Genomic DNA, 45,458 nt, shown 5'->3' on the forward strand with positions numbered 1-45,458 from the left:
TTCCAGTCGTAGATCATCTCGCCGATATGCTCGTTCTGGTCGAGCAATGTGGCCAACTCGATGGCGTGCTTGCGTACCTGGTCGATATTGGCGCCGCTTACCCGGTACTGGATCGGCCGGCCCACCGGCGGGCCCATTTCCAGCGATTGCACGTTGGTACCGACACCGACGAATTCTTCATGCAGGATCTTCTGCAGGCGGTCCATCATGGCCTGGCGCTCTTCGAAGCCCTTGCTGACAATCACCAGCTGCGCGTAGTACGGGTTCTGCAACTGCTGGTCGAGGGGCAGGTAGAAGCGGATCGCGCCCTGGCCGATGTAGGTACTCCAGTGCACCAGGTCCGGATCGTCCTTGATCCGCGCCTCGAAGCGGTCGACCACCTTGCGCGTTTCCTCGATCGAGGCGTTCTGCGGCAGGTTGAGGTCGACGAGGATTTCCGGGCGGTCCGAGGACGGGAAGAACTGGTTCTGCACGAAGCGCTCGCAGAAGATCGCCAGGGCGAACAAAGCCACGGTGCCGATGATGGTCAGCCAGCGGTTGCGCATGCACCATAACAAACCATGCTCGAAGACCCGCCCGACGCGGCCCGGCTCGGTCTCATGGGGCTTGAGCTTGGCGCTGCTGAGAATGTGCACGCCGAGCACCGGGGCGAAGAACACCGCCACCACCCACGACACCATCAGCGCCACGGCAATCACCGCAAACAGCGTGTAGGTGTACTCACCCGCCGAACTGGCGTTGAGGCCGATCGGCACGAAGCCGGCCACAGTCACCAGGGTGCCGGTAAGCATGGGAAAAGCTGTGGAGGTATAGGCAAAAGTCGCCGCCTGCTCCTTGCTTTCACCCATTTCCAGCCGTGTGACCATCACCTCCACGGTGATCATCGCATCGTCCACCAGCAGGCCTAGGGCGATGATCAGCGCCCCCAGCGAAATACGCTGCATGGTGATGCCGCTGTATTCCATGAACACGAACACCATGGCCAGCACCAGTGGGATCGAGCAGGCCACCACCAACCCGGCACGCACGCCGAGGCTGACAAAGCTCACCGCCAGCACGATTACCACCGCCTCGAACAGCGCGCTGGTGAAGCCGCCGACCGCTTGCTTGACCACCACGGCCTGGTCAGAAACGGTGTGTACCCCGACACCCACCGGCAGGTCCTCGACCACTTGGTCCATGCGTTTTTTCAGCGCCGCACCGAATACCTGGATGTTGCCGCCAGCCTTCATGCCGATAGCCAGGCCCAGCGCCGTCTGGCCGTTGTAGCGGAACATCGGCGAAGGGGGATCGACGTAGCCGCGCTCTATATCGGCGATGTCGGCCAGGCGGAAGAAGCGATCGTTGATCTTCAGGTTGACGGTTTGCAGGTCCTTTTCCGAAGTGAACTGCCCGGAGGTACGCACCGAGATACGCTCCGGTCCGGCCTCGATCACCCCGGCTGGGGTCACGGCGTTTTGCGATTGCAAGGCCTGCATGACCTGGCGCTGGTCGATACCCAGGGCTGCCAGCTTGCGGGTGGAGAAGTTCAGGTACAGCACTTCGTCCTGGGTACCGATCAGTTCGATCTTGCCGATGTTGGGCACATCGCGCACTTCGGCCCGCGCCTGTTCCACGTAGTCGCGCAGCTGGCGCAGGGTCAGGCCGTCGGCGGTAAAGGCGTAGATCGAACCGAACACATCGCCAAACTCGTCGTTGAAGCCAGGCCCCTGGATGCCAGCGGGGAATTCACCTCGAATATCCTGGATCTTCTTGCGCACCTGGTACCAGATTTCCGGGATGTCCTTGGCCTTGGTGGTGTCGCGCAGGTACACGTAGACCGTGGATTCGCCAGGGCGGGTGTAGCTCTTGGTGTAGTCGAGCGAGTCGAGTTCCTCGAGCTTCTTCTCGATGCGGTCGGTGACCTGGTACAGGGTTTCGTCCTGGGTCGCACCGGGCCAACGGGTCTGGATGACCATGGTCTTGATGGTGAACGACGGGTCTTCCTCACGGCCCAGATTGAAGTAGGAGAAGATCCCCATCAGCAGGCCAACGAACATCAGGTACCAGACGAACGATTGATGCTTGAGTGCCCAGTCGGACAGGTTGAAGCTTCCTTTCATTGCGCATCCTCGTCGAAGGTGACCTTCTGGCCAGGCTTGAGGCTATTGACACCGGCGGTGACCACCCGCTCGCCAGGCTCTACGCCAGCGGTCAGCACGATGCTGTCGGCGGTGCGGCCGATCAGGGCCACGTCACGGGTGGCCACGGTCTTCTGCTGCGTATCGATCACCCATACCTGGGTCTTGCCGTCGCGCTCAAGCAAGGCGCTCAAGGGCAGTTCGCTGCGTGGCGACACCTGCGAACTCAGGGTCACGCTGATGGCGGTGCCCAGGTGGAAGGCTGCCGGCGTGTTGGCCAGGGTCAGGCGGGCGCGGCGGGTGCGGGTGGTGGCGTCGGCCTGGGGCTCGAGTTCGCGCAGGCTGGCCGTGGTGTTGATGGTCGGGTCCAGCTGCGAGGCAACGGTGAAGGTCAGGCCTTTGCTCAACTGCTCGGCCAGGCCGATCGGCAGGTCGATCACCGCTTCCTTCACATCCGGCCGGGCCAGGGTTACCACGGCCTGGCCGGCGGTGACGGTTTGCCCGGCTTCGGCCTTCCAGTCGGTAATCACCGCGGCGTGGTCGGTGCGCAGGGTGCTGTAGTCGAGCTGGTCACGCGCCTGGCTGAGCGCAGAACGCGCCTGCTCCAACGCCGCGCTGGTGGTTTTCAGGTTGGTCTGGGCGATATCCAGCTGGGCCTGGGCGCCTACGCCACGGTCGTACAGTTGTTGCTGGCGGCGGGCATCGGCCTGGGCGTTGATCCACTGGGCCTGCACCTTGGCCAGGTCGCCTTCGGCGGCGCGCAACTGGTTCTGCTGGTCGGTCGGGTCGAGGGTGGCCAGGATGTCACCCGGTTTCACCTGGGCGCCCACATCCAGCCAGCGCCTGGCAATACGCCCGGAAACCCGAAAGCCCAGGGTACTTTCGAAACGGGCCTGGATACTGCCGGCGAAACGGCCCAGCTGCGACTGCACCTGGGGTTCGACCTTGACCGACAGCACCGGCCGAATCGGCTCCGGCACTTCGTCCTCGCTATTGCAGCCGGCCAACAGCACACCGGCCGACAGCATCATCAGCAGGCGCTTCATAGCTCACCCCCTTTGGCCTTGGCATCGATCTTCTGTACCTGCATGCCGGGGTGCAGCAACTGCCCGCCATTGACCACCACTGTCTCGCCGCCCTTCAAGCCACTGGCGACCACGATCCTGCCGGTGAGATAACGGCTGACTTCGACCTTGCGCAGTTCTACCTTGTCGCCCTCACCCACCACCCACACCGCTGGTTCGTGCAGCGCCTTGGTCAAGGCTGACCATGGCAGCTCGATACTTGGCCGGCCTTGGGCATTGGTGGTGGCTTTCACCGGTGCGCCCAGCTGCATCGCCGGCGGCACATCTTTCAACCCGACCTTTACCTGTACCGTGCCGCTTTGCGCGGACACCGTGGGAGTGATTTCGCGCACGAAGCCACGGGCCTGGACCTTCGGGTCGTCCAGCAGGCTGACGATCACGCCGGCATCGCTGGGCGGAGCCACCAGCAGTGATTCATAGACATTGAACACAGCATCACGATCGCCATCGGTGGCAAGGCTGAAGATTGGCATGGTCGCCTGCACCACCTGGCCGACCTCGGCCTGGCGCTCGGTGATGACCCCATCAGCCTCGGAGACCAGCGCGGTATAGCTCAGTTGTTCGTTGGCGTTGGCCAATTGCGCCTGTGCGGCCTTGAGCGCGCTCTGGTTGCTACGCAGCGCGGCTTCGGCGGAATCGTATTCGCTCTGGCTTGTATAGCCCTTGGGCAACAGCTTTTGCTGGCGCACGAAGGCAGCGCTGGCCTGGGTGACCCGCGCCTGCGCGGCGAACACCTCGGCCTTGGCCGAGTCGACGTTGTTCTGCAAGTCTTTCGGGTCTAGCCGCGCCAGCACCTGGTTGGCCTTGACGTGGTCACCGACATCGACGCTGCGCGAAATGATCTTGCCGCCGACGCGGAACGACAGGTCGGTCTGCACCCGCGCCTGCACATCGCCGGTCAGGGTGACCCTGGCAGCGAAATCGGTGGGTGATACTTGTTGCACGCCTACGCGTGGGAGTGTTTCGGTGGTTTCTTCCTTGCTACAGCCCGACAATAGGGACACAAGCCCCAGGCAGACGACCAACAGCGGACGTATCAACGTCATGCAGGCTCCTTGCTTGCGCGCAAATGATTCGTGGGATGCGACTGTCAGCGTAGTTCAGGGTTCGATAAACAGCACTGACCGCAATCAAGCTGGCACTTACAGCGCCTGTGCGGGCCTCTTCGCGGGTGAACCCGCTCCCACAGGGGCATGCGCAAGCCCTGAAGGCTGCACAGATCCTTGTGGGAGCGGGTTTACCCGCGAAAGGGCCGGTACTGCCATCTGCAAGTCTCTGCCATATCCAGAAACCATGATCTACACAGCACCTGCATCTCAGCCACTACCTTTGAAAAGTCACCTGCTTTTCAAGGAAGAAGCCAATGTCGCGAGCCCAGTCTCACCTGCTTCGCCGTGGTCGCTATTCAGAACTTGGCCGGCTCTATCTGCTGACCACCGTCACCCACCAGCGCAAGCCGCTGTTCCATGATTTCCACCATGCCCGGCTGGTCATTCACCAACTTCGGCAATCAGACCAGGAACACGCATGCCGGTCACTGGCCTGGGTGCTGATGCCGGACCACCTGCATTGGCTGATCGAGTTGAAAAGTACGACGTTGGGCACCTTGATGCGCAGGTTCAAGTCCAGGTCCAGTCTGGTTTTGCATCAGGCGGGGGTTGAGCAGGTCCAGTATGGCAGTCTGGGTATCAGGACCGGGCATTAAGAAGGGAAGAAAGCATGGTGCATGTCGCCAGGTACATTGTGGCCAACCCCTTGCGGGCAGGCCTGGTCAGAACTGTCAGGGACTATCCACATTGGGATGCAGTCTGGCTTTGAATCGGTGTTGCGGCCTTCGCGGGTAAACCCGCTCCCACAGGGATTAACACAGGCCCGAGGCAGTGATATTCCTGTGGGAGCGGGTTCACCCGCGAAGAGGCCGGGTCAGGCCGACGCAGCCATCGGCGCCGGGCGCTTGACCTGAGGCTGCGAAGCATTGGCCGCAGCGCCCTCTTCGATCGCCTGCTGAATCGCCTTGCGACGGCGCTCTTCGGCCTGGCGGCTGAAGTACCAGACGAAGAAGGTCACCAGCGATACCGACAGCAGGATCAGGCTTGCCACGGCGTTGATCTCCGGTTTCACGCCCAGGCGCACCGCCGAGAATACTTCCATCGGCAAGGTGGTCGACCCCGGGCCCGACACGAAGCTGGCCAGTACCAGGTCATCCAGCGACAGGGCGAACGACATCATGCCGCCCGCCGCCAGCGACGGCGCGATCATCGGGATGGTGATCAGGAAGAATACCTTCCACGGCTTGGCCCCCAGGTCCATCGCCGCTTCCTCGATCGACAGGTCCAGCTCACGCAGGCGTGCCGACACCACCACCGCCACATACGCGGCACAGAACGTTGTATGGGCGATCCAGATGGTGACGATGCCGCGCTCTTGCGGCCAGCCGATCATCTGCGCCATGGCCACGAATAGCAGCAACAGCGACAGACCGGTAATCACCTCGGGCATCACCAGCGGCGCGGTGACCAGGCCACCGAACAGCGTGCGGCCCTTGAAGCGAGTGACCCGGGTCAGCACGAACGCCGCCAGGGTACCCAGCGCCACCGCCGCCACCGCCGTGTAGCAGGCGATTTCCAGCGAACGCATCACCGAACCCATCAACTGGGTGTTGTCGAGCAGGCCGACGTACCACTTGATCGACCAGCCTCCCCACACCGTCACCAGCTTGGAGGCGTTGAACGAGTAGATCACCAGAATCAGCATCGGCAGGTAGATGAACAGCAAGCCGAGCACCAGCATCAGCTTGGAGAAACTGAAGCGCTTCATGCCCTGCCCTCCATTTCTTTGGCCTGGCTGCGGTTGAACAGCAGGATCGGCACGATCAGGATCGCCAGCATCACCACCGCCAGCGCAGAGGCTACCGGCCAGTCACGGTTGTTGAAGAACTCTTGCCACAGCACCTTGCCGATCATCAGGGTTTCCGGGCCGCCAAGCAGTTCAGGAATCACGAACTCACCCACCACCGGGATGAACACCAGCATGCAACCGGCGATGATGCCGTTTTTCGACAGCGGCACGGTGATCTTCCAGAAGCTGTTGAAGGTACTCGACCCCAGGTCCGAAGCTGCCTCGAGCAGGCTCGGGTCGTGCTTCACCAGGTTGGCGAACAGCGGCAGGATCATGAACGGCAGGTACGAATAGACCACGCCGATGTACACCGCCAGGTTGGTGTTGAGGATCTGCAGCGGCTGGTCGATCAACCCGGTCCACAGCAGGAAGCCGTTGAGCAGGCCGTTGTTGCTCAGAATCCCCATCCAGGCATAGACGCGGATCAGGATCGCGGTCCAGGTCGGCATCATGATCAACAACAGCAAGACCGTCTGGGTCTCCTTCTTGGCGTTGGCGATGGCGTAGGCCATCGGGTAGCCGATCAGCAGGCACAGCAGGGTGCTGAAGAAGGCCATCTTCAGCGAGCCCAGGTAGGCCGAGATGTAAAGCTCATCCTCGGTCAACAGCCCGTAGTTGGCCAGGTTGAGCACCAGCTGGAGCTTGTCTTCGACGTAGCTGTAGATCTCGGTATACGGCGGGATCGCCACGTCGGCTTCGGCGAAGCTGATCTTCAGCACGATGAAGAACGGCAGCATGAAGAACAGGAACAGCCAGATGAACGGCACGCCGATCACCAGGTGCCGTCCCTCCGGGGTAATACGCTGGAAGGCTCGCTTGAGCTTGCGCAGTTTCATGACCGCAGTACCACGCCGCTGTCGTCTTCCCACCAGACGTACACTTCATCGCCCCAGGTCGGGCGTGTGCCCTGGCGCTCGGCGTTGGCGACGAACGACTGGACGACCTTGCCGCTCGGCAGCTCGACGTAGAACACCGAATGGCCGCCCAGGTAGGCGATGTCGTGGATCTTGCCGCGCGACCAGTTGTGCTCGCAGGTCGGTTGCTGGGTGGTGACCAGCATCTTCTCCGGGCGCAGGGCGTAGGTGATGTGCTTGTCTTCCACCGAAGTGGTGATGCCGTGGCCGACATAGATCTTGCGCTCCAGCTCCGGGCTGGCAATGATCGCGTGGCCTTCGGCGTCGTCAACCACTTCACCTTCGAACAGGTTGACGCTACCGATGAACTCGCACACCAGACGGCTGGTGGGAGTCTCGTAGATGTCCACCGGCGAGCCGATCTGGGCGATCCAGCCCAAGTGCATGATGGCGATGCGCTGGGCCATGGTCATGGCCTCTTCCTGATCGTGGGTCACCATCACGCAGGTCACACCCACGCGCTCGATGATCTCCACCAGTTCCAGCTGCATCTGCGAACGCAGTTTCTTGTCCAGTGCGCCCATCGGCTCGTCGAGCAGCAGCAGCTTGGGGCGCTTGGCCAAGGAGCGGGCCAGAGCCACACGCTGGCGCTGGCCGCCGGACAGCTGGTGCGGCTTGCGTTTGGCGTACTGGGTCATGTGCACCAGCTTGAGCATCTCGGCCACACGGGCATCGATCTCGGCCTTGGGCATCTTGTCCTGCTGCAGGCCGAAGGCGATATTCTGCGCCACGGTCATGTGCGGGAACAGCGCGTAGGACTGGAACATCATGTTGATCGGCCGCTCGTAGGGCGGCATGTCGGTAATGTCGACACCATCGAGGAAGATCCGCCCTTCGGTCGGGCGCTCGAAGCCGGCCAGCATGCGCAGCAAGGTGGACTTGCCGGAACCGGAGCCACCCAGCAGGGCGAAGATCTCGCCCTTGCGGATTTCCAGGGACACATCGTCCACGGCTACCGTTTCGTCGAACTTTTTCGTGACCCGGTCGATCTTGACCAGCACCTGCTTGGGTTGCTGGCCACCCTCGAGGGCTTTCTTATAGGCACCGGAGGCAACTGCCATGAGTGAAACTCCCAACAAGATTTTTGTGCCCGCGAGCCCTGTTCTACAGGTACCGCCGCGGGCCTGGATTTTTACTTGCCCGACTTGACCTTGGTCCAGCTACGGGTCATCAGCCGTTGCACTTTGGGTGGCAACTCTGAATTCACGAACATCTTGTTCAGCACTTCCTGCGGTGGGTAAACCGCGGCGTCAGTCCTCACGGCCTGGTCCATCAGGTCGCCAGCCTTGGGGTTCGGGTTGGCGTAACCGACGTAATCACTGACCTGGGCGATAACCTCAGGCTTCAGCAAATAGTTGATGAAGGCATGCGCCTCTTTGACGTTCTTGGCGTCCTTGGGGATCGCCAGCACGTCGAACCAGAGGTTGCCGCCTTCCTTGGGAATGGCGTAGGCCAGGTTTACGCCCTTCTTCGCTTCTTCAGCGCGGGCCTTGGCCTGGAACACATCACCCGAGAAGCCTGCCGCGACGCAGATGTCGCCGTTGGCAAGGTCGGTGATGTATTTGGACGAATGGAAGTAGGTCACGTACGGGCGTACCGCCAGCAACTTCTTCTCGGCGGCCTGGTAGTCCTTGGCATTGGTGCTGTTGGGGTCCAGCCCCATGTAGTTGAGCACCGCCGGCAGCATCTCGTCCGCCGAGTCGAGGAAGGCCACGCCGCACTTGGCGAGCTTCTTCATGTTCTCGGGTTCGAACAGCACTGCCCAGGAGTCGATGGTGTCCACGCCTAGCGCGGCCTTCACCTTGTCGACGTTGTAACCGATGCCGTTGGTGCCCCACAGGTAAGGCACGGCGTACTGGTTGCCCGGGTCGTTCCTTTCCAGACGCTTCATCAGCGCCGGGTCCAGGTTGGAATAGTTGGGCAGCAGGTTCTTGTCGAGCTTCTGGAACGCGCCCGCCTTGATCTGCTTGCCGAGGAAATGGTTGGACGGCACCACCACGTCATAGCCGGTGTTGCCAGCCAGCAGCTTGCCTTCCAGGGTTTCGTTGGAGTCGAACACGTCTTGCACGGGTTTGATGCCCGTGGCTTTCTCGAAGTCCGCGAGTGTGGTCGGGCCGATGTAGTCGGACCAGTTGTAGAAGTGCACCGTAGGCGCCGCTTGGACGCTGCATGCCAGCGTCAGGCCCGCTCCAGCCATCAAGGCCTTGCGGAATACAGAAATGGACAAGTGGGTGGTCCTCACAATCAGTGCCTGGGTAGCGACAATGCTGCCGCACACGCAAAACCGGCGCGCAACTTACCTTCGCAGCTTCGATGCCGCAATCATCAATTGCCTTTCACTGGCTCTGGGCCGGGGTTCTCCGGCCCAGAGGTACCGCATCGGGCTTATTTGCCCGACTTGATCTTGGTCCAGCTGCGGGTGATCACACGCTGGGCAGACGCTTCAGGCGCAGCGATCGCGTACAGCTGTTTCTTCACTTCAGCTGGCGGATAGATGCTCGGATCGCTGGTGATTTCCTTGTCCACGAACTGGGTGGCGGCAGCGTTGCCGTTCGGGAAACGCACGGCGTTGGTGATTTCAGCCATGATTTCCGGCTGCATCAGGAAGTTCATGAACTGGTAGGCAGCGTCTTTATGCTCGGCATCTTTAGGGATGGCGACCATGTCGTAGAAGGTACCGGCACCTTCCTTCGGAATGACGTAGTCCACTTTGACCTTGTCACCAGCTTCGTGGGCACGAGCCTTGGACTGCTCCAGGTCACCCGAGTAACCGACGGCTACACAGATGTTGCCGTTGGCCATGTCGCCGATGTACTTGGACGAGTGGAAGTAGGTGATCGAAGGACGAATCTTGAGGAACAGGTCCTCGGCGGCCTTCAGGTCTTCCTTCTTGGTGCTGTCGGTCGGCAGGCCCAGGTAGTGCAGCGCAGCCGGGAGCATTTCGGTCGGGGCATCGAGGAAGCTCACGCCGCAGCTCTTGAGCTTGGCGATGTTCTCAGGCTTGAACACCACGTCCCACGAATCGATCTTGTCCACGCCCAGCGCGGCCTTGACCTTCTCCGGGTTGTAGCCGATGCCGATCGAGCCCCACATGTAAGGGAAGGCGTGCTTGTTGTCCTTGTCGCTGGCATCGCCAACGGCCTTGAGCAGGTCGGTGTCGAGGTTCTTCCAGTTCGGCAGCTTGGAACGGTCCAGTTCCTCGTACACGCCAGCCTTGATCTGCTTGGCCAGGAAGTTGTTCGAAGGCACGACGATGTCATAGCCCGACTTGCCTGCCAGCAGCTTGGCTTCAAGGGTTTCGTTGCTGTCGAAGACGTCGTACTTGACCTTGATGCCAGTCTGTTTCTCGAACTTGGCAATGGTGTCCGGAGCGATGTAGTCCGACCAGTTATAGACGTTCAACACTTTGTCTTCAGCCTGAACAGCGGAGGCCATGGCACCCATCAGGGCGGCGGCCAGCAACGTCTTGCCCATTTTATTCATGCGTAATGCTCCAGAATTTTTTATTTAGCCATCTGTTCAGCAGCCAGGACCTACGGTGCAGAGCGCGCGGCGACTGAAACAGCCACTAGTCTGGCAAGTTACAAGGCCCTCTATCAAGAAAAGCAGGGCCGTGTAACGACTTAATGTCACATCGCTAGCCTAGCAAACTGTCAACGAATAGCTTCGAGCGTCAGGTCCAGGCATTTACGTGCCTTTTCCACCAGTTCGTCGATCTCTGCGTGGCTGATGACCAGCGGCGGCGCGATGATCATGGTGTCACCCACCGCCCGCATGATCAGGCCGTTGTCGAAGCAGAAGGTGCGGCAGATCATGCCCACGCCCTTGCCTTCGTAACGGCTGCGGGTGGCCTTGTCCTTGACCAACTCGATCGCGCCGAGCAAGCCCAGGCCGCGTACCTCGCCCACCAGCGGGTGGTCCTGCAGTTCACGCAAACGCTTTTGCAAATACGGTGCCGCTTCCGTGCGCGCCTTCTCGACGATTTTCTCGTCACGCAGGATGCGCAGGTTTTCCAGGCCTACGGCGGCCGCTACCGGGTGGCCGGAGTAGGTGAAGCCATGGTTGAAGTCGCCGCCTTGGCTGAGTACCTGGGCCACGGTGTCACGCACGATCACACCGCCCATGGGGATGTAACCGGAAGTCAGGCCTTTGGCGATGGTCATCAGGTCGGGCTTGAGGTCGTAATAGTCGGAGCCGAACCACTCGCCGGTACGGCCGAAACCGCAGATCACTTCGTCGGCGACAAACAGGATGTCGTACCGGGCAAGGATCTCCTTCACCTTCGGCCAGTAGGTTTCCGGCGGGATGATCACGCCGCCGGCGCCCTGGATCGGCTCGGCAATGAAAGCCGCGACGTTGTCTTCGCCGACTTCGAGGATCTTCTTCTCCAGTTGCTCGGCCGCCCACACCCCGAACTCATCCGGAGTCATGTCGCCGCCTTCGCCGAACCAGTACGGCTGCGGGATATGCACGATGCCCGGGATTGGCAGGCCGCCCTGCTCATGCATGCCGCTCATGCCGCCCAGGCTGGCACCGGCCACGGTGGAGCCGTGGTAGCCGTTGATACGGCCGATGATGGTCTGCTTCTGTGGCTTGCCTTTCAGCGCCCAGTAGTGGCGGACCATGCGCAGCACGGTGTCGTTGCCTTCGGAACCGGAGCCGGTGAAGAACACATGGGTCATGCCTTGCGGCGCCACGTCGGAGATCGCCTTGGCCAGCTCCAGCGCAGGCGGGTGGGCAGTCTGGAAGAACAGGTTGTAGTACGGCAGTTCGCGCATCTGCTTTTCTGCCGCCTGCACCAGTTCTTCACGACCATAACCCACCGCCACGCACCACAGGCCAGCCATGCCGTCGAGGATCTTGTGCCCCTCGCTATCCCACAAATGCACACCCTGGGCCTTGGTGATGATGCGCGGCCCCTTCTCCTTCAACTGCTTGTAGTCACTGAAGGGTGCGAGGTGATGCTCCCCGCTCAGGGTTTGCCATTCACGGGTTTGCGGGTTGTTGACACTCATGTGCTTCTCCGTTGTTCGACAGCCGCGTCCTGCGGCACCAAGGTTGATCAGACAGCAAACAGCAGGAACTCTCGCTCCCAGGAGCTGATGACTCGCTTGAAGTTCTCGTGTTCGGCGCGCTTGGTGGCGACGTAGCCGGTAATGAACTTCTTGCCCAGGTACTGCACCAGCGCACGGCTGTTCTCCATGCGTTCCAGGGCATCTTCAATGGTCAGTGGCAGGCGCAGGTTGCGGCGTTCGTAACCTCGGCCCTGCACCGGCGCGCTGGCGTCGATGCCTTCGACCATGCCGATGTAGCCACACAGCAGGCTGGCGGCAATGGCCAGGTAAGGGTTGGCGTCGGCGCCCGGCAGGCGGTTCTCGACGCGGCGGCTTTGCGGGCCGGCGTCCGGCACGCGCAAGCCAACGGTACGGTTTTCTTCGCCCCATTCCACGTTCACCGGCGCCGACGTGTCGGGCAGGAAGCGGCGGAATGAGTTGACGTTGGGTGCGAACAGCGGCAGCGCCTCGGGGATGAACTTCTGCAGGCCACCGATGTAGTGCAGGAACAGTTCACTCATGCTGCCGTCGTCGTTGCTGAAGATATTCTTGCCAGTGGCCACATCGACCACGCTCTGGTGCAGGTGCATGGCACTGCCAGGTTCGCCGGTCATGGGCTTGGCCATGAAGGTGGCGGCCACGTTGTGCTTGAGCGCGGCCTCACGCATGGTCCGCTTGAACACCAGGATCTGGTCGGCAAGGTGCAGGGCGTCGCCATGACGGAAGTTGATCTCCATCTGCGCCGTACCGTCTTCATGGATCAGCGTGTCGAGGTCCAGCTGCTGCAGTTCGCACCAGTCATAGACGTCTTCGAACAGCGGGTCGAATTCGTTGGCGGCTTCGATCGAGAACGACTGGCGGCCGGTTTCCGGGCGACCCGAACGGCCTACCGGGGGCTGCAACGGGAAGTCCGGGTCTTCGCTGCGCTTGGTCAGGTAGAACTCCATCTCCGGCGCGACGATCGGCTGCCAGCCCTTGTCGGCGTAGAGCTTGAGGACTTTCTTCAGCACGTTACGCGGCGACAGTTCGACCGGGTTGCCCTTCTTGTCGTAGGTGTCGTGAATCACCTGGGCGGTCGGCTCGATGGCCCACGGCACCAGGAACACGGCGTTCTCGTCGGGGCGGCAGATCATGTCGATATCCGCCGGGTCGAGCAGTTCGTAATAGATGTCGTCGTCGACGTAGTCGCCGGTCACGGTCTGCAGCAGCACGCTCTCGGGCAGGCGCATGCCTTTTTCGGCGATGAATTTGTTGGTAGGCGAAATCTTGCCGCGCGTGATGCCGGTCAGGTCACTGATCATGCATTCGACTTCGGTGATCTTGTGCTCTTTCAACCAATCGGTGAGCTGGTCGAGGTTGTTACTCATAAATACCTCAGGAGGTAAGGTGGTCCGCACACTGATTCTGGATGGAGTACATTGCTAAAGCAAAAACCCCCGCGCAGAGCCGCAGTGGATACACTGAAAACAGGTGCGTCCGTAATGAGTTCGAAAGGCAGGAAGACGAAACGAAGGGCGACAAGCCGCTACGAGGGCAGGTCCGGAAGCGCCAAACGTCAATTATTGCGGCCAGGGCGGCCACGCCATTGACGAAGCTTGCAAAGATGACGGAAGTACCCGATGGCACTGCGCAGGCAGCACTTTCAGGTCGCAGCAAGCGGACCATGTGACCCTCGTATTATTGTGTTCTGGGTTGAGACCGAGCTTAGCCTTGTTCATTTTTTTACACAACACCTCCGTAAAAAATAAAACACGGTTTGTCGGAGATGGCCCTTTACGCAGGAAATAGCGGATAATGACTTGCCCCGATATGCAGCAAATCTGCCGTCGATGTGCCATTTCAGGGCATCATGGGGTTGGCTTGACATCAGTTTGTCTTTTCGATTGACTGGTCTTGCAAGCCCCCCTTGATTGATATTTTTGACAACAAAGGTGTTGCATCATGTCGGTACCCCCGCGTGCCGTTCAGCTTAACGAAGCGAACGCGTTCCTTAAGGAACATCCTGAGGTTCTCTACGTTGACCTTCTGATTGCAGATATGAATGGTGTGGTGCGCGGCAAGCGCATAGAGCGCACCAGCCTCCACAAGGTTTACGAGAAAGGCATCAACCTGCCTGCCTCCCTTTTCGCCCTGGATATCAACGGTTCCACCGTCGAAAGCACCGGGCTGGGCCTGGACATCGGCGATGCTGACCGCATCTGCTATCCAATCCCTGACACACTCTGTAACGAGCCGTGGCAAAAGCGCCCTACCGCCCAGTTGCTGATGACCATGCACGAGCTCGAAGGCGAGCCGTTCTTCGCCGACCCGCGTGAAGTGCTGCGTCAGGTGGTGAGCAAGTTCACCGAGATGGGCCTGACCATCTGCGCCGCGTTCGAGCTGGAGTTCTACCTGATCGACCAGGAGAACGTGAACGGCCGTCCGCAGCCGCCGCGCTCGCCAATTTCGGGCAAGCGCCCGCAGTCGACCCAGGTGTACCTGATCGACGACCTCGACGAATATGCCGACTGCCTGCAGGACATCCTCGAAGGCGCGAAGGAGCAAGGCATCCCGGCCGACGCCATCGTCAAGGAAAGCGCCCCGGCGCAGTTCGAAGTCAACCTGCACCACGTGGCCGACCCGCTCAAGGCCTGCGATTACGCGGTACTGCTCAAGCGGTTGATCAAGAACATCGCCTACGACCATGAAATGGACACCACCTTCATGGCCAAGCCCTACCCGGGCCAGGCAGGCAACGGCCTGCATGTACACATTTCCGTGCTGGACAAAGATGGCAACAACATCTTCACCAGCGAGGATCCCGAGCAGAACGCCGCGCTACGTCACGCTGTCGGCGGTGTGCTCGAGACCCTGCCCGCGTCCATGGCGTTCCTTTGCCCGAACGTCAACTCGTACCGCCGCTTCGGCGCGCAGTTCTATGTACCGAACGCGCCAAGCTGGGGCCTGGACAACCGCACCGTGGCCCTGCGCGTGCCGACCGGCTCGCCGGACGCCGTGCGCATCGAGCACCGCGTGGCCGGTGCCGACGCCAACCCGTACCTGATGATGGCCGCCGTGCTGGCCGGCGTGCACCATGGCCTGACCAACAAGGTCGAGCCGGGTGAGCCGATCGAAGGCAACTCGTACGAGCAGCTGGAGCAGAGCCTGCCGAACAACCTGCGCGATGCCCTGCGCGAGCTGGACGACAGCGAGATCCTCAACAAGTACATCGATCCGAAGTACATCGACATCTTCGTCGCGTGCAAGGAGAGCGAGCTGGAGGAGTTCGAGCACTCGATCTCCGACCTTGAGTACAACTGGTACCTGCATACCGTGTAAACGAAAACGCCGCCCCCAAGGGCGGCGTTTTTGTTCGAGGTCGGTGTCGCCTGCTTCGCGGGTAAACCCGCTCCCACAGGGACCGCGCCAGCCTCAGGTTCGGTGAAGATCCTGTGGGAGCGGGTTCACCCGCGAATAGGCCAGTACAGGTTTACAAGGGCTTCTCGAAGATCTTCGAATTGCGCTGGTAGTTGTACAGCGAAGCCCGCGCCGCTGGCAGCCGCTCGACCCCGCTCGGCGCAAACCCGCGTTCGCGGAACCAGTGCGCGGTACGCGTCGTCAGCACGAACAGGGTGTTCAGCCCCAGCTGCCGCGCCCGGCTTTCGATACGCTCCAGCAGCTCGTCCCCACGCCCGCCATGACGGTACTCCGGGTTTACCGCCAGGCACGCCAGCTCGCCGGCGTCGGAGTCGGCAATCGGGTACAACGCCGCACAGGCGATGATCATTCCCTCGCGCTCGACCACGCTGAACTGCTCGATCTCCCGCTCCAGCACCTCACGCGAACGGCGCACCAGGATGCCCTGCTCTTCCAGCGGGCTGATCAGTTCCAGCAATCCGCCCACGTCCTCGATGGTCGCCTCACGCACCACTTCGAACTGCTCCTGCGACACCAGCGTGCCGCCACCGCCACGGGTGAACAGTTCGGTCAGCAAGGCGCCGTCCTCGGCATAGCTGACGATATGGCTGCGCGCCACGCCGCCTTTGCAGGCTTCGGCCGCAGCATCCAGCAGCTCGCCCTGGTAATCGCTGCCCAGGCGCTGCAAATGCGGGGCAACCTGCTGAGGGCGCAGTTCGCGCACCAGCTTGCCGTCCTCGTCCAGCAGGCCAGGCTCGGCGCCGAACAGCAGCAGCTTGTCGGCACCCAGCTCGATGGCAGCACGGGTAGCCACGTCTTCGCAGGCCAGGTTGAAGATTTCACCCGTGGGCGAGTAGCCCAGCGGCGACAACAGCACGATGGAGCGCTCGTCGAGCAGGCGGCTGATGCCCTTGCGGTCGACCCGGCGCACTTCGCCGGTGTGGTGGTAGTCCACGCCTTCGAGCACGCCGATCGGCCGCGCCGTTACCAGGTTGCCGGACGCCACACGCAAGCGCGAGCCCTGCATCGGCGAAGCGGCGATATCCATCGAAAGGCGTGCCTCGATGGCCAGGCGCAACGCGCCGACGGCATCGATCACGCAATCCAGCGTGGCAGCATCGGTAATGCGCAGGCCACGGTGGTAGTGCGGGGTCAGGCCGCGATCCGCCAGGCGGCTTTCGATCTGCGGGCGCGAGCCGTGCACCAGCACCAGGCGTACGCCAAGGCTGTGCAGCAGCACCAGGTCGTGGACGATGTTGCCGAAATTAGGGTGTTCCACCCCATCGCCAGGGAGCATGACCACGAAGGTGCAGTCGCGATGGGCATTGATGTATGGGGAGGCATGACGCAGCCAATTGACGTAGTCGGGCATGACAGGGCCTGTGGATAAGTGGACGGAGAACGGCGATACAGGGGGCGTTCAGGATCATCGTCGGAACAGGCTTGCGGTCACGCGCGGTCTCCTCTACGCAGGAACGAATCGGTTCGGTTGACGTTTAGTTCAGGCAATAGTGCCGGACCAGCTCACGCAATAGACGCACGGTAGGCTCGATTCGTGACATTTCAAGATACTCGCCGGGCTGGTGGGCACAGGCGATATCGCCGGGGCCCAGCACAATGGTCTGGCAGCCCAGTTGCTGAAGATAAGGCGCTTCGGTGCCGAACGCCACCGCTTCGGCGCGATGGCCGGTCAGGCGCTCCGCCACTTGCACCAGTTCGGCGTCGGCAGGCTGCTCGAATGGCGGCACCTCCGGGAACAGCGGCGCATAGTCGATGCGCACCTCGAAGCGCTCTGCCACGGGCACCAGCTTGGCGCGGATGGCCGCGCGCAGTTGCTCCACGTCCATGCCTGGCAGCGGGCGCAGGTCGAATTCCAGGGCACACTGGCCGCAGATACGGTTGGGGTTGTCGCCGCCGTGGATGCAGCCGAAGTTCATGGTCGGGGTCGGTACGGTGAATTGCGGGTTGCGGTAAGTCTGCTGCCATTGCTGGCGCAGGCCCATCAGCTCGCCCATCACCATGTGCATGGCCTCCATGGCGCTGCGACCCAGGCTTGGGTCCGACGAATGGCCGCTGCGTCCGAGGATATCGATGCGGTCCATGAGGATGCCCTTGTGCATGCGGATCGGCCGCAGCCCGGTGGGCTCGCCGATCACTGCCGCACGGCCGAGCGGCTGCCCCGCCTCGGCCAGGGCGCGGGCGCCGGACATCGAGCTTTCTTCGTCACAGGTCGCCAGGATCAGCAGTGGCTGCTTGAAATCGTGCTCCAGCAATGGGATCACCGCTTCGATGACCAGGGCGAAGAAGCCCTTCATGTCGCAGCTGCCCAGGCCGACCCAGCGACCATCGGTTTCGGTCAGCTTCAGTGGGTCGCTGGCCCACAGCTGTTCGTCATAAGGTACGGTGTCACTGTGCCCCGCCAGCACCAGGCCACCGGGGCCAGTGCCACGGCTGGCCAGCAGGTTGAACTTGCCGGGGCTGACCTGACGGATGTCGCAGTCGAAGCCAAGGTCGCCCAGCCAGCCGGCCAGCAGGTCGATGACCTGGCGGTTGGACTGGTCCAGCGCAGGCTGGGTGCAACTGACTGAGGGCGCGGCGATCAGGGCAGCGAACTGGTCTTTCAACGTCGGCAACGGCATGCGCGTACTCCTCGGAAGCGTTGCTCATCATAGCAATGCCGTCCATCCGTGTGGGCTTCTTCGCAGGTAAACCCGCTCCCACAGTGAAAGCGCCGCATCTGAGGGCAGCACAGTACCTGTGGGAGCGGGTTTACCCGCGAAGAAGCCACCACGATCCAACAGTCGACAGCCGACTCCTGTAAACTGCTGGGCAACCACGCCCCCTCCTTCGAGCCTGTGATGCACAAAGAAACCGAACTCAAGCTCCGCGCCAGCCGCGAGACCCTTGCCGCCCTGCGCGAGCACCCTCTGCTGAAAAAGCGCAACAAGTCCGGCTGGCAGACCCGCGAACTGCTCAACCAGTACTTCGACACCCCCGAGCGCGAGCTCTCCGCCGCCCGAGTCGCCCTGCGCCTGCGCCGCGATGGCGAGGCCATCATCCAGACCCTCAAGTGCCGCGGCACCAGCGTGGCCGGCCTGTCCGAGCGCAACGAGTACGAATGGCAACTGGACAAGGTCAAACTCGACCTGAAGAAGCTCGACGACAGCTGCTGGCCCGCGCAACTGGCCAACCTGGACAAAAAGACCATCAAGCCGCTGTTCACCACCGACTTCAGCCGTGAATACGCCGAAATCGCCTGGGGCCGTGGCAAGAGCAAGGTAGTGATCGAGGCCGCACTGGACCAGGGCTTCGTGATCGCCGGCAAGCGCAAGGAAGAAATCTGCGAGGTGGAACTGGAGCTGCGCGAAGGCGAACCGCAGGCCCTGCTTGAACTGGCCGCCGAGCTGGCAGCCAGCCTGCCGCTGATGCCATGCGACATCAGCAAGGCCGAGCGTGGCTACCGTCTGCTGGAGCCGGACAGCTACGAGCTGGGCCTGCCGCACACTGAGCTGGAAGCCGAAATGGCCGTGGACGACGCCTACGCCGCACTGGCCTGGCAACTGCTGGGCAGCAGCCAGCGCCTGGCCGAGCAATACCGCCACAATGGCCACTGGCGCCTGCTGCAGGACTGGGTCGAGTGCCTGAGCGAACTGCGTGCCCTCACCGCCAGCCTGGGCCAGGCCGCACCGCGCGCTACCACCCGCGACCTGCGCAGCAGCCTCGACGTCCTGCTCGAAGACTGGCGCCCGCTGGTGCAGGCCGGCAATGAAGACGAAGACATCCGCCGCGCCGCCCCCGAGCAGTTCGCCGAAGAGCTGGAAGACGTACGCTGGGGCCAGTTCTCGCTGGAAACCTCGCGCTGGCTGCTGGCGCGTGCCTGGACTGTGGAACGCAAAGGTCGTGGCGAACGCCAGGGCAAGGCGCAGCTGGCAAGCTGGCTGGCGCACCTGCTGGGCGAAGAAGGCCGAGCGTTGAAGCTGCCGCTGTACACCCAGCGTCCGGAAGACCTGGCCGAACAGTTGCCGCGTATCGAACAGCTGCTGGCCTGGCTGCACCATGCCCGTCAGGTGCTGGAAGCGCCGCAGATGGACCGCCTGTACGGCGACCTGAAGAAGCTGCATGAGCTGGCCGAGCAGCCAATCAGCGATGAAGTGCTGGAAGCGCGTATCGAACAGGCTCGGGCGGTGGACCAGAGCCGCGGCTGGAAGCACCTGCTCAAGGCGTGATACCGCGTCGCTTTCTTCGCGGGTAAACCCGCTCCCACAGGGGTCGCGCTGCTCTCTGGCTCACTGGTAACCCTGTGGGAGCGGGTTTACCCGCGAATGCCTCAGCGCGACAGTGGCAGGCTGGTGGTGGACTTGATCTCCGACAGCGCCACAATCGAGTTCACCTCCTGTATCCCCGGCACGTTCGACAGCTTTTCGAAGAAGAACCGCTCATACGCCTCGATGTCCGGTGTGACGATGCGCAACAGAAAGTCCACCGACCCCATCAGCACATAACACTCCAGCACCTCCGGAAAACCGCGGATCGCGTCGGTGAACTCGGTGAAGTTGGAGCGCCCGTGGGCGTTCAGTTTCACCTCGGCGAAAATCTGCGTGTTCAGGCCGACCTTCTTGCGGTCCAGCAAGGTCACCTGCCCGCGAATCACTCCCTCCTCCTTCAACCGCTGGATACGTCGCCAGCACGGCGATTGCGACAGCCCCACGCGCTCAGCGATCTGTGCGCTGGACAGCGAAGCGTCCTCCTGCAGCAGTTCGAGGATACGGCGATCATAGGCGTCCAGCTCGCTGTGCATTGATAATTCTCCAAAACAGCACTTATTGAATAGAAGAATTCACCAATACAGCAAAATGGTCAAATCATAGCGAAAAAATACCGTCGCGAACGTGCAAGAATTTCTTCAACACTTGCGGAGACCAGCATGAACCCACAGCCCCGTACCGACGCCTGGGCCGCCAGCAGCGCCCACAGTACCGTGCACTATCGCCTGCAGGCAGAGGCCGAGCCTGACAGCCTGTGCCGGGTACTCAACCTCTTTGCCCTGCAGTTCCTGACCCCGCACAGCGTGCAGGTCAGCCAGCAGGAGGACTGGCTTGATATCGAGGTCGGCATCGGCGGCCTGAGCTGGCACCGGGCCGAGGTGATTGCGCAGAAACTGCGTAACCTGGTGTGTGTGGGTGAGGTGAGCCTGACCAACCAGCAGCGGGTGGAGCTGGCGGTGGTCTGAACCATCTGCTTTTCCTGTACAGGCACTGCAAGATCCCGAAACCTTTCTCCCTCGGTAACCCTCCCTCGCCCGGCTAGCCTTGATCAGGACTCCCCTACCAGGCACGGACGCCAACCATGCATACCCCCGACAACGCGGCACTCGACCTCAAGCGCGTGCTCGAAGCCCTGCTCACCGACCAGCATCTACACGCCAACGACACCCTGCGTGTGCTTGAGCACACCGTTACTTGCCCCACCCTCCACCCGCTGGAACAGATCGCCGCCTGCGCCCTGGAAGACCGCCTACACGCTGGTCAATCCCTGGACCTGGACCGCCTCTGCCAATGGCTGGCCAACAGGGTTGGCCAGCCCTACCTGCGCATCGACCCGCTGCAACTGGACCTGCCCCAGGTGACCGGGCTGATATCCCCGGCCTTCGCCCAGCGCCATGGCATCCTCATCGTCGCCGCCGACGCCTCCAGCGTCACCGTCGCCAGCGCCCAGCCCTACCAGGATGACTGGCAGGCCGACCTCACCCGCAGCCTGGGCCGGCCGATCCGTCGCGTGCTGGCCAACCCGCAGCAGGTCCGCCAGGCAGGGCAGTCGTTTCATCGCCTGGCCCAATCGGTAAAAGGCGCGCAACACCAGCAGTCAGCCAGCCTGGGCGAACTCGAACAACTGCTGGAGCTTGGCAAGCGCCAGACCGAGGCCAGCGCGGACGACGCGCACATCGTGCATATCGTCGACTGGCTGCTGCAGTACGCCATCGAGCAACGCGCCAGCGATATCCACCTGGAACCCCGCCGCGAGCAGGGGCACCTGCGCTACCGCATCGACGGCCTGCTGCACAGCGTCTATGCCTTTCCCGCCGGGGTGACTCTGGCGCTGGTCAGCCGCCTGAAACACCTGGGGCGCATGGACGTCGCGGAAAAGCGCCGGCCGCAGGATGGCCGGCTGCAAAGCCGCCTGCCTGGCGGCGGCGAGGTAGAACTGCGGCTGTCGACCTTGCCGACCCCGTTCGGCGAAAAACTGGTGCTGCGCCTGTTCGACCCGCAACAGCTGCAAGAAGGCTTCGACCGGCTGGGCCTGGATGGGCCGCAACTGGATCAATGGCAAGGCCTGTTACGCCAACGCCAGGGCATCATTCTGGTAACCGGCCCCACCGGTTCCGGCAAGACCAGCACGCTGTACGCCAGCCTCAAGCTGCTGGCCACGCCGCAGGTCAACCTGTGCACCATCGAAGACCCGATCGAGCGCCTGGATCCCGCCTTCAACCAGCTGCAGGTGCAGCCCGCCCTGGACCTGGGTTTCGCCAATGGCGTGCGAGCCATGCTGCGTCAGGACCCGGACATCATCATGATCGGCGAAATCCGTGACCGCGAGACCGCCCTGGTAGCGGTACAGGCGGCCCTGACCGGGCACCTGGTGCTGTCGACCCTGCATACCAACGACGCCTGTGGCGCGATCACCCGCCTGCAGGAACTGGGTGTGGCCGACTACCTGATCAAGGCTACGCTGGTCGGAGTCATGGCCCAGCGGTTGGTGCGCACACTGTGCCCGGATTGCCGGGGTGTTGCAGCAGTGTCTGGTGGGCAGCCGTGCGGCACCTGCCGTGGCACCGGGTTCCATGGTCGCACGGGGTTGTTCGAACTACTGGTGCCCAGCGACAGCCTACGCGCCCAGATTGGCCCGGGCAGCGACCTGGCCAGTTTGCGGCGTCAGGCAGTAGCAGATGGACTGGTTGATCTACGCCGCTGTGGGGAGGCCAAAGTGGCCCGCGGACAGACCCGTCAGGATGAAGTGCTACGGGCCTGTTCCTGAGCAAAAATCCTTTGCATTCAAGGAACTTGCACCCTTGTCGCAGGATCAAACCGCGCATCTTCAACCCTCACCCTTCGAGGTGTTTCAACATGCGTTTCAAAACCGCCATCGCTGCCGCTGCCTTGTTTTCGCTGCCTATCGGTTCGGCCATGGCCGATACCTTCTGGCGTAACGTGATGACTACCGGTGCTACCACGGCATCGAGCTACCTGACATCCGGGGACCACAAGCTGGTGATGGCGGCGCAGGATGACGCCGGCAGCTTCGTGGCCAGCGAAGGCGCAATCCGCGGGCCGTTCCTTGAAGCGGCGATTCGCCAGGCCCGCGCGGAGAACCCGGGGATGCAGGCTTCCGATATGGAACTGGCCAATGCCATCCTGGCCAAGAATGCGGTAGCCGAGTAACCACGTCGCCTGCTTCGCGGGTGAACCCGCTCCCACAGGTACTGCACAGTATTCAAAACTTGTACAAGCCCTGTGGGAGCGGGTTTACCTGCGAAGAGGCCGGCACAGGCAAATCACAATTAGCGATACGCCTCCACCGGCACACAAGCACAGAACAGATTCCTGTCCCCATACACGTTGTCGACCCGGTTCACCGCTGGCCAGTACTTGTGCTGGCGCACGTGAGCACTGGGCGCCACCGCCTGCTCCAGGCTGTAGGGCCTGTCCCACACCGCCAGCACATCGGCCAGGGTATGCGGCGCATGCTTGAGCGGGTTGTTCTCCGCTGGCCAGTTGCCCTCCTGCACTTCGCCAATTTCCGCCCGAATCGCCAGCATCGCCTCGACGAAGCGGTCCAGCTCGGCCTTCGACTCACTCTCGGTCGGTTCGACCATCAGCGTGCCCGGCACGGGGAACGACATGGTCGGCGCGTGGAAGCCATAATCCATCAGGCGCTTGGCCACATCCTCCTCGCTGATGCCGGTCAGCGCCTTCAGCGGCCGCAGGTCAAGGATGCACTCATGCGCCACCCGCTGGTTACGCCCGCGGTAGAGCACCGGGAACGCGCCACCCAGCTGGCTGGCCAGGTAATTGGCCGAGAGGATCGCCACCTCACTGGCATCGGCCAGCTGCGGGCCCATCATGGCTATGTACATCCAGCTGATCGGCAAGATACTCGCACTGCCCCAGGGCGCAGCACTGACCGCGCTGTTGCTCGGTTCCAGGCCGGGTACGGGCACCACCGGGTGGCTGGCGACGAACGGCTTGAGATGCGCGCGAATGCCGATCGGCCCCATGCCCGGGCCGCCACCACCGTGGGGGATGCAGAAGGTCTTGTGCAGGTTCATGTGTGAAACGTCGGCGCCGATATCTGCCGGACGCGCCAGCCCCACCTGGGCATTGAGGTTGGCGCCGTCCATGTAAACCTGGCCGCCGTGCTGGTGGACCACTTCGCAGATTTCGCGAATCCCCTCTTCGTAAACGCCATGGGTCGACGGATAGGTGATCATCAGGCACGACAAACGGTCCCCGGCCGCGTGAGCCTTGGCCTTGAAGTCAGCCAGGTCAACGTTGCCATCATCGTCGCAGTCGACAATCACCACCTCCATGCCGGCCATTTGCGCCGACGCCGGGTTGGTACCGTGGGCCGACGACGGGATCAGGCACAGCGTGCGTTGCGGCTGGTGGCGGCTGCGGTGGTAGCGGGTAATGGCCATCAGGCCGGCGTACTCGCCCTGGGCACCGGAGTTTGGCTGCATGCAGATGGCATCGAAGCCGGTAATTGCGCACAGCCAGCTTTCCAGTTCGTCGATCATCGCCTTGTAGCCGGTGGCCTGGGCCGCCGGGGCAAACGGGTGCAGTTGGGCAAAGCCAGGCCAGGTGATGGGGATCATCTCGCTGGTAGCGTTGAGCTTCATGGTGCACGAGCCCAGCGGGATCATCGACTGGTTCAGCGCCAGGTCTTTGTTCTCTAGCTGCTTGAGGTAACGCAGCATCTCGGTTTCGCTGTGGTGCAGGTTGAACACCGGGTGGGCGAGAAACGGCGTGCGCCGCACCAGGTTGGCGGGGATGCCTTCGGGCAAGGCCAACTGGTCGAGTGCGGCGATATTCAGCCCGTGGTCCACCCCAAGGAAGATGTCGAACAGGCGCAACACCGTATGCTCCGAGCAGGTCTCGTCCAGGCTCACGCCCAGGTGCCCGCGGCCGAGGATGCGCAAGTTGATCTGTGCTGCCTCGGCGCTTTCGATGATGGCCGCCTGAGTGCCACCGACGTCCAGGGTGAGCGTGTCGAAGAAATGCTGGTTGAGGCGCTTGATGCCCTTGGCTTCGAGGCCGGCGGCCAGGATGAAGGTCAGCCGGTGCACACGCTGGGCGATGCGCTGCAGGCCTTCCGGGCCGTGGTACACCGCGTAGAAGCCGGCAATGTTGGCCAGCAGCACCTGGGCCGTACAGATGTTGGAGTTGGCCTTCTCGCGGCGGATATGCTGCTCGCGGGTCTGCAGGGCCATGCGCAGTGCAGTATTGCCACGGGCATCGCGCGACACGCCAATGATGCGCCCCGGCATGGCCCGCTTATAGTCGTCACGACAGGCGAAATAGGCCGCGTGGGGGCCACCATAGCCCATCGGCACGCCGAAGCGCTGGGTTGAGCCCAGTACCACATCGGCGCCCAGTTCCCCGGGCGGTGCCAGCACCACCAGGCTGAGCAGGTCGGCGGCCACGCAGGCCATTGCATGCTGGTTATGCAAATGTTCGATCAACGGGCGCAGGTCGCGCACCTCGCCGTGGGTGTCCGGATACTGCAGCAAGGCACCGAAAACTGTGTGTTTGCCAAGGTTATCCACAGAGTCGACGATCAGCTCGAAGCCAAAGCCCTCGGCACGGGTCTTCAGAACCGAGAGGGTCTGTGGGTGGCAGTGTTCATCGGCGAAAAAGGCATTGCTCTTGTTGCGCGCCACCCGCTTGGCCAGGGCCATGGCTTCGGCGGCGGCAGTGGCTTCGTCGAGCAGCGAGGCGTTGGCCAAAGCCAGCCCGGTGAGGTCGATGACCATCTGCTGGAAGTTCAGCAGCGCCTCCAGCCGGCCTTGGGCAATCTCGGGCTGATAGGGCGTATAGGCGGTGTACCAGCCGGGGTTTTCCAGCACGTTGCGCAGGATCACCGTAGGGGTGATGGTGCCGTGGTAGCCCATGCCGATCAGGCTGGTCCAGACCTGATTCTGATCGGCATAACCGGCGAGCTTGGCCAAGGCGGCCTGTTCGTCCAGCGCCGGAGGCAGGTCGAGGGGGCGATTGAGGCGAATGTCTGGCGGTACGGTCTGCTCGATCAGCTCACTGCGGCTGGCAACACCCAGCGCGTTGAGCATGGCCTGCTGCTCCGTGGCATCGGGGCCAAGGTGGCGACGCAGGAAAGGGTTGAGCTCTTGCAGTTGATGCAGGGATGGCGACTGGGACATGACGACGCTCTCTTCCTGGAACAGCTCTCATGGAGACTTACAAGTCTAGGAAGGGATTGCCGATTCTGCGGGGAAAGTTGCTTGCAGGCCCGGCCTCTTCGCGGCTAAAGCCGCTCCCACAGGGACCGCACAGGTATCAGACGCTGTGCAGTACCTGTGGGAGCGGCTTTAGCCGCGAAGAAGGCAACGCAGTATTACTCGCCGATCGCGGCCTTGTAGCCCGCGGCATCCAGCAGCTTGTCCAGCTCGGCCGGGTTGCTTGGCTTCAGCTTGAAGATCCACGACTCGTAAGGTTCTTCGTTGAGCAGCTCGGGGCTGTCGGCCAGCTCTTCGTTGACCGCGATCACTTCGCCAGAGACAGGGGCATAGATGTCCGAAGCGGCCTTGACCGACTCAACCACACCCGCGGCGTCGCCTGCACCGAACACCTTGCCGACTTCGGCCAGTTCGACGAACACGACGTCCCCCAGGGCTTCCTGGGCGTGGTCGCTGATACCCACGGTCACAGTACCATCGGCTTCCAGCCGGGCCCACTCATGGCTTTCGGCAAAACGCAGGTCAGCGGGGATATTGCTCATCTCTTGAATTCCTCGATTGGCTCAGCGGTACGCCCGCCGGTTGATAATGGTTCAGATCAGGATCTTGCCGTGACGCACGAAGGTCGGTTTGACCACCCGCACCGGGTACCACTTGCCGCGGATTTCCACCTCGGCCCGGTCGCCGGTGGCCATGGGCACGCGTGCAAGGGCAATGGACTTGCTCAGCGTAGGCGAAAAACTACCACTGGTGATCTCCCCTTCGCCAATCCCGGCCACACGCACCACCTGATGGGCACGCAGCACGCCGCGCTCCTCCAGTACCAGGCCGACCAGTTTTTCCTGCACGCCATGTTCGATTTCCGCCAGCAGACCGGCGCGGCCGATGAAGTCACGCTCGGCCGGCTCCCAGGCAATGCTCCAGCCCAGGTTGGAGGTGAGCGGGGTGTGGGTTTCGTCGATGTCCTGGCCGTACAGGTTCATGCCGGCTTCCAGGCGCAAGGTGTCGCGGGCACCCAGGCCGCTGGGGGCAATGCCAGCACCGACCAGGTCGTTGAAGAAGGCCACGGCCTGTTCACCCGGGAGCATGATCTCCAGGCCGTCTTCACCGGTATAGCCAGTGCGGGCAATGAACCAGTCACCTTCGGCAACGCCTTCGAACGGGCGCAACTCGCGGATCAGCGCGGCGCGGGTGGGGCTTAGCAAGGCCGCAACCTTTGCTCGGGCATTCGGGCCCTGGATGGCAAGGATGGCCAGGTCGGGGCGGACCTTGAAGTCCACGGCAAAACCGTCACGCTGCAGTTGCAGCCAGTCGAGCACCTTGGTGCGGGTAGCGGCGTTGGTGACTAGGCGGTAGCCGTGTTCCGTACGATAGACGATCAGGTCGTCGATCACCCCGCCCTGCGCCTGCAGCAGCGGGCTGTACAGCGCCTTGCCGATTTCGTCGAGGCGGGCCACGTCGTTGGCCAGCAGACGCTGCAACCAGGCAGTGGCGTCGCTGCCATCGACATCGATCACGGTCATGTGGGAAACATCGAACACTCCGCAATCGCTGCGCACCTGATGGTGCTCCTCGACCTGCGAGCCATAGTGCAGGGGCATGTCCCAGCCACCGAAATCGACCGTCTTGGCGCCAAGCGCCAGGTGCAGGTCATACAAAAGCGTGCGCTGTCCCATGGGTTTCTCCTTCCGGGCGTGGCGAAGCGGCGGCGGTCGATGACGTTGGGTCGTCAGCTCTTGTTGTGCAGGACCCGCCGCGCGAATGCCGCGCATTGTAGCCGCAAGGGCGCGGGCTGGCACCCTCAGTGACTGTGACCGGGTCGACGTGCCGAACGGCGAATCAGGCCGATGACCGGCAGCAAGCCCACCAGCACCAGGGTCAGTGCCGGCAGCGATGCACGCGCCCACTCACCCTCGCTGGTCATCTCGAACACCCGCACCGCCAGGGTGTCCCAGCCGAACGGGCGCATCAGCAGGGTGGCCGGCATTTCCTTGAGCACGTCGACGAACACCAGCAAGGCGGCGCTGAGGACGCCAGGTACCAGCAAAGGCAGATACACCTTGAAAAACAATCCCACGCCACTGACGCCCAGGCTACGGGATACCTCGGGCAGAGACGGGCGGATACGCTCCAGGCTGCTCTCCAGCGGCCCGTAGGCCACCGCGATGAAGCGCACCAGGTAGGCCAGCAGCAAGGCGGCCAGGCTGCCCAGCAGCAGCGGCTTGCCGGCACCGCCCAGCCAGCCGGACAGCGGGATGACCAAGTGGTTGTCGAGATAACTGAAGGCCAGCATGATCGACACCGCCAGCACCGAGCCGGGCAAGGCATAGCCCAGGTTGGCCAGGCCGACCCCGGCGCGGACACCGCCCGTCGGTGCCTGGCGCCGGGCAAAGGCCAGCAGCAACGCCACGCATACCGTGACCAGTGCCGCCATGCCGCCCAGGTACAGGGTGTGCAGCACCAGGCCGACATAGCGCTCGTCCAGGTCATGCCGGCCGCGCTGCCAGAACCACGCCAGCAGTTGCAGCAGCGGGATGACGAAGGCGCAGGCGAACACCAGCAGGCACCAGCCACTGGCCAGCAGCGCCTTGACCCCGCGCAGGTGGTACAGCGCCTGCCCGCGCGGCCGCTCGTTGCCGCTACGGCTGGCCCCCCTGGCTCGGCGCTCGCCGTACAGCACCAGCATCACCGCCAGCAGCAACAGGCTGGCCAGCTGGGCCGCGCTGGACAGGCTGAAGAAGCCGTACCAGGTCTTGTAGATGGCCGTGGTGAAGGTGTCGAAGTTGAACACCGCCACCGCGCCAAAGTCGGCCAGGGTTTCCATCAGGGCCAGGGCAATACCGGCGCCGATCGCCGGCCGTGCCATTGGCAGGGCCACGCGCCAGAACGCTTGCAGCGGGGACAGCCCCAGCACCCGCGCCGCTTCCATCAGGCCCTTGCCCTGGGCCAGGAATGCGGTGCGCGCCAGCAAGTAGACATAGGGGTAGAACACCAGCACCAGGACGACGATCACCCCGCCGGTGGAGCGCACCCGCGGCAGGCGCATCGGCCCGAACACCTCGCGCAGGGCGCTTTGTACCGGGCCGGCGAAGTCCAGCAGGCCGACGAAGACGAACGCCAGCACATAGGCCGGAATGGCGAACGGTAGCATCAGCGCCCAGTCCAGCCAGCGCCGACCAGGGAACTCGCAGAGGCTGGTCAGCCAGGCCAGGCTGACACCCAGCACGGTGACGCCGATGCCCACCCCCACCACCAGCGTCAGGGTATTGCTTAGCAGGCGAGTCATCTGGGTGTCGAGCAGGTGCGACCAGATCTGCAGGTCGATCGACTGCCAGGACAACAGCAGGACGCTCAGGGGCAGGAGCACCAGGGCGGCGACCAGGGTGACCGGGAGGTACCAGCGGCGTTGGGGGGTGTGGGGCAAGGCTTGGTTCTCGGTTTCGATGGCGACCGCTGCGCGGTCGTTCGCGGGTAAACCCGCTCCCACAGGGACAGCACAGGATTCAAGCTACGTGCGGTGCCTGTGGGAGCGGGTTTACCCGCGAAGAGGCCCTGAAAGGCCCCGGAAGGATAAAGCCTGGCGCTTAGTTCCAGCCAGCCCGATCCATCAAGCGAATCGCTTCAGCCTGGCGCTTGCCAGCGATTTCCACTGGAATGCTGTCAGCCTTGAAGCTGCCCCACGCCGCTACTTCGTCCGATGGCTTGACCTTCGGGTTGGCCGGGAATTCCTGGTTGATGTCGGCGAACAGCTTCTGTGCTTCCTCGCCTGTCATCCATTCCACCAGCTTCTTCGCCGCCTCCGGGTGTGGCGCATGCTTGGTCAGGCCGATGCCCGACAGGTTCACGTGCACGCCACGATCACCCTGGTTGGGCCAGAAGATCTTCACCGGCAGTTTCGGGTTCTGGTTGTGCAGGCGGCCATAGTAGTAGGTGTTGACCACGCCCACATCGCACTGGCCGGCCTCGATGGCCTGGATCACCGCGTTGTCATCGGAGAACACATCGGTGGACAGGTTGTTGACCCAGCCTTTGACGATCTGCTCGGTCTTAGCCTCGCCGTGGGTCTCGATCAGGGTGGCGGTCAGTGACTGGTTGTACACCTTCTTCGCGGTGCGCAGGCACAGGCGGCCTTCCCACTGCTTGTCGGCCAGGGCTTCGTAGGTGCTCAACTCCTGCGGCCTGACCCGCTCGGTGGAGTAGATGATGGTACGGGCGCGCAGGCTCAGGCCGGTCCATTCGTGGGACGAGGCGCGGTACTGCGATGGTATGTTCTGGTCGATGATGTCGGACTTGATCGGCTGCAGGATGCCCATCTGCTCGGCCTGCCACAGGTTGCCGGCATCGACGGTCAGGAGCAGGTCGGCCACGCCGTTGTCGCCCTCGGCCTTGATGCGCTGCATCAGCGGGGCTTCCTTGTCGGTAATGAACTTGATCTTGACCCCGGTCTTGGCGGTATAGGCATCGAACACCGGCTTGATCAGCTCGTCGATGCGCGAGGAGTACACCACCACTTCATCCGCTGCCTGGGCGGTGCCGCCGAACAGGGTCAGGGCCAGGGCGGCCAGTAGGGGCTTGCGTGGCAACATGGAAAGCACTCCTCGGATCGTATGAGAGGTGCAAATGGTAGTGAATCCCATTTTCCGACTCATCTACATAGGCGTTACCGGATGTTGCAGAACTTGCGCCGCCTTTGTAGGAGCAGCCTTGTGCTGCGAAAGGGCCGGCAGCCCAATCTAAGATTGGCTGGCTTCACGGGCCTCTTCGCAGCACAAGGCTGCTCCTACAAGGGATTGGCAAGATCTTCAGGCTTTGGCCAGATCCGGCAGATCACCGCTCAAACCCAGCGCCTGCCGGACGAACAGCGCCTTGGCTTCCGGCATCTGCTCCACCAGCTTCAATCCGCTGTTACGCAGCCAGCGCAACGGCAGCGGATTGGCCTGGAACAACCGCTCGAACCCTTCCATCGCCGCCATCAGCGCCAGGTTGTGCGGCATTCGCCGCCGCTCGTAACGGCTCAGCACCTTCACATCCGCCAGCCGCTCACCACGCTCGCACGCATTGACCAGCACCTCGGCCAGTACCGCGGCATCGAGGAACCCCAGGTTCACGCCCTGCCCGGCCAGCGGGTGAATGGTGTGGGCGGCATCGCCGATCAACGCCAGGCCTTCATCCACATAGCGCTTGGCGTGGCGCTGGCGCAGCGGGACGCACACCCGCGGGTCGGCCTGCAGCACATCACCCAGGCGCCCCTCGAAAGCTCGCTCCAGAGCCTTGAGGAAGGCCGCTTCATCCAGCGCCATCAACTGCTCGGCATGCTCAGGGGTGGTCGACCACACGATCGAGCACCAGTCTTGCTGGCCATCGCGGGTCAACGGCAGGAACGCCAATGGCCCTTCATCGGTGAAGCGCTGCCAGGCCGTGGCCTGGTGCCCGGCGCTGCAACGCACGCTGGTGACGATGGCATGGTGCAGGTAATCCCACTCGCGGGTTTCGCAGCCGGCCAGGCGCCGCACCGCCGAGTTGGCACCGTCGGCCGCGATCACCAGCGGCGCACGCAACTGGCGGCCATCGGCCAAGGTCAGCAGCCACTCGTCGCCGGAGCGGCGCAGCTGTTCGAGCCGCGCGTTGGGCAGCAGGCCGATGTCGCTGTCATGCAGGCGCTCCAGCAGGCCGTCCTGTACCACCCGGTTCTCGACGATATGGCCCAGCGCCTGGGCATGCACACTGGCGGCCGAGAAGTGAATCTGCCCGGTGCCACTGCCATCCCACACATGCATGTCCGAGTACGGCGTCGCACGTCGCCGGGCAATGCCCTCCCAGGCGCCAAGGCGCTCAAGGATGCGCTGGCTGGCCGCCGACAGCGCGCTGACACGCGGCTCGAACGGGGCCTGCGCATCGAACGGCTTGACCGCCAGCGGGCCACCGTCGAGCAGGAGGATTTGCAAGCCACTATGGCGTAACGCCAGGGCCAGAGCGCTGCCGACCATACCGGCACCGACAATCAACAGATCTGCGCGCATTTCCATGCCTTACGCCTGCCTCGCTTGCGGCTTGAGCCGCACATATAGAGTTTTATCGACCCGCGCCACCAGCTCGCCGGCGCCGTCGCGGATATCGACCTGCAAACGCGGCAGGCACTTCTTGCCGGTGGCGGTCTGCTGGCGGATTTCGTCCAGCAGCGCGTCATCGACGTGGAGTTCGGCATACACCGGGCCTTTGCCCGGCGAAATGAAATCGATGCTGGCGGCCTTGTCCCAGACGATGTAGTCACGCCCAAGCTGCTCGATCAACAGCAGCATGTAGAACGGGTCGACCATTCCGTACAAGCTGCCACCGCACTGGGTACCGACGTAGTTGCGGTTCCAGCGGGTCAGCTTCATCGCCACCTTGACGCTGCGCAGGTCCGGGCTGATGTGCTGCACGCGGATACCAGCGCCAAGGTGCGGCGGGAACAGGTTCAGCCGCCAGCGCAACAGGCGCGCCCGACGCGCCAGCCTTCGCGCGTTGTCACTCATGCCTGACCTCGCGGATCGGGGCGTGTGCCCAGCCCCATGGCCTGGCGGGCGAACCAGCTTTTGGCCGGTGGCAGCAGGTCGAGCCCGAGCAGACCGAGATTGCGCCCGGCGGCCAGCAACGGCTGGCCACTGCCGAACAGGCGGGTGACCTGGTCGGAAAAACCGATGGTCATGGCCTGGTCCAGGCGTTGGCGCTGTTGGTAGGCCTGCAACGTCGTCAGGTCGCCCGGCTGCTGCGGGCCGGCCAGCAGCGCCTCGGCCAGTGCCTGCACGTCACGCAGCGACAGGTTGAAGCCCTGGCCGGCAATGGGGTGCAGGCTGTGCGCAGCGTTGCCCAGCACTACCAGATGCGGCCGCACCTGCTCCTGTGCCTCGATCAGCGAGAGTGGGTAGAGATGCCGCGCGCCGACCTGGCGCAAGGCGCCCAGGCGATAGCCGAAAACGCCCTGCAATTCGCGCAGGAAATTGCGCTCGTCGATGTCGGCCAGGCGCCGCGCGTCCATGCCCTGGCGGGTCCAGACCAGCGCGCAGCGGTTATCCGGCAGCGGTAGCAGGGCCATGGGGCCTTCTTCGGTGAAGCGCTCGAAGGCCTGGCCGCCATGGGCCTCGCCCGGGGTGATATTGGCGATCAGCGCGCTCTGCTGGTAAGGCGTGTGGCGCACGTGGATGCCCAGTTGTTCGCGCAGGCCGGAGCGGCCACCGTCGGCCAGTACCGCCAGGTCGCATTCCAACTGGGTGTCGTCGTTCAGCAGCAGGCGGTAGCCGCCTTCGATGGCCTGCATCGCAGCCACTTCCGCCGGGCAACGCCAGCTCACCACCTCGCTGTCCAGCCCTTGCCACAGGCATTGGCCCAGCCAGGCGTTTTCCACCACATAGCCAAGCGCCGGCACGCCCTCTTCCAGGGCATCCAGGCGGGTGGCACCGAAGCGGCCGCGGTCGGACACGTGAATCTGCCGAATAGGCTCGGCGCGATGGCCGATGGCCTGCCACAGGCCCAGATGCTGGTAAATCTGCTGGGTACCAAACGACAGTGCCGACGAGCGGGCATCGTAGCTGGGCTGAAAGCTGTCACCGGGGGCGAACGGCTCGATCAGCAGAATCTTCCAGCCTCGCGCTTTGGATCCGGCCTGCAGAGCCAGGGCCAGGCTTGCGCCCACCAGGCCGCCACCGATGATCGCCAGGTTTACCCGATTCATGCCGCGTCCTTGCGGGCAGCCTGCATCAGCGCCTCGATCTCGGCGACCGTGCGCGGCACACCCGAAGTCAGGATTTCACAGCCTTGCCTGGTCACTACCACGTCGTCCTCGATCCTTACACCAATTCCGCGCCATTTCTTCGCCACGGCCTGATTGTCGGCGCCAATGTAGATGCCCGGCTCGACGGTCAGCGCCATGCCGGGTTCAAGCACCCGCCACTCGCCGCCCACCTTGTACTCGCCCACATCGTGCACATCCATGCCCAACCAGTGCCCGGCACGATGCATGTAGAAGGCACGATAGGCCTCGCTGTCGATCAACGCCTGCACCTCTCCCGTCAGCAAGCCCAGCTCCACCAAGCCCTCGGTGATGACTCGCACGGTCGCCTCATGGGCGTGGTTCCAGTGCTTGCCGGGGGCGATTTCGGCAAACGCCGCAGCCTGGGCCCTGAGCACCAGCTCGTAGATGGCCTTTTGCTCGGGCGAAAACCGCCCGCTGACCGGGAAGGTACGGGTGATGTCACTGGCGTAACAGTCGATCTCGCAGCCGGCATCGATCAGTACCAGGTCGCCATCCTTGAGCGGGGCATCGTTCTGCTGATAGTGCAGGATGCAGCCATTGCGCCCGGCCGCGACGATCGAGCCATAGGCCGGCATCTTCGCTCCGCCCTTGCGGAACTCGTAGTCCAGCTCGGCTTCCAGGCTGTATTCGTGCAACCCGGCCCGGCAGGCCTGCATGGCCCGCACGTGGGCCCGCGCCGAGATGTCCGCGGCAGCGCGCATCACCTTCACTTCCGCCGCCGATTTATACAGGCGCATGTCGTGCAGCAGATGATCCAGCGCAACGAACTCGTTCGGCGGCTGGGCGCCCAGGCGGGCCTTGGAGCGGATGACGTTGATCCAGTCCATCAGCCGGCGGTCGAACTCGGGGTTGCTGCCCATGGCGCTGTACACCCGCTCACGGCCTTCGATCAGGCCCGGCAGGATCTCGTCGATGTCGGTGATGGGGAAGGCATCGTCGGCGCCAAAATCGCGCACCGCACCTTCCTGGCCGGCCCGCAGGCCGTCCCACAGCTCGCGCTCGGGGTTACGTTCACGGCAGAACAGCACGTATTCGCCATGCTCGCGCCCCGGGATCAACGCAATCACCGCCTCGGGCTCGGGGAAACCGCTGAGGTACTGGAAGTCGCTATCCTGGCGGTACACGTGCTCGACGTCGCGGTTGCGGATGGCAACCGCGGCAGCGGGCAGGATGGCGATGCTGTTGGGGACCATCTGCGCCATCAGCGCCTTGCGCCGACGGGCATACTCGGCCTTGGGAATGTGGCTCATGGGCAGACTACCCCGGTTTGTCAGTGCAGCGATGGCTTGGGCGCGGGGGCGGCAGGCTTGGCCAGCTCGGAGAACAGCAGCAGCGGCGCCACGCGCAGGTATTCCATGACTTCCATGTAGTCGCCCTCGCCATCCTCGGACTCTTCGAGGGCTTCCTGGACCTGGGAAATGGCCACCAGATCCTGCAGTACTTCCTTGGCCTCGTCGGACAGGTCCTTGCCACCGGCATTCAGGCCGAAACCGGTAATGAAGCCCTGGCACCACTGGCCCAGCGCGGTAGCGCGGTCGCTCAGGGCGGCGTCGTCGGAAGGCAGCAGCAGGACGATCGCCATGTCGTCGCTGGTCAGCTCGCCCTTGACCATTTCCTGCAGGCCGACCAGGGCGTTGCGCACGGTGTCAACGGGTTCGGTTTCCAGCAACTGGGCGGCATCGGCCAGCCAGCCGTCGGCGTCGAAACCGGCACCGGCGCAGCTGCGGCCGATCAGCAGGCCGTGCAGTTCGGCCGGAGTAACAGGATGACCATTGCTGGACAGCAGCATGGCGAAGGCGATGTAGGGCGATTGGGTATTGGGCATGGGCAGCTAGGCGCCAGACGGCGCAATGACTAGAATGGAGACCTTGTATCCTAGCACCGGCAGGCGCGCCAAGACCATCGGCACTGGCCGTCGCCGCCCAGAGAGAGGCATCATCGCCAGGTGACTCAACGACGGAGCGAATCGAGTGCAACCCACGCAAGAGAACGACCTGCAGGCACTGATGAGCCGATTCGAGTTGCTGATCGAACGTGTCGAGCAACTAAAACGGCAAAATGCACTCTTAGTAGCTCAGGAAAAATCCTGGCGCGAAGAGCGCGCCCACCTCATCGAAAAGAACGAAATCGCCAAGCGCAAGGTCGAGTCGATGATTTTACGCCTCAAGGCTCTGGAGCAAGACTCATGAGTTCAAGCAATAGCGTCACCGTGCAGATCCTCGACAAGGAGTATTCGATCATCTGCCCGCCGGAAGAGCGCAACAACCTGGTCAGCGCCGCGCGCTACCTGGACGGCAAGATGCGCGAGATCCGCAGCAGCGGCAAGGTGATCGGCGCCGATCGGATCGCGGTCATGGCCGCGTTGAACATCACCCACGAAATGCTGCACCGCCAGGAAGACCGCAACGCGGCCCCGGCAGGCGGCACCACACGCGAACAGGTGCGCGATCTGCTGGAACGGGTCGACCAGGCACTGTCCGACGACGCGGATACCAAAATCGGCTGAGATTGGTATACTGGCGCCACTCCCTGGGGGATGCGCCAGTCGGTTATGTCCCTGAGCCGATACGCACAACCACGGGGGTTGCACGCTGGGGCCGGTGTGCATGTCCGCCCGACGGAAAGCCTTAACGCCCCCTGCAATCTCCACCTTGAACTTTCGGGTTCAAGGGCTACACCGATAGCGGTCTTATCGGGGAGCCTGAATTCTCTTGCCCGCCCCTTCGGCGGGCATTTAGTTTTGGCCGACCTGAGCGTTGGCCAGCACACCTGGGATAGCCCGTGCCATGACCGACACCGCGCCGCTCACCCGCCCCCAGCTCCGTCGCCTGCTCCGCAATGCCCGTCGCGCCCTCACCCCAGCCCAGCAACGCCAGGCCGCCCTTGGCCTGTATCGCCAGCTGGCGCAGCACCCGTTGTTCCGCCGCGCCCGACACATTGCCCTGTACCTGCCCAACGACGGCGAAATCGACCCTTACCTGCTGCTGCGCGAAGCCCAGCGCCGTGGCAAGCGCACCTACCTGCCGGTGCTGCACGCCTGGCCGCGCACACGCATGGTGTTCCAGCGCTTCGAGCACGGCGAGAAGCTCAAGCCCAATCGCTTTCGCATTCCCGAGCCGGTCACCGAGCGCAAGCGCCAGCGCCCGATCTGGTCGCTGGACCTGATCCTGCTACCGCTGGTCGGTTTCGATGAAGTGGGCGGACGCCTGGGAATGGGCGGTGGTTTCTATGATCGCAGCCTGGCCTACCAGGCGCGTCGCCAGACCTGGAAAAAACCATTGCTGTTAGGGCTGGCGCATGAATGCCAGAAGGTCGAGCGGCTGGCTCAGGCCAGTTGGGATGTACCGCTGCAGGGGACGGTCTCGGACCGTGGCTGGTACCTGGCGCCGCGTTGAACGGCGCCGGCGGGGGCATCAACGTTGCGGCTGGCTGGGGTCGACCGGCATCTGATAGGCGTTATCCAGCTTGCGCTCCCAGAACCCTTGCGCATAACCGGTAGTGACCACACCCAGGCCGAAAATGAACACCAGGACCCACAGCAGATCCGGCTTGTTACGTTGATTCATCGAAGATTGCCCCCCAGGCAAACTGTTCAGGCTCGGCGACTTTCTGGGTATCGCCGGAGCATCGCGCTTTAAACGGGGCGCATTTTCCGACAACCTGCGTCTGCACGCAAACCTTGACGCCAACCGGCTGTCGGTTTCGTGCAACAGGTTATTTCAAACCTTTTCAGGAGCAGCATCCATGGCCTACTGGCTGATGAAATCCGAGCCCGACGAGCTCTCCATCGAAGCCCTCGGCCGCCTCGGCGAAGCGCGCTGGGACGGCGTGCGCAACTACCAGGCGCGCAATTTCCTGCGGGCCATGAGCGTTGGCGACGAGTTCTTCTTCTACCATTCCAGCTGCCCGCAGCCGGGCATCGCTGGCATTGCCAGGATCACTCGCGCTGCCTACCCCGACCCGACCGCGCTGGACCCGCAAAGCCACTACTACGATGCCAAGGCCACGGCCGACAAGAACCCGTGGAGCGCGGTGGATGTAGCCCATGTGCAAACCCTGCCACGGGTGCTGGAGCTGGCCTGGCTGAAACAGCAGGCAGGCCTGGCCGAACTGCCGCTGGTGCAGAAAGGCAGCCGCCTGTCTGTGATGCCGGTGACGCCAGAGCAATGGGCAGTGATTGTCGCTTTGCGTTGAAACTGCGGCTAAGGTCAGATCTTGCTGACCAGCGCGGTCCCCTGTAGGAGCGGCCTTGTGTCGCGATGGGGCGCGCAGCGGCCCCAGGATATCAGCGTCACCTCATGAATTGCCGGGGCTGCTTTGCAGCCCTTTCGCGACACAAGGCCGCTCCTACAGGGACTGTGGGGACCTTTGATTGATATCAACACGCTGCTCATGGCCGCGGGCCATGATGCAATGTGCATGACCGCAAGGATGCAGAACGATGAACCGATACGCCCCCAGGATCTTCGCCACCGCGCTGATCGCCCTACTCGCAACAGCCGGTGGGCTGGGGTACTGGAAGTCGCTCCACGACCAGTTGCCCGAAGGCCTGAGCATGGGCAACGGCCGCCTGGAAGCCACCGAAGTGCAGATCGCCAGCAAGATCCCCGGCCGCCTGGCCGAGGTGCTGGTCGACGAAGGTGACAAGGTAAGCCGCGGCCAACTGCTGGCGCGTATCGACACCCGCACCATGGAAGCCCAGCGCAACCAGGCCGAAGCCGAAGTGCTGCGCGCCAGGGAAAACTACGCCGCCGCCCAGGCCAGCGTACAACTGCGCCAGAGCGAACTGCTGCTGGCCAGCCAGGAACTCAAGCGCGTGCGCGAGATCTTCCAGCGCAAATACGCCAGCCAGCAATTGCTCGACCAACAGCAGGCGCGCTTCGACACGGCCAACGCCGCCTTGGTCGCCGCCCGCGCCCAACTGGCGGCGATCAAGGCCGCCATCGGCGCCGCCGAAGCCCAGGTGGCGCAGCTTACCAGCGAAATCGACGACAGCAGCCTGCGTGCGCCGATCGACGGCATCATCCAGCTACGCCTGGCCGAGCCCGGTGAAGTGCTGGGTGCCGGTGGCCGCGTACTGATGCTGATCGACCCCAGCGACCAGTACATGAACCTCTACCTGCCGGCCTCAACCAGCGGCCGCCTGACTATCGGCGACCAGGCACGGATCGTGCTCGACGCCCTGCCCGAGCGGGCGCTGCCGGCGAAGGTGGCCTTTGTCGCGGCCAAGGCCCAGTTCACCCCCAAGCAGGTGGAAACCCGCGACGAACGGCAGAAGCTGGTGTTTCGGGTCAAGCTGCGCCTGAGCGACCCGGGCGCCGTGCCGCAGGCCAAGCCGGGCATGCCAGGCGCCGGCTATGTACGCACGGCTGAGGTGGACTGGCCGGCCAACCTGCAATGAGCACCCCGGCACTGCTGGCCGAGGGCCTCAGCCATCGCTATGGCGACCTGGTGGCCCTGCACCCCCTCGAGTTCAGCCTGCCGGCGGGCACCCGCTGCGGGCTGATCGGCCCAGACGGGGCTGGCAAATCGACCCTGCTGGGGCTGATCGCCGGCGTCAAGCGCCTGCAACAGGGCGAACTGCTGGTGCTGGGCGGCTCGATCCGCAAGCGGCGTCATCGCGCGGCGCTTTACCCGAAAGTGGCTTTCATGCCACAGGGGCTGGGCAACAACCTGTATCCGGAACTGTCGATCAGCGAAAACATCCGCTTTTTCGCTACCCTGTTCGGTCTCGGCCACCGCGAGTGCGAACAGCGCATGGCCAACCTGCTGCAGGCCACCGACCTGCAGCGCTTTGCCGAGCGCCCGGCGGGCAAGCTGTCAGGCGGCATGAAGCAGAAGCTGGGTCTGTGCTGCGCACTGATCCACGAGCCGGACCTGCTGATCCTCGACGAGCCGACCACCGGCGTCGACCCGCTGTCACGGCGGCGCTTCTGGGAGCTGGTCGAACAGGTGCGCGCGCAGCGCCCACAACTGACCCTGCTGGTGGCCACCGCCTACATGGAGGAAGCCGAACAGTTCGAGCATTGCCTGATGCTCGATGGCGGCCGCCTGCTGGCCGCAGGCCCCAGCCATGAACTGGCCGCAGTCACCCCCAGCGGCAAGCTGGACGACGCCTTCACCCACTATCAGGGTGCGGGCAAGGCGCAACACCCGCCACTCATCATCCCGCCACGCCCGGCCACTGACAGCCCGGTCGCCATCGAGGCCCACGACCTCACCCTGCGCTTTGGCGATTTCACTGCAGTGAACAAGGTCAGTTTCGCCATTGGCCGCGGGGAGATCTTCGGCTTCCTCGGCTCCAACGGCTGCGGCAAGACCACCACCATGAAAGTGCTCACCGGCCTGATGCCGGCCAGCGAGGGCAGCGCCAGCCTGCTCGGCTGCCCGGTGGATGCCAGCGACCTGGCCACGCGCAAGCGGGTCGGTTTCATGTCGCAGAGTTTTTCGCTGTATGGCGAGCTCAGCACCCGGCAGAACCTGACCCTGCATGCCCGCCTGTTCGACCTGCCCAAGGCCGAGAGCGCCCAGCGCATCGACGAGTTGATCGAACGCTTCGACCTGAGCGCCATCGCCGACCAGCCGTCAGGCGCCCTGCCCCTGGGCCTGCGCCAGCGCCTGTCACTGGCGGTCGCGGTGCTGCACCGCCCGGAAGTGCTGATCCTCGACGAACCCACCTCCGGCGTCGACCCGGCCGCTCGCGACGATTTCTGGCGCCTGCTGGTGGAGCTGTCACGCGAGCAGGGTGTAACCATTTTCCTGTCCACCCACTTCATGAACGAAGCCCAACGTTGCGACCGCATCTCGCTGATGCATGCCGGCCGGGTGCTAGCCTGCGACACGCCGGATGCCCTGCAGCGCCAGTACCAGGGCAACACCCTGGAAGACGCGTTCGTGCGCTGCCTGGAACAAGCCCAGGAACTGGCGCCACAAGCCAGCGACAACTCCGTGCTGGAACAGGCCGCCACGCCTGTGCCAGCACGGCCCCGAGGCTTCAGCCTGCGTCGCCTGCTGGCGGTGGCCAGCCGTGAGGGCAAGGAGCTGTTGCGCGACAAGGTACGCCTGGCTTTCGCCCTGCTGGGCGCGATGTTCATGATGGTGATCTTCGGCTATGGCATTTCCCTGGATGTGGAAAACCTCGCCTTCGCCGTATACGACCAGGACCAGAGCCCGCAAAGCCGAGCCTATCTCGAAGCCTTCCGTGGTTCGCGCTATTTCGCCGAGCAGGCTCCCATCCGCGACACACGCGAAATGCACCAGCGCCTGCAGCGCTCGGAAATCAAACTGGCGTTGGAAATTCCGCCCGGCTTTGGCCGCGACCTTTATGCGGGACGCCAACCGGTGGTGGCCGCCTGGCTCGACGGCGGCATGCCGTTCCGCGCGGAAACCAGCCGCAACTACGTGGAAGCCGTGCACCAGGCCAACCTCGAGCAACTGGCCAAGGCCAGCCCACAACCGCAGCCGCGCCAGGACCTGGTACGCCTGGAAACCCGTTTTCGCTACAACCAGGATGTGGTCAGCGTGAACGCCATCGGCCCCGGGGTGATGGCGCTGATCCTGGCCTTCATCCCGGCCATGCTCACCGCGCTGGGCATTGTCCGCGAGAAAGAGCTCGGTTCCATCACCAACTTCTACGCCACGCCCCTCACCCGCCTGGAGTTCCTGCTCGGCAAGCAGATGCCCTACCTGGCCGTGAGCCTGGTCAACCTGGCGCTGCTGGTGGCGATGAACCGCTGGCTGTTTGCCGTGCCACTCAAGGGTAGTGTGCTGGCCCTGGCTTGTGGCGGCGTCGCCTACCTGCTGGCAACTACCAGCCTGGGCCTGCTGATCTCGGCCTTCACCCGTACCCAGATCGCCGCCATCCTGGGCACCATGATCATCACCAGCCTGCCGACCATCCAGTTTTCCGGGCTGATCGTGCCACGCTCGTCGCTTGACGGCGCGGCAGCGGTGATGGGCCAGCTATTCCCGGCGGGCTACTTCCTCGACATCGCGGTCGGCACTTTCACCAAGGCGCTGGGCCTGCGCGAACTGTGGTCGCAGTGCCTGATCCTGCTGAGCTTCTTTGCCGTGTTCACCGGCCTGAGCCTGGCCATGCTGAAGAAGCAGGAGGCCTGAGATGTCGCACCTGAACCACACCCTGCGCCTGGGCCTGAAAGAGCTGACCAGCCTGCGCCATGACAGCGTGCTGCTGTTGTTCCTGCTGTACGCCTTCAGCGTGGCCATCTACATGCCGGCAGCCGGCTCGGTGATCGGCGTGCACAACGCCAGCGTCGCGGTGGTGGACGAAGATCACAGCCTGGTTTCGCGCAAACTCGGCGAAGCCTTGCAACCGCCCGAGTTCCAGCCTGCCGTGCCGCTGGCACCGCAACGCCTGGACCAGGCCATGGATAGCGGCCAGTACACTTTCGTGATCAACGTGCCGGTGAATTTCCAGAGCGATCTGCTGGCCGGGCGCTCGCCGGAACTGCAGATCAATGTCGACGCCACGGCCATGAGCCAGGCCTTCATGGGTGCCGGCTACATCGGCCGCATCTTCGAGCGCGAGCTGCTCGACTACAGCCAGCGGAGCAACACGCAAAGCCCGGTGGCGATCAGTGCAAAGGCCCTGTTCAACCCCAACCTGGAGGGTGGCTGGTTCCTGGCGGTGATCCAGATCGTCAACAACATCACTATCCTGGCGATCATCCTCACCGGCACCGCGCTGCTGCGCGAGCGCGAGCACGGCACCCTCGACCACCTGCTGGTGCTGCCATTGACCGCGCTGGAAATCATGCTGGCGAAAATCGCCAGCAACGCGCTGGTGGTGGTGATCTGCACCTGGATTTCGCTGGTGGTGGTGGTCAAGGGCGCGCTGGGCGTGCCGCTGTCCGGTTCGATGGGGTTGTTCCTGGCCGTGACCGCGCTGTACCTGTTCGCCAGTACCGCGCTGGGCATTTTCCTAGCCACCCTGGCGCGCTCGACGCCGCAGTTCGGCCTGCTGGCGATCCCGGTGATCATTCCGATGCTGTTGCTGTCCGGCGGCAGCACGCCGCTGGACAGCATGCCGCAGTGGCTGCAGTGGGTGATGCAGGGGTCGCCGTCGACACACTTCGTCAGCCTTGGCGCCGCAATCCTGTTCCGTGATGCCGGGTGGACGGTGGTGTGGCCAGACATCCTGGCGCTGGCCGTGATCGGCCTGGTGTTCTTCAGCGTGGCGCTGGCGCGGTTTCGCCGAAGCCTGGCGTCCTGAGCCATTACAAGCTCATTCCGCTGCGAAACTGGAAATATAGCAAAAAGACAAAGGGCGCCTTTCGGCGCCCTACTCACAGACAGGTGGGCTTGTCATCGCCATATACCTGCCCGGCTCTGTAATTGCTGGTTGAACCAGGATCCGCAGAGTCTTACAAGCCCCTTACGGGAACGGGCTGATTATCACGCATCCAGCGCAACACTGACAACAGACTGCACTGTTGCTGGATGTGTGAAGCCCAGCGTAAAGCCAACAGCAGCCCTCACGGCGGCGAAATGCTCTGGCCGCATTGTAAAGGTCATGTATTCCCGAGCACCACCCTGCCGCGACCTGACCCGGCACCTGTCCAATCTGGAGGTAGCCACCGTGTAGATCATGTCGCACTTGGCCCAGCACCTCAGGGCCGGGCCAGGCAGATAACTTGGCAGCACAACGTGATGCCTTGCCATGTGATCCGGTGCGGTGGTGCTTAACGGGATTATCGTCACTAACTGGTGATTTTGACTGTGCTTGCGAAGAACGACGACGGGGCGCACCTTGATCATTTCAGGCACTTGAAAGCCTGAAAAGTCGCACATCAGTACAGTCGCCTCTTTCGGCTGGTACTTCAAAGGCATTGCCAACACTCTCGAGCAACTGAAGACAAGGCACAATTTAGCTTGGCCATGCCCCCAGAGACCGAAAACTGGCGGGCTTACAGGAAAGACAGATAGATCCTACAACCGGGGTAAGCCTGACTTCAATCCGGCTTAGCAGCGATAGACCTCACACTGTTTCAGTGTCACTGCACGATCAGGTTGTTGAACAGCAGGTCTTCGACGATCGGCTTGCCCTCTTCGGCTTCCATCACCTGCTGCACCTGCTTCAGCGCCTCTTGGCGAAGATGCTCCTTGGCCTCGACGTTGCTCATGCTGTCCACCGACTGCTGGGTGAACAGCGCCACCAGCTGGTTGCGGATCAGCGGCTCGTGGTGCTTCACCGCCTTCGCGGCTTCGTCGCCAGTCACGCGCAGGGCCACGTCGGCCTTGTACACGCGCAGCCGCGGGCTGCCGTCGAGGGCATAGTTGCCGACAAAGGGCGGGCTCAGGCTGATGTAGGCGACTTTCGGCGCCCCTTCCTTGGCTTCCTCGGCCATGGCCGCAGCCGGCAGCAGCAGCGCCAGCACCATCAAGATCCACGCTTTCACGAATTCGCTCCTCATTACAATTGGCGCCAGCTTACCCAGCATGCCGCTCAAACCCAAGCCCGGGCTTGTGCCGCCACTTATGCCTGCACATCAGGGCAGGCCATGCTCGTTGACCGGGCAGGCGGCCCTCCTACACTTATCGGCCACGACCCGCAAAGGAATAGCCCCGATGAAAGCTGTGTTGTGCAAAACCCTGGGCCCGGCGCAAAACCTGGTGCTGGAAGAGGTGGCCAGCCCGGTGCCAAAGAAAAACGAGATCCTGCTGGATGTCCATGCCGCCGGGGTCAACTTCCCCGATACCCTGATCATCGAAGGCAAGTACCAGTTCCAGCCACCATTGCCATTCTCCCCCGGCGGCGAGGCAGCGGGTGTGGTGGCCGCGGTCGGAGAAAAGGCCGGCGCGTTCAAGGTCGGCGACCGGGTCATGGCGCTGACCGGTTGGGGTGCGTTTGCCGAGCAGGTGGCGGTGCCGTTCTACAATGTGTTGCCGATCCCGGCGAGCATGGACTTCACCACCGCTGCGGCGTTCGGCATGACTTACGGCACCTCCATGCACGCCCTGCGCCAGCGTGGCCAGTTGCAGGTGGGCGAGACCCTGTTGGTGCTGGGCGCGTCCGGCGGGGTCGGCCTGGCGGCGGTGGAGATCGGCAAGGCCATGGGCGCGCGGGTAATCGCGGCCGCCAGCAGTGCGAAAAAACTGGCCGTGGCCAAGGCGGCCGGGGCGGACGAACTGATCGACTACAGCCAGGCCAGCCTGCGTGACGAGATCAAACGCCTGACCGGTGGCCAGGGGGTGGACGTGGTCTACGACCCGGTGGGCGGCGAGCTGTTCGAGCAGGCGGTACGCGGGCTGGCCTGGAATGGCCGGTTGCTGGTGGTGGGCTTTGCCAGCGGGACCATCCCGCAGCTGGCAGCCAACCTGGTGTTGCTCAAGGGCGCGGCGGTGCTCGGGGTATTCTGGGGGGCGTTTGCCCAGCGTCAGCCGGAGGACAATGCGGCCAACTTCCGGCAGCTGTTTGCCTGGCATGCCGAAGGCAAGTTGAAGCCGCTGGTGTCGCAGACTTATCCACTGGCTGAGGCAGGGGCTGCCATTGAAAAGTTGGGGCAGCGTCAGGCTGTGGGTAAGTTGGTCGTGCTGGCCAGGTAAGACAGTTCCGGCCTTTTCGCGGGTGAACCCGCTCCCACAGGGTGGACTGCCCCCGAAAAGTTGGACAGTTTTAGCCAGTAGCCTGAGTCCTGTAGCTGACAGGGCTCAGGCCATTGAGTTTCAGCCTGATGCGGTCATGGTTGTAGTAATGGATGTACTCCTCCAGGCC

40 protein-coding genes, 1 other RNA gene and 1 pseudogene (1 of these 42 cut by a window edge) are annotated in these 45,458 nt (G+C 63.3%); 15 read left to right on the plus strand and 27 right to left on the minus strand.

What is annotated here, in order from left to right; translation table 11 throughout:
- The 3 genes in view from CAY82_RS02600 to CAY82_RS02610 are tightly spaced (each overlapping or abutting the next) and all read right to left on the minus strand, a layout consistent with a single transcriptional unit that may run on beyond the window.
- A protein-coding gene (locus CAY82_RS02600) for an efflux RND transporter permease subunit (protein WP_087499806.1) crosses the window boundary here: on the minus strand, positions 1–2,102 show its 5' portion. 952 nt of this gene lie to the left of the window's left edge; 2,102 of the gene's 3,054 nt are visible here — the first part of the coding sequence; the start codon lies at positions 2,100–2,102; its stop codon lies beyond the left edge, outside the window.
- A complete protein-coding gene (locus tag CAY82_RS02605) occupies positions 2,099–3,166 on the minus strand; it encodes an efflux RND transporter periplasmic adaptor subunit (RefSeq protein ID WP_087499807.1) in 1,068 nt (355 codons plus the stop codon). The genes CAY82_RS02600 and CAY82_RS02605 overlap by 4 nt, the downstream gene beginning before the upstream one ends.
- A complete protein-coding gene (locus CAY82_RS02610) occupies positions 3,163–4,251 on the minus strand; it encodes an efflux RND transporter periplasmic adaptor subunit (protein ID WP_087499808.1) in 1,089 nt (362 codons plus the stop codon). The genes CAY82_RS02605 and CAY82_RS02610 overlap by 4 nt, the downstream gene beginning before the upstream one ends.
- Positions 4,252–4,568: 317 nt before the next feature.
- Here CAY82_RS02610 and CAY82_RS02615 point away from each other — a divergent pair.
- Positions 4,569–5,023 (plus strand): annotated as a pseudogene (locus tag CAY82_RS02615) (transposase).
- A gap of 105 nt (positions 5,024–5,128) precedes the next feature.
- Here the strand turns inward: CAY82_RS02615 and CAY82_RS02620 are convergent.
- The 7 genes from CAY82_RS02620 to CAY82_RS02650 form a co-directional block, all read right to left on the minus strand.
- Complete coding sequence (locus CAY82_RS02620) at positions 5,129–6,022, minus strand: ABC transporter permease subunit (protein WP_087499809.1); 894 nt, start codon at positions 6,020–6,022, stop codon at positions 5,129–5,131.
- A complete protein-coding gene (locus CAY82_RS02625) occupies positions 6,019–6,939 on the minus strand; it encodes an ABC transporter permease subunit (RefSeq protein WP_013974703.1) in 921 nt (306 codons plus the stop codon). Before CAY82_RS02625 ends, CAY82_RS02620 begins: the two co-directional genes overlap by 4 nt.
- Positions 6,936–8,078 (minus strand): polyamine ABC transporter ATP-binding protein, encoded by a 1,143-nt coding sequence (gene potA / locus CAY82_RS02630; protein ID WP_087499810.1) that lies wholly within the window; start codon positions 8,076–8,078, stop codon positions 6,936–6,938. The genes CAY82_RS02625 and potA overlap by 4 nt, the downstream gene beginning before the upstream one ends.
- A gap of 71 nt (positions 8,079–8,149) precedes the next feature.
- A complete protein-coding gene (locus CAY82_RS02635) occupies positions 8,150–9,244 on the minus strand; it encodes a polyamine ABC transporter substrate-binding protein (RefSeq protein ID WP_087499811.1) in 1,095 nt (364 codons plus the stop codon).
- 158 nt (positions 9,245–9,402) lie between these two features.
- A complete protein-coding gene (locus tag CAY82_RS02640; protein ID WP_087499812.1) occupies positions 9,403–10,500 on the minus strand; it encodes a polyamine ABC transporter substrate-binding protein in 1,098 nt (365 codons plus the stop codon).
- Between the two features lie 170 nt (positions 10,501–10,670).
- Positions 10,671–12,032: an aspartate aminotransferase family protein gene (locus CAY82_RS02645; protein ID WP_087499813.1), complete on the minus strand. Its 1,362-nt coding sequence runs from the start codon at positions 12,030–12,032 to the stop codon at positions 10,671–10,673.
- 47 nt (positions 12,033–12,079) lie between these two features.
- Positions 12,080–13,438 (minus strand): glutamine synthetase family protein, encoded by a 1,359-nt coding sequence (locus CAY82_RS02650; RefSeq protein WP_087499814.1) that lies wholly within the window; start codon positions 13,436–13,438, stop codon positions 12,080–12,082.
- 574 nt (positions 13,439–14,012) lie between these two features.
- On the opposite strand from CAY82_RS02650, the gene CAY82_RS02660 reads away from it, so the two are divergent.
- Entirely contained in the window at positions 14,013–15,389 is a 1,377-nt protein-coding gene (locus CAY82_RS02660) for a glutamine synthetase family protein (protein ID WP_063912151.1), read from the plus strand.
- A gap of 151 nt (positions 15,390–15,540) precedes the next feature.
- On the opposite strand, the gene argA is transcribed toward CAY82_RS02660, so the two are convergent.
- Together argA and argE are read right to left on the minus strand one after the other, a co-directional pair.
- Positions 15,541–16,839 (minus strand): amino-acid N-acetyltransferase, encoded by a 1,299-nt coding sequence (gene argA / locus CAY82_RS02665; RefSeq protein WP_087499816.1) that lies wholly within the window; start codon positions 16,837–16,839, stop codon positions 15,541–15,543.
- A 124-nt stretch (positions 16,840–16,963) separates the two neighbouring features.
- The gene (gene argE / locus CAY82_RS02670; RefSeq protein WP_087499817.1) at positions 16,964–18,106 is read right to left on the minus strand and encodes an acetylornithine deacetylase; all 1,143 of its coding nucleotides are present in this window, start codon (positions 18,104–18,106) and stop codon (positions 16,964–16,966) included.
- A 219-nt stretch (positions 18,107–18,325) separates the two neighbouring features.
- On the opposite strand from argE, the gene CAY82_RS02675 reads away from it, so the two are divergent.
- On the plus strand, positions 18,326–19,693 hold the full coding sequence (locus CAY82_RS02675; RefSeq protein WP_087499818.1) for a CYTH domain-containing protein: 1,368 nt from the start codon (positions 18,326–18,328) through the stop codon (positions 19,691–19,693).
- A gap of 101 nt (positions 19,694–19,794) precedes the next feature.
- Here CAY82_RS02675 and CAY82_RS02680 read toward each other — a convergent pair whose 3' ends face one another.
- Complete coding sequence (locus CAY82_RS02680; protein WP_015272225.1) at positions 19,795–20,265, minus strand: Lrp/AsnC family transcriptional regulator; 471 nt, start codon at positions 20,263–20,265, stop codon at positions 19,795–19,797.
- Positions 20,266–20,391: 126 nt separating this feature from the next.
- Between CAY82_RS02680 and CAY82_RS02685 the strand changes: the two genes are divergently transcribed.
- From CAY82_RS02685 to CAY82_RS02695, 3 genes are all read left to right on the plus strand, one after another.
- Positions 20,392–20,697, plus strand: a complete 306-nt coding sequence (locus CAY82_RS02685) for a hypothetical protein (RefSeq protein ID WP_087499819.1) — start codon at positions 20,392–20,394, stop codon at positions 20,695–20,697.
- A 116-nt stretch (positions 20,698–20,813) separates the two neighbouring features.
- Positions 20,814–22,499: a GspE/PulE family protein gene (locus CAY82_RS02690; RefSeq protein ID WP_087499820.1), complete on the plus strand. Its 1,686-nt coding sequence runs from the start codon at positions 20,814–20,816 to the stop codon at positions 22,497–22,499.
- 89 nt (positions 22,500–22,588) lie between these two features.
- Positions 22,589–22,903: a DUF2388 domain-containing protein gene (locus CAY82_RS02695; protein ID WP_087499821.1), complete on the plus strand. Its 315-nt coding sequence runs from the start codon at positions 22,589–22,591 to the stop codon at positions 22,901–22,903.
- Between the two features lie 119 nt (positions 22,904–23,022).
- On the opposite strand, the gene gcvP is transcribed toward CAY82_RS02695, so the two are convergent.
- The 10 genes from gcvP to CAY82_RS02745 form a co-directional block, all read right to left on the minus strand.
- Positions 23,023–25,896, minus strand: a complete 2,874-nt coding sequence (gene gcvP, locus CAY82_RS02700; protein ID WP_087499822.1) for an aminomethyl-transferring glycine dehydrogenase — start codon at positions 25,894–25,896, stop codon at positions 23,023–23,025.
- 194 nt (positions 25,897–26,090) lie between these two features.
- A complete protein-coding gene (gcvH, locus tag CAY82_RS02705; RefSeq protein WP_087499823.1) occupies positions 26,091–26,474 on the minus strand; it encodes a glycine cleavage system protein GcvH in 384 nt (127 codons plus the stop codon).
- A gap of 51 nt (positions 26,475–26,525) precedes the next feature.
- A complete protein-coding gene (gcvT, locus tag CAY82_RS02710) occupies positions 26,526–27,608 on the minus strand; it encodes a glycine cleavage system aminomethyltransferase GcvT (protein WP_087499824.1) in 1,083 nt (360 codons plus the stop codon).
- Between the two features lie 125 nt (positions 27,609–27,733).
- A complete protein-coding gene (locus CAY82_RS02715) occupies positions 27,734–29,356 on the minus strand; it encodes an iron ABC transporter permease (protein ID WP_087499853.1) in 1,623 nt (540 codons plus the stop codon).
- A 160-nt stretch (positions 29,357–29,516) separates the two neighbouring features.
- On the minus strand, positions 29,517–30,518 hold the full coding sequence (locus CAY82_RS02720) for an extracellular solute-binding protein (protein WP_087499825.1): 1,002 nt from the start codon (positions 30,516–30,518) through the stop codon (positions 29,517–29,519).
- A gap of 216 nt (positions 30,519–30,734) precedes the next feature.
- Complete coding sequence (locus CAY82_RS02725; protein WP_170931014.1) at positions 30,735–31,952, minus strand: 2-octaprenyl-3-methyl-6-methoxy-1,4-benzoquinol hydroxylase; 1,218 nt, start codon at positions 31,950–31,952, stop codon at positions 30,735–30,737.
- A gap of 9 nt (positions 31,953–31,961) precedes the next feature.
- Entirely contained in the window at positions 31,962–32,447 is a 486-nt protein-coding gene (locus CAY82_RS02730; RefSeq protein WP_087499827.1) for a DUF4442 domain-containing protein, read from the minus strand.
- A complete protein-coding gene (gene ubiH / locus CAY82_RS02735; protein ID WP_087499828.1) occupies positions 32,444–33,643 on the minus strand; it encodes a 2-octaprenyl-6-methoxyphenyl hydroxylase in 1,200 nt (399 codons plus the stop codon). The genes CAY82_RS02730 and ubiH overlap by 4 nt, the downstream gene beginning before the upstream one ends.
- Positions 33,640–34,974: a Xaa-Pro aminopeptidase gene (gene pepP, locus CAY82_RS02740; RefSeq protein WP_087499829.1), complete on the minus strand. Its 1,335-nt coding sequence runs from the start codon at positions 34,972–34,974 to the stop codon at positions 33,640–33,642. The genes ubiH and pepP overlap by 4 nt, the downstream gene beginning before the upstream one ends.
- Positions 34,975–34,994: 20 nt before the next feature.
- Positions 34,995–35,549: a YecA family protein gene (locus CAY82_RS02745; protein WP_087499830.1), complete on the minus strand. Its 555-nt coding sequence runs from the start codon at positions 35,547–35,549 to the stop codon at positions 34,995–34,997.
- A 181-nt stretch (positions 35,550–35,730) separates the two neighbouring features.
- On the opposite strand from CAY82_RS02745, the gene CAY82_RS02750 reads away from it, so the two are divergent.
- The 4 genes from CAY82_RS02750 to CAY82_RS02765 all read left to right on the plus strand — a co-directional run bounded on the left by CAY82_RS02750 (position 35,731) and on the right by CAY82_RS02765 (position 37,119).
- Complete coding sequence (locus tag CAY82_RS02750; protein ID WP_029886233.1) at positions 35,731–35,913, plus strand: TIGR02449 family protein; 183 nt, start codon at positions 35,731–35,733, stop codon at positions 35,911–35,913.
- Entirely contained in the window at positions 35,910–36,230 is a 321-nt protein-coding gene (locus tag CAY82_RS02755) for a cell division protein ZapA (RefSeq protein ID WP_087499831.1), read from the plus strand. The genes CAY82_RS02750 and CAY82_RS02755 overlap by 4 nt, the downstream gene beginning before the upstream one ends.
- 17 nt (positions 36,231–36,247) lie before the next feature.
- Positions 36,248–36,427: non-coding RNA, 6S RNA (ssrS, locus tag CAY82_RS02760), on the plus strand.
- Positions 36,428–36,510: 83 nt separating this feature from the next.
- Positions 36,511–37,119 carry a 5-formyltetrahydrofolate cyclo-ligase gene (locus tag CAY82_RS02765; protein ID WP_087499832.1) on the plus strand — a complete coding sequence of 203 codons (609 nt, stop codon included), beginning with the start codon at positions 36,511–36,513 and terminating at the stop codon, positions 37,117–37,119.
- Between the two features lie 18 nt (positions 37,120–37,137).
- Here CAY82_RS02765 and CAY82_RS26580 read toward each other — a convergent pair whose 3' ends face one another.
- Positions 37,138–37,290 carry a hypothetical protein gene (locus CAY82_RS26580; protein WP_170931007.1) on the minus strand — a complete coding sequence of 51 codons (153 nt, stop codon included), beginning with the start codon at positions 37,288–37,290 and terminating at the stop codon, positions 37,138–37,140.
- Positions 37,291–37,468: 178 nt separating this feature from the next.
- Between CAY82_RS26580 and CAY82_RS02770 the strand changes: the two genes are divergently transcribed.
- The 4 genes from CAY82_RS02770 to CAY82_RS02785 all read left to right on the plus strand — a co-directional run bounded on the left by CAY82_RS02770 (position 37,469) and on the right by CAY82_RS02785 (position 42,956).
- Positions 37,469–37,918: an EVE domain-containing protein gene (locus CAY82_RS02770; protein WP_046613632.1), complete on the plus strand. Its 450-nt coding sequence runs from the start codon at positions 37,469–37,471 to the stop codon at positions 37,916–37,918.
- 247 nt (positions 37,919–38,165) lie between these two features.
- Positions 38,166–39,125, plus strand: coding sequence for an HlyD family secretion protein (locus tag CAY82_RS02775; RefSeq protein WP_087499833.1), 960 nt, complete (start codon positions 38,166–38,168; stop codon positions 39,123–39,125).
- Positions 39,122–41,842, plus strand: a complete 2,721-nt coding sequence (rbbA, locus tag CAY82_RS02780) for a ribosome-associated ATPase/putative transporter RbbA (RefSeq protein ID WP_087499834.1) — start codon at positions 39,122–39,124, stop codon at positions 41,840–41,842. Before CAY82_RS02775 ends, rbbA begins: the two co-directional genes overlap by 4 nt.
- A 1-nt stretch (position 41,843) precedes the next feature.
- On the plus strand, positions 41,844–42,956 hold the full coding sequence (locus CAY82_RS02785) for an ABC transporter permease (RefSeq protein WP_087499835.1): 1,113 nt from the start codon (positions 41,844–41,846) through the stop codon (positions 42,954–42,956).
- Positions 42,957–43,138: 182 nt separating this feature from the next.
- Here the strand turns inward: CAY82_RS02785 and CAY82_RS02790 are convergent, their stop codons facing one another.
- Complete coding sequence (locus tag CAY82_RS02790) at positions 43,139–43,573, minus strand: type II toxin-antitoxin system PemK/MazF family toxin (protein WP_256576209.1); 435 nt, start codon at positions 43,571–43,573, stop codon at positions 43,139–43,141.
- A 164-nt stretch (positions 43,574–43,737) separates the two neighbouring features.
- Positions 43,738–44,142: a flagellar basal body-associated protein FliL gene (locus CAY82_RS02795; protein WP_025341058.1), complete on the minus strand. Its 405-nt coding sequence runs from the start codon at positions 44,140–44,142 to the stop codon at positions 43,738–43,740.
- Positions 44,143–44,311: 169 nt separating this feature from the next.
- Between CAY82_RS02795 and CAY82_RS02800 the strand changes: the two genes are divergently transcribed.
- Complete coding sequence (locus CAY82_RS02800) at positions 44,312–45,289, plus strand: NADPH:quinone oxidoreductase family protein (protein WP_087499837.1); 978 nt, start codon at positions 44,312–44,314, stop codon at positions 45,287–45,289.
- 70 nt (positions 45,290–45,359) lie between these two features.
- On the opposite strand, the gene CAY82_RS02805 is transcribed toward CAY82_RS02800, so the two are convergent.
- Positions 45,360–45,458, minus strand: a 99-nt coding sequence (locus CAY82_RS02805) for an IS3 family transposase (protein ID WP_140399069.1), incomplete at its 5' end; no start/stop codon positions are given.

Origin of the sequence: Pseudomonas sp. SID14000, assembly GCF_002165135.1 — a bacterium.
GTDB lineage: Bacteria > Pseudomonadota > Gammaproteobacteria > Pseudomonadales > Pseudomonadaceae > Aquipseudomonas.

Coding starts and splice junctions, on each gene's coding strand:
- CAY82_RS02605 (WP_087499807.1), bottom strand. CDS start 3,166: ATGAAGCGCCTGCTGATGATGCTGTCGGCCGGTGTGCTGTTGGCCGGC.
- CAY82_RS02610 (WP_087499808.1), bottom strand. CDS start 4,251: ATGACGTTGATACGTCCGCTGTTGGTCGTCTGCCTGGGGCTTGTGTCC.
- CAY82_RS02620 (WP_087499809.1), bottom strand. CDS start 6,022: ATGAAGCGCTTCAGTTTCTCCAAGCTGATGCTGGTGCTCGGCTTGCTG.
- CAY82_RS02625 (WP_013974703.1), bottom strand. CDS start 6,939: ATGAAACTGCGCAAGCTCAAGCGAGCCTTCCAGCGTATTACCCCGGAG.
- potA (WP_087499810.1), bottom strand. CDS start 8,078: ATGGCAGTTGCCTCCGGTGCCTATAAGAAAGCCCTCGAGGGTGGCCAG.
- CAY82_RS02640 (WP_087499812.1), bottom strand. CDS start 10,500: ATGAATAAAATGGGCAAGACGTTGCTGGCCGCCGCCCTGATGGGTGCC.
- CAY82_RS02645 (WP_087499813.1), bottom strand. CDS start 12,032: ATGAGTGTCAACAACCCGCAAACCCGTGAATGGCAAACCCTGAGCGGG.
- CAY82_RS02650 (WP_087499814.1), bottom strand. CDS start 13,438: ATGAGTAACAACCTCGACCAGCTCACCGATTGGTTGAAAGAGCACAAG.
- CAY82_RS02660 (WP_063912151.1), top strand. CDS start 14,013: ATGTCGGTACCCCCGCGTGCCGTTCAGCTTAACGAAGCGAACGCGTTC.
- argA (WP_087499816.1), bottom strand. CDS start 16,839: ATGCCCGACTACGTCAATTGGCTGCGTCATGCCTCCCCATACATCAAT.
- argE (WP_087499817.1), bottom strand. CDS start 18,106: ATGCCGTTGCCGACGTTGAAAGACCAGTTCGCTGCCCTGATCGCCGCG.
- CAY82_RS02675 (WP_087499818.1), top strand. CDS start 18,326: ATGCACAAAGAAACCGAACTCAAGCTCCGCGCCAGCCGCGAGACCCTT.
- CAY82_RS02680 (WP_015272225.1), bottom strand. CDS start 20,265: ATGCACAGCGAGCTGGACGCCTATGATCGCCGTATCCTCGAACTGCTG.
- CAY82_RS02685 (WP_087499819.1), top strand. CDS start 20,392: ATGAACCCACAGCCCCGTACCGACGCCTGGGCCGCCAGCAGCGCCCAC.
- CAY82_RS02690 (WP_087499820.1), top strand. CDS start 20,814: ATGCATACCCCCGACAACGCGGCACTCGACCTCAAGCGCGTGCTCGAA.
- CAY82_RS02695 (WP_087499821.1), top strand. CDS start 22,589: ATGCGTTTCAAAACCGCCATCGCTGCCGCTGCCTTGTTTTCGCTGCCT.
- gcvP (WP_087499822.1), bottom strand. CDS start 25,896: ATGTCCCAGTCGCCATCCCTGCATCAACTGCAAGAGCTCAACCCTTTC.
- gcvH (WP_087499823.1), bottom strand. CDS start 26,474: ATGAGCAATATCCCCGCTGACCTGCGTTTTGCCGAAAGCCATGAGTGG.
- gcvT (WP_087499824.1), bottom strand. CDS start 27,608: ATGGGACAGCGCACGCTTTTGTATGACCTGCACCTGGCGCTTGGCGCC.
- CAY82_RS02720 (WP_087499825.1), bottom strand. CDS start 30,518: ATGTTGCCACGCAAGCCCCTACTGGCCGCCCTGGCCCTGACCCTGTTC.
- CAY82_RS02725 (WP_170931014.1), bottom strand. CDS start 31,952: ATGCGCGCAGATCTGTTGATTGTCGGTGCCGGTATGGTCGGCAGCGCT.
- CAY82_RS02730 (WP_087499827.1), bottom strand. CDS start 32,447: ATGAGTGACAACGCGCGAAGGCTGGCGCGTCGGGCGCGCCTGTTGCGC.
- ubiH (WP_087499828.1), bottom strand. CDS start 33,643: ATGAATCGGGTAAACCTGGCGATCATCGGTGGCGGCCTGGTGGGCGCA.
- pepP (WP_087499829.1), bottom strand. CDS start 34,974: ATGAGCCACATTCCCAAGGCCGAGTATGCCCGTCGGCGCAAGGCGCTG.
- CAY82_RS02745 (WP_087499830.1), bottom strand. CDS start 35,549: ATGCCCAATACCCAATCGCCCTACATCGCCTTCGCCATGCTGCTGTCC.
- CAY82_RS02750 (WP_029886233.1), top strand. CDS start 35,731: ATGAGCCGATTCGAGTTGCTGATCGAACGTGTCGAGCAACTAAAACGG.
- CAY82_RS02755 (WP_087499831.1), top strand. CDS start 35,910: ATGAGTTCAAGCAATAGCGTCACCGTGCAGATCCTCGACAAGGAGTAT.
- CAY82_RS02765 (WP_087499832.1), top strand. CDS start 36,511: ATGACCGACACCGCGCCGCTCACCCGCCCCCAGCTCCGTCGCCTGCTC.
- CAY82_RS26580 (WP_170931007.1), bottom strand. CDS start 37,290: ATGAATCAACGTAACAAGCCGGATCTGCTGTGGGTCCTGGTGTTCATT.
- CAY82_RS02770 (WP_046613632.1), top strand. CDS start 37,469: ATGGCCTACTGGCTGATGAAATCCGAGCCCGACGAGCTCTCCATCGAA.
- CAY82_RS02775 (WP_087499833.1), top strand. CDS start 38,166: ATGAACCGATACGCCCCCAGGATCTTCGCCACCGCGCTGATCGCCCTA.
- rbbA (WP_087499834.1), top strand. CDS start 39,122: ATGAGCACCCCGGCACTGCTGGCCGAGGGCCTCAGCCATCGCTATGGC.
- CAY82_RS02785 (WP_087499835.1), top strand. CDS start 41,844: ATGTCGCACCTGAACCACACCCTGCGCCTGGGCCTGAAAGAGCTGACC.
- CAY82_RS02790 (WP_256576209.1), bottom strand. CDS start 43,573: ATGCCTTTGAAGTACCAGCCGAAAGAGGCGACTGTACTGATGTGCGAC.
- CAY82_RS02800 (WP_087499837.1), top strand. CDS start 44,312: ATGAAAGCTGTGTTGTGCAAAACCCTGGGCCCGGCGCAAAACCTGGTG.